This is a genomic window from Mesorhizobium alhagi CCNWXJ12-2 (assembly GCF_000236565.1).
GTDB lineage: Bacteria > Pseudomonadota > Alphaproteobacteria > Rhizobiales > Rhizobiaceae > Allomesorhizobium > Allomesorhizobium alhagi.
In genome coordinates this window covers 1-54,045 of the sequence record NZ_AHAM01000020.1, presented here as the reverse complement: position 1 = coordinate 54,045, position 54,045 = coordinate 1, and the positions used below count along the sequence as shown (strand labels likewise).

The 54,045-nt window shown below is 64.2% G+C and carries 58 protein-coding genes and 1 pseudogene (1 of these 59 only partly in view); 27 read left to right on the top strand and 32 right to left on the bottom strand.

Annotated features, from left to right (window positions below; genetic code table 11):
* The 5 genes in view from dapE to dapD are tightly spaced (at most 32 nt apart) and all read right to left on the bottom strand, a layout consistent with a single transcriptional unit that may run on beyond the window.
* Positions 1–834 carry the 5' portion of a succinyl-diaminopimelate desuccinylase gene (dapE, locus tag MAXJ12_RS01670; protein ID WP_008833999.1) on the bottom strand. 354 nt of this gene lie to the left of the window's left edge, so 834 of the gene's 1,188 nt are visible here — the first part of the coding sequence; its start codon is at positions 832–834; its stop codon lies off the left edge, out of view.
* A 32-nt stretch (positions 835–866) separates the two neighbouring features.
* Entirely contained in the window at positions 867–1,583 is a 717-nt protein-coding gene (locus MAXJ12_RS01665; RefSeq protein ID WP_008833998.1) for a class I SAM-dependent methyltransferase, read from the bottom strand.
* A complete protein-coding gene (locus MAXJ12_RS01660) occupies positions 1,583–2,296 on the bottom strand; it encodes a hypothetical protein (protein ID WP_008833997.1) in 714 nt (237 codons plus the stop codon). The genes MAXJ12_RS01665 and MAXJ12_RS01660 overlap by 1 nt, the downstream gene beginning before the upstream one ends.
* Before the next feature lie 22 nt (positions 2,297–2,318).
* Positions 2,319–2,681: a DUF805 domain-containing protein gene (locus MAXJ12_RS01655; RefSeq protein WP_040584588.1), complete on the bottom strand. Its 363-nt coding sequence runs from the start codon at positions 2,679–2,681 to the stop codon at positions 2,319–2,321.
* Between the two features lie 24 nt (positions 2,682–2,705).
* Entirely contained in the window at positions 2,706–3,560 is an 855-nt protein-coding gene (dapD, locus tag MAXJ12_RS01650; protein WP_008833995.1) for a 2,3,4,5-tetrahydropyridine-2,6-dicarboxylate N-succinyltransferase, read from the bottom strand.
* Positions 3,561–3,707: 147 nt separating this feature from the next.
* On the opposite strand from dapD, the gene MAXJ12_RS01645 reads away from it, so the two are divergent.
* From MAXJ12_RS01645 to MAXJ12_RS01625, 5 genes are all read left to right on the top strand, one after another.
* Entirely contained in the window at positions 3,708–4,547 is an 840-nt protein-coding gene (locus tag MAXJ12_RS01645) for an LOG family protein (RefSeq protein ID WP_008833994.1), read from the top strand.
* A 139-nt stretch (positions 4,548–4,686) separates the two neighbouring features.
* Entirely contained in the window at positions 4,687–5,097 is a 411-nt protein-coding gene (locus MAXJ12_RS01640; RefSeq protein ID WP_008833993.1) for a lysozyme inhibitor LprI family protein, read from the top strand.
* Between the two features lie 109 nt (positions 5,098–5,206).
* The gene (locus MAXJ12_RS01635) at positions 5,207–5,623 is read left to right on the top strand and encodes a hypothetical protein (RefSeq protein WP_008833992.1); all 417 of its coding nucleotides are present in this window, start codon (positions 5,207–5,209) and stop codon (positions 5,621–5,623) included.
* A 64-nt stretch (positions 5,624–5,687) separates the two neighbouring features.
* The gene (locus MAXJ12_RS01630; protein ID WP_050898769.1) at positions 5,688–6,644 is read left to right on the top strand and encodes a DUF1775 domain-containing protein; all 957 of its coding nucleotides are present in this window, start codon (positions 5,688–5,690) and stop codon (positions 6,642–6,644) included.
* 115 nt (positions 6,645–6,759) lie between these two features.
* Positions 6,760–7,029 carry a hypothetical protein gene (locus MAXJ12_RS01625; protein WP_008833990.1) on the top strand — a complete coding sequence of 90 codons (270 nt, stop codon included), beginning with the start codon at positions 6,760–6,762 and terminating at the stop codon, positions 7,027–7,029.
* 8 nt (positions 7,030–7,037) lie between these two features.
* On the opposite strand, the gene MAXJ12_RS01620 is transcribed toward MAXJ12_RS01625, so the two are convergent.
* Together MAXJ12_RS01620 and MAXJ12_RS01615 are read right to left on the bottom strand one after the other, a co-directional pair.
* A complete protein-coding gene (locus tag MAXJ12_RS01620) occupies positions 7,038–7,919 on the bottom strand; it encodes a DUF817 domain-containing protein (RefSeq protein WP_008833989.1) in 882 nt (293 codons plus the stop codon).
* Positions 7,916–8,626, bottom strand: a complete 711-nt coding sequence (locus MAXJ12_RS01615; protein ID WP_008833988.1) for a pyrimidine 5'-nucleotidase — start codon at positions 8,624–8,626, stop codon at positions 7,916–7,918. The genes MAXJ12_RS01620 and MAXJ12_RS01615 overlap by 4 nt, the downstream gene beginning before the upstream one ends.
* A 165-nt stretch (positions 8,627–8,791) precedes the next feature.
* Between MAXJ12_RS01615 and MAXJ12_RS01610 the strand changes: the two genes are divergently transcribed.
* The gene (locus tag MAXJ12_RS01610) at positions 8,792–9,553 is read left to right on the top strand and encodes a GGDEF domain-containing protein (RefSeq protein WP_008833987.1); all 762 of its coding nucleotides are present in this window, start codon (positions 8,792–8,794) and stop codon (positions 9,551–9,553) included.
* On the opposite strand, the gene MAXJ12_RS37480 is transcribed toward MAXJ12_RS01610, so the two are convergent.
* Together MAXJ12_RS37480 and MAXJ12_RS34900 are read right to left on the bottom strand one after the other, a co-directional pair.
* Entirely contained in the window at positions 9,550–9,702 is a 153-nt protein-coding gene (locus MAXJ12_RS37480; protein WP_008833986.1) for a hypothetical protein, read from the bottom strand. The two genes, MAXJ12_RS01610 and MAXJ12_RS37480, sit on opposite strands and share 4 nt — an antisense overlap.
* A 63-nt stretch (positions 9,703–9,765) precedes the next feature.
* Positions 9,766–11,676 (bottom strand): Gfo/Idh/MocA family oxidoreductase, encoded by a 1,911-nt coding sequence (locus tag MAXJ12_RS34900; RefSeq protein WP_008833985.1) that lies wholly within the window; start codon positions 11,674–11,676, stop codon positions 9,766–9,768.
* Between the two features lie 160 nt (positions 11,677–11,836).
* Between MAXJ12_RS34900 and MAXJ12_RS01595 the strand changes: the two genes are divergently transcribed.
* Positions 11,837–13,561, top strand: a complete 1,725-nt coding sequence (locus tag MAXJ12_RS01595) for an FAD-dependent oxidoreductase (protein WP_008833984.1) — start codon at positions 11,837–11,839, stop codon at positions 13,559–13,561.
* Positions 13,562–13,765: 204 nt separating this feature from the next.
* On the top strand, positions 13,766–14,575 hold the full coding sequence (locus MAXJ12_RS01590) for a shikimate dehydrogenase family protein (protein WP_008833982.1): 810 nt from the start codon (positions 13,766–13,768) through the stop codon (positions 14,573–14,575).
* A gap of 25 nt (positions 14,576–14,600) precedes the next feature.
* On the opposite strand, the gene MAXJ12_RS01585 is transcribed toward MAXJ12_RS01590, so the two are convergent.
* From MAXJ12_RS01585 to MAXJ12_RS01570, 4 genes are all read right to left on the bottom strand, one after another.
* Complete coding sequence (locus tag MAXJ12_RS01585) at positions 14,601–15,866, bottom strand: ABC transporter substrate-binding protein (RefSeq protein WP_008833981.1); 1,266 nt, start codon at positions 15,864–15,866, stop codon at positions 14,601–14,603.
* A gap of 93 nt (positions 15,867–15,959) precedes the next feature.
* Positions 15,960–17,009 (bottom strand): aldo/keto reductase, encoded by a 1,050-nt coding sequence (locus MAXJ12_RS01580; RefSeq protein WP_040584601.1) that lies wholly within the window; start codon positions 17,007–17,009, stop codon positions 15,960–15,962.
* A gap of 10 nt (positions 17,010–17,019) precedes the next feature.
* Positions 17,020–17,367 carry a TIGR04076 family protein gene (locus tag MAXJ12_RS01575; protein WP_008833979.1) on the bottom strand — a complete coding sequence of 116 codons (348 nt, stop codon included), beginning with the start codon at positions 17,365–17,367 and terminating at the stop codon, positions 17,020–17,022.
* Positions 17,360–18,073, bottom strand: coding sequence for a GntR family transcriptional regulator (locus MAXJ12_RS01570; RefSeq protein WP_040584583.1), 714 nt, complete (start codon positions 18,071–18,073; stop codon positions 17,360–17,362). Before MAXJ12_RS01570 ends, MAXJ12_RS01575 begins: the two co-directional genes overlap by 8 nt.
* 180 nt (positions 18,074–18,253) lie before the next feature.
* Between MAXJ12_RS01570 and MAXJ12_RS01565 the strand changes: the two genes are divergently transcribed.
* The 5 genes from MAXJ12_RS01565 to MAXJ12_RS01545 are packed head-to-tail and all read left to right on the top strand — an operon-like array spanning position 18,254 to position 23,184.
* Positions 18,254–19,063 (top strand): ABC transporter ATP-binding protein, encoded by an 810-nt coding sequence (locus tag MAXJ12_RS01565; protein ID WP_008833977.1) that lies wholly within the window; start codon positions 18,254–18,256, stop codon positions 19,061–19,063.
* Positions 19,060–19,815, top strand: a complete 756-nt coding sequence (locus tag MAXJ12_RS01560) for an ABC transporter ATP-binding protein (RefSeq protein ID WP_008833976.1) — start codon at positions 19,060–19,062, stop codon at positions 19,813–19,815. Before MAXJ12_RS01565 ends, MAXJ12_RS01560 begins: the two co-directional genes overlap by 4 nt.
* A complete protein-coding gene (locus tag MAXJ12_RS01555) occupies positions 19,812–20,723 on the top strand; it encodes a branched-chain amino acid ABC transporter permease (protein ID WP_008833975.1) in 912 nt (303 codons plus the stop codon). The genes MAXJ12_RS01560 and MAXJ12_RS01555 overlap by 4 nt, the downstream gene beginning before the upstream one ends.
* Positions 20,720–21,706, top strand: coding sequence for a branched-chain amino acid ABC transporter permease (locus MAXJ12_RS01550; RefSeq protein WP_008833974.1), 987 nt, complete (start codon positions 20,720–20,722; stop codon positions 21,704–21,706). Before MAXJ12_RS01555 ends, MAXJ12_RS01550 begins: the two co-directional genes overlap by 4 nt.
* Positions 21,707–21,717: 11 nt before the next feature.
* Positions 21,718–23,184, top strand: coding sequence for an aldo/keto reductase (locus MAXJ12_RS01545; RefSeq protein ID WP_139043761.1), 1,467 nt, complete (start codon positions 21,718–21,720; stop codon positions 23,182–23,184).
* 3 nt (positions 23,185–23,187) lie between these two features.
* On the opposite strand, the gene MAXJ12_RS01540 is transcribed toward MAXJ12_RS01545, so the two are convergent.
* The 7 genes from MAXJ12_RS01540 to MAXJ12_RS01510 all read right to left on the bottom strand — a co-directional run bounded on the left by MAXJ12_RS01540 (position 23,188) and on the right by MAXJ12_RS01510 (position 29,851).
* The gene (locus MAXJ12_RS01540) at positions 23,188–24,090 is read right to left on the bottom strand and encodes a DMT family transporter (RefSeq protein ID WP_008833972.1); all 903 of its coding nucleotides are present in this window, start codon (positions 24,088–24,090) and stop codon (positions 23,188–23,190) included.
* A 10-nt stretch (positions 24,091–24,100) separates the two neighbouring features.
* Positions 24,101–25,297, bottom strand: a complete 1,197-nt coding sequence (locus tag MAXJ12_RS01535) for a mandelate racemase/muconate lactonizing enzyme family protein (RefSeq protein ID WP_008833971.1) — start codon at positions 25,295–25,297, stop codon at positions 24,101–24,103.
* A 70-nt stretch (positions 25,298–25,367) separates the two neighbouring features.
* Complete coding sequence (locus MAXJ12_RS01530) at positions 25,368–26,378, bottom strand: TRAP transporter substrate-binding protein (protein WP_040584598.1); 1,011 nt, start codon at positions 26,376–26,378, stop codon at positions 25,368–25,370.
* 62 nt (positions 26,379–26,440) lie between these two features.
* Complete coding sequence (locus tag MAXJ12_RS01525; RefSeq protein ID WP_008833969.1) at positions 26,441–27,718, bottom strand: TRAP transporter large permease; 1,278 nt, start codon at positions 27,716–27,718, stop codon at positions 26,441–26,443.
* A complete protein-coding gene (locus MAXJ12_RS01520; RefSeq protein ID WP_008833968.1) occupies positions 27,715–28,251 on the bottom strand; it encodes a TRAP transporter small permease in 537 nt (178 codons plus the stop codon). The genes MAXJ12_RS01525 and MAXJ12_RS01520 overlap by 4 nt, the downstream gene beginning before the upstream one ends.
* Positions 28,214–28,960 carry a FadR/GntR family transcriptional regulator gene (locus MAXJ12_RS01515; protein ID WP_040584597.1) on the bottom strand — a complete coding sequence of 249 codons (747 nt, stop codon included), beginning with the start codon at positions 28,958–28,960 and terminating at the stop codon, positions 28,214–28,216. Before MAXJ12_RS01515 ends, MAXJ12_RS01520 begins: the two co-directional genes overlap by 38 nt.
* A 117-nt stretch (positions 28,961–29,077) precedes the next feature.
* Positions 29,078–29,851, bottom strand: coding sequence for an IclR family transcriptional regulator domain-containing protein (locus tag MAXJ12_RS01510; protein ID WP_008833966.1), 774 nt, complete (start codon positions 29,849–29,851; stop codon positions 29,078–29,080).
* Positions 29,852–29,979: 128 nt separating this feature from the next.
* On the opposite strand from MAXJ12_RS01510, the gene MAXJ12_RS01505 reads away from it, so the two are divergent.
* The 9 genes and pseudogenes from MAXJ12_RS01505 to MAXJ12_RS01465 all read left to right on the top strand — a co-directional run bounded on the left by MAXJ12_RS01505 (position 29,980) and on the right by MAXJ12_RS01465 (position 39,442).
* The gene (locus MAXJ12_RS01505) at positions 29,980–30,855 is read left to right on the top strand and encodes a CoA transferase subunit A (protein ID WP_008833965.1); all 876 of its coding nucleotides are present in this window, start codon (positions 29,980–29,982) and stop codon (positions 30,853–30,855) included.
* Positions 30,852–31,655 carry a CoA-transferase subunit beta gene (locus MAXJ12_RS01500; RefSeq protein WP_008833964.1) on the top strand — a complete coding sequence of 268 codons (804 nt, stop codon included), beginning with the start codon at positions 30,852–30,854 and terminating at the stop codon, positions 31,653–31,655. The genes MAXJ12_RS01505 and MAXJ12_RS01500 overlap by 4 nt, the downstream gene beginning before the upstream one ends.
* A complete protein-coding gene (gene pcaF, locus MAXJ12_RS01495) occupies positions 31,648–32,853 on the top strand; it encodes a 3-oxoadipyl-CoA thiolase (RefSeq protein ID WP_008833963.1) in 1,206 nt (401 codons plus the stop codon). The genes MAXJ12_RS01500 and pcaF overlap by 8 nt, the downstream gene beginning before the upstream one ends.
* Before the next feature lie 41 nt (positions 32,854–32,894).
* A pseudogene (locus MAXJ12_RS01490) lies at positions 32,895–34,036 on the top strand (ABC transporter substrate-binding protein).
* A gap of 136 nt (positions 34,037–34,172) precedes the next feature.
* Positions 34,173–35,051 carry a branched-chain amino acid ABC transporter permease gene (locus MAXJ12_RS01485; protein WP_008833961.1) on the top strand — a complete coding sequence of 293 codons (879 nt, stop codon included), beginning with the start codon at positions 34,173–34,175 and terminating at the stop codon, positions 35,049–35,051.
* Positions 35,051–36,022 carry a branched-chain amino acid ABC transporter permease gene (locus MAXJ12_RS01480; protein ID WP_008833960.1) on the top strand — a complete coding sequence of 324 codons (972 nt, stop codon included), beginning with the start codon at positions 35,051–35,053 and terminating at the stop codon, positions 36,020–36,022. Before MAXJ12_RS01485 ends, MAXJ12_RS01480 begins: the two co-directional genes overlap by 1 nt.
* The gene (locus tag MAXJ12_RS01475; RefSeq protein ID WP_008833959.1) at positions 36,019–36,792 is read left to right on the top strand and encodes an ABC transporter ATP-binding protein; all 774 of its coding nucleotides are present in this window, start codon (positions 36,019–36,021) and stop codon (positions 36,790–36,792) included. The genes MAXJ12_RS01480 and MAXJ12_RS01475 overlap by 4 nt, the downstream gene beginning before the upstream one ends.
* 2 nt (positions 36,793–36,794) lie before the next feature.
* Positions 36,795–37,520: an ABC transporter ATP-binding protein gene (locus tag MAXJ12_RS01470; protein WP_008833958.1), complete on the top strand. Its 726-nt coding sequence runs from the start codon at positions 36,795–36,797 to the stop codon at positions 37,518–37,520.
* A gap of 29 nt (positions 37,521–37,549) precedes the next feature.
* Complete coding sequence (locus tag MAXJ12_RS01465) at positions 37,550–39,442, top strand: bifunctional sugar phosphate isomerase/epimerase/4-hydroxyphenylpyruvate dioxygenase family protein (RefSeq protein ID WP_008833957.1); 1,893 nt, start codon at positions 37,550–37,552, stop codon at positions 39,440–39,442.
* A 3-nt stretch (positions 39,443–39,445) separates the two neighbouring features.
* Here MAXJ12_RS01465 and pobA read toward each other — a convergent pair whose 3' ends face one another.
* From pobA to pcaD, 6 genes are read right to left on the bottom strand one after another with little or no spacing between them, the layout of a single operon-like run.
* On the bottom strand, positions 39,446–40,612 hold the full coding sequence (gene pobA, locus MAXJ12_RS01460; protein ID WP_008833956.1) for a 4-hydroxybenzoate 3-monooxygenase: 1,167 nt from the start codon (positions 40,610–40,612) through the stop codon (positions 39,446–39,448).
* A 34-nt stretch (positions 40,613–40,646) separates the two neighbouring features.
* Positions 40,647–41,699: a 3-carboxy-cis,cis-muconate cycloisomerase gene (locus tag MAXJ12_RS01455; protein WP_008833955.1), complete on the bottom strand. Its 1,053-nt coding sequence runs from the start codon at positions 41,697–41,699 to the stop codon at positions 40,647–40,649.
* A gap of 2 nt (positions 41,700–41,701) precedes the next feature.
* A complete protein-coding gene (gene pcaG / locus MAXJ12_RS01450; RefSeq protein WP_008833954.1) occupies positions 41,702–42,316 on the bottom strand; it encodes a protocatechuate 3,4-dioxygenase subunit alpha in 615 nt (204 codons plus the stop codon).
* Positions 42,316–43,068 (bottom strand): protocatechuate 3,4-dioxygenase subunit beta, encoded by a 753-nt coding sequence (gene pcaH / locus MAXJ12_RS01445; RefSeq protein WP_162097474.1) that lies wholly within the window; start codon positions 43,066–43,068, stop codon positions 42,316–42,318. Before pcaH ends, pcaG begins: the two co-directional genes overlap by 1 nt.
* Positions 43,065–43,469: a 4-carboxymuconolactone decarboxylase gene (gene pcaC, locus MAXJ12_RS01440; RefSeq protein WP_040584594.1), complete on the bottom strand. Its 405-nt coding sequence runs from the start codon at positions 43,467–43,469 to the stop codon at positions 43,065–43,067. Before pcaC ends, pcaH begins: the two co-directional genes overlap by 4 nt.
* Positions 43,462–44,274 carry a 3-oxoadipate enol-lactonase gene (gene pcaD / locus MAXJ12_RS01435; RefSeq protein ID WP_008833951.1) on the bottom strand — a complete coding sequence of 271 codons (813 nt, stop codon included), beginning with the start codon at positions 44,272–44,274 and terminating at the stop codon, positions 43,462–43,464. The genes pcaC and pcaD overlap by 8 nt, the downstream gene beginning before the upstream one ends.
* A gap of 94 nt (positions 44,275–44,368) precedes the next feature.
* On the opposite strand from pcaD, the gene pcaQ reads away from it, so the two are divergent.
* On the top strand, positions 44,369–45,277 hold the full coding sequence (gene pcaQ, locus MAXJ12_RS01430; RefSeq protein WP_008833950.1) for a pca operon transcription factor PcaQ: 909 nt from the start codon (positions 44,369–44,371) through the stop codon (positions 45,275–45,277).
* Positions 45,278–45,280: 3 nt separating this feature from the next.
* On the opposite strand, the gene MAXJ12_RS01425 is transcribed toward pcaQ, so the two are convergent.
* Complete coding sequence (locus tag MAXJ12_RS01425) at positions 45,281–46,195, bottom strand: SMP-30/gluconolactonase/LRE family protein (RefSeq protein ID WP_008833949.1); 915 nt, start codon at positions 46,193–46,195, stop codon at positions 45,281–45,283.
* 212 nt (positions 46,196–46,407) lie between these two features.
* On the opposite strand from MAXJ12_RS01425, the gene MAXJ12_RS01420 reads away from it, so the two are divergent.
* Positions 46,408–46,740, top strand: a complete 333-nt coding sequence (locus MAXJ12_RS01420; RefSeq protein WP_008833948.1) for a hypothetical protein — start codon at positions 46,408–46,410, stop codon at positions 46,738–46,740.
* Between the two features lie 124 nt (positions 46,741–46,864).
* Complete coding sequence (locus MAXJ12_RS01415) at positions 46,865–47,770, top strand: DMT family transporter (RefSeq protein WP_008833947.1); 906 nt, start codon at positions 46,865–46,867, stop codon at positions 47,768–47,770.
* A gap of 261 nt (positions 47,771–48,031) precedes the next feature.
* Here the strand turns inward: MAXJ12_RS01415 and phhA are convergent, their stop codons facing one another.
* Positions 48,032–48,862, bottom strand: a complete 831-nt coding sequence (gene phhA / locus MAXJ12_RS01410) for a phenylalanine 4-monooxygenase (protein WP_008833946.1) — start codon at positions 48,860–48,862, stop codon at positions 48,032–48,034.
* 139 nt (positions 48,863–49,001) lie between these two features.
* Here phhA and MAXJ12_RS01405 point away from each other — a divergent pair, with 139 nt between their 5' ends.
* Positions 49,002–49,478, top strand: a complete 477-nt coding sequence (locus MAXJ12_RS01405) for an Lrp/AsnC family transcriptional regulator (RefSeq protein WP_040584593.1) — start codon at positions 49,002–49,004, stop codon at positions 49,476–49,478.
* 47 nt (positions 49,479–49,525) lie between these two features.
* Here the strand turns inward: MAXJ12_RS01405 and argB are convergent, their stop codons facing one another.
* Positions 49,526–50,425 (bottom strand): acetylglutamate kinase, encoded by a 900-nt coding sequence (gene argB / locus MAXJ12_RS01400; protein ID WP_008833944.1) that lies wholly within the window; start codon positions 50,423–50,425, stop codon positions 49,526–49,528.
* Between the two features lie 164 nt (positions 50,426–50,589).
* Between argB and msrB the strand changes: the two genes are divergently transcribed.
* Positions 50,590–51,087: a peptide-methionine (R)-S-oxide reductase MsrB gene (msrB, locus tag MAXJ12_RS01395; RefSeq protein ID WP_008833943.1), complete on the top strand. Its 498-nt coding sequence runs from the start codon at positions 50,590–50,592 to the stop codon at positions 51,085–51,087.
* A 38-nt stretch (positions 51,088–51,125) separates the two neighbouring features.
* Here msrB and yihA read toward each other — a convergent pair whose 3' ends face one another.
* The 3 genes from yihA to yidC form a co-directional block, all read right to left on the bottom strand.
* The gene (yihA, locus tag MAXJ12_RS01390) at positions 51,126–51,794 is read right to left on the bottom strand and encodes a ribosome biogenesis GTP-binding protein YihA/YsxC (protein ID WP_008833942.1); all 669 of its coding nucleotides are present in this window, start codon (positions 51,792–51,794) and stop codon (positions 51,126–51,128) included.
* On the bottom strand, positions 51,791–52,429 hold the full coding sequence (locus MAXJ12_RS01385; RefSeq protein WP_008833941.1) for a CatB-related O-acetyltransferase: 639 nt from the start codon (positions 52,427–52,429) through the stop codon (positions 51,791–51,793). Before MAXJ12_RS01385 ends, yihA begins: the two co-directional genes overlap by 4 nt.
* A 137-nt stretch (positions 52,430–52,566) precedes the next feature.
* On the bottom strand, positions 52,567–54,045 hold a 1,479-nt coding region (gene yidC / locus MAXJ12_RS01380; RefSeq protein ID WP_008833940.1), incomplete at its 5' end, for a membrane protein insertase YidC.

Sequence of the window (54,045 nt, the reverse complement as noted above, 5' to 3'; positions counted from 1 at the left end):
CTCCGCCTGAACCGTTTCGGCTGTCCACGCATCGTTGAAGCGGATGTTGAAGATCGCGGTCGCCTTGGCCGGGATGACGTTGGTGGCCGGATTGCCGACATCGATCGAAGTGATTTCCAGATTGCTCGGCTGGAAGTCGGCGGTGCCCGCGTCGAAGGGCGGCTCGATCAGTGCGTCGACGAGCGTCATCAGCCCGCGCACCGGATTGTCGGCCAGATGCGGATAGGCGACGTGGCCCTGCCGGCCATGCACGGTGACCGAGCCCGACAGCGAGCCGCGCCGGCCGATCTTGATCATGTCACCGAGCGCATCCGGATTGGTGGGTTCGCCGACGATTGCGGCGTCCCATCCCTCGCCTCGGGACGCAGCCCAGTCGAGCAGCTTCACCGTGCCGTTGATGGCCGGGCCTTCCTCGTCGCCGGTGATCAGCAGCGACACGGAGCCCTTTGGGTTGCCGTGTTTTTCGATGTGCCGCGCAAGGGCGGCGACGAAGCAGGCGATGCCGCCCTTCATGTCGACCGCGCCGCGGCCATACATCTCGCCGTTGCGGATTTCGCCGGAAAAAGGCGGCAGCGTCCACGCCGAATCGTCGCCGGCCGGCACCACGTCGGTGTGCCCGGCAAACATCAGATGCGGGCCGTTGCCCGACAGCCTGGCATAGAGGTTTTCGATGTCGGCCGTACCGCTTTCCGAAAAGATCGGCCGCTCGACCGAAAAGCCGAGCGGCTTCAGCATGGCGGCAAGTGCTGTGAGCGCGCCGCCCTCGGCCGGCGTGACCGACGGGCAGCGGATCAGGGTTGCGAGATTTTCGGCGGGATCGGCGGGCAGTTTCATGACAAGCGGGATACTGCAAACAGCCGCCCCTGTCACGCAGCGGCGGCTGGGCCAATAGCGCATCCTTGCGTTGGCGATCCCGGGTCGGCGGTTTGCGACATGAGCGAGAACACGGCGCCTGGCTTTGTTGCGGCATTCCCGGCCTCGCCGAATTCCAATACGGGATACTCGGCAATCAGCTGAAGCCGTGGGCGGGGCAGGTAGGCGCGCCATGGATCGCCGATCAGCACGTCGATGCCTGCAGTGAGGCAGCGATCGAGAAAAGCGGTGACGCGTTCGGCGAGATCGCGTTCGTAGAAAAGATCGCCGACGGCGACGACATCGACCGGCGGCGGCAAGCCGGAGGTGAGATCGCCGGAGGCCGTCGAGATCGTCACGCCGTTTGCGGCGGCGTTCAGGTCGATCGCCGCCACCGCGTAGCGGTCCGTTTCCGCCGCGATCACCTCGCTCGCGCCCGCCTTTGCCGCGGCGATGCCGACGATGCCCGAACCGGCGCCAAGGTCGAGCACGCGTCGTCCTGCCACAGTTTCGGGCCGGTCGAGAATGTGCCGCGCGAGCGCCAACCCTCCGCCCCAATAATAAGCCCAATAGGGCGAGCCGAAACCATGCTCGTCCACCTCGGCGAGACGGCGTAGGCCGCTGGCCGGCCCGGCCTTGTGGAGATGGATTTCGGGGATGCCGGGAACCGGAATCGCGGGCAGGTTCGCCCGGATGAATTGGTGGAGGTCCAGGTCAGGGCCGCGCACCATCAACCTTTCTGACCGCCGCTGCCGGATTGCTCGATCATCATGATCTTCTGCCAGATCTTGCGCGACAGGTTGGAACCCAGGCTCTCGACGTCGTTTACGGCATCGACGACCACCTCGTCATTCACCGATTGCGCAAAGAGGGCGGCGAGCTTTCCCGAGATCGACAGCATCTCGGAGCAGTAGTCGAGATAGCGGGCGAGGTCGGCGGCGTTCAGGACGCGTACCGGAGAGTGCTCGGTCGGCATGAAGCCGGCCGACAGCGCGGCCGGATCCTTGGTCAACTGGTGCATATCGATGACGTGGATGAGCGAACGCAGCCCGTGAAGTTCGCGAAACACCCGCTTGCGCTTGATGCGCTCCTCCGCCCGCACCAAGGCGAGGAAGCCGAGGCCGGCGAGCAGCAGCGTATTCAGCGAAGCTTCGATGCCCTGCACGAAGTCGAACGCGCCGGTGGAGATGCGATCGAAGGACAGGAACGTTCCGACGAACAGGAAAACGGAGGCGCCGACGGCGATGGCCAGGCCGATCAGGATGCGGACCCACCAGATCGGCCGCTCCAGTTCCTTGGCTGCCTTGGCTAGGTCGCGCGACAAATGCACCAGTCCGGCCGCGACCTTGCGCAAGCCGGACTCGGGAAAGCGATCGGCGATGCGCTCCTCCAGCCGTTCCGCCGTTCCTATGATGAGCACCGGGTCTAGTGTGCGGTAGGACATGTTTCGCCCGTCCTGAACTAGCTCATTTCGGCTGATTGGTCGCCGCGCCATATTGGTTTGGGCCCGGCGTGCCGGGAATGAGGCACAGCGGCAGGTACATCAGGATGTCGAAGAGAATGCAAAGGAATGCCAGCGCACCTGGCCTGCCGAAATCCTGGAGACGTTTGGCGGCCAGCGGGATCAGAACCACGAAAGACAAAAGAGTAGCGAGAAGGAAGATGCCGCCCCAATAGGCCGCTGCCGCCTCGTCAGGGGCAATGGTCATCCTGTAGACCGGAAACATCCTCCCCAGATAGCATAGCATGCCGGCCAGCGCATATGGCTGCCGGCTGAGCCGGCCCGAAAAGCTAAAGCAAAGCCAGAGAAGTCGTGAGCTATTCGCCAAACCGATGCGCCCCGTGTTACGCGCTCAATCTCTGAGCAACTCGTTGATCGAGGTCTTGGAGCGGGTCTGCGCATCGACGCGCTTGACGATGACAGCGCAGTAGAGGCTCGGACCGGGCTGGCCGTTCGGGAAGGGTTTTCCCGGCAGCGCGCCGGCCACGACCACCGAATTGGCCGGAACCTCGCCATAGCTGATCTCGCCCGTGGCGCGGTCGACGATCTTCGTCGACCTGCCGATGAACACACCCATGCCGAGCACCGAGCCCTCGCGTACGATGCAGCCCTCGACGACCTCGGAGCGCGCGCCGATGAAGCAATTGTCCTCGATGATAGTCGGTCCGGCCTGCATCGGCTCCAGCACGCCGCCAATGCCGACGCCGCCCGACAGATGCACGTTCTTGCCGATCTGTGCGCAGGAGCCGACCGAGGCCCAGGTGTCGACCATGGTGCCCGTATCGACATAGGCGCCGAGATTGACGAAAGACGGCATCAGCACCGCGCCCGGCGCGATATAGGCGGAGCGCCGCACCACCGCCGAGGGCACGGCGCGGAACCCGGCCTTCTCGAAATCGACCGCTCCCCAGCCGGAGAATTTCGACGGCACCTTGTCCCACCAGACCGCGTCGCCCGGGCCACCCTTGACGATCTCCATCGGGTTGATGCGAAAGGACAGGAGCACCGCCTTCTTCAGCCATTGATTGACCTGCCATTCCCCGTCCGTCCGGCGCTCCGCGACACGGACCAGGCCGCGGTCGAGCAGGTCGAGCGATGTCTCGATCGCCTCGCGGGTTTCGCCGCGCGTTTCCGTCGAAATGGCCTCTCGCTCGTCGAATGCCTTTTCGATGGTCTTTTCGAGGCTGGCCAGATCGGGCTTGGACATGAATTGCTCCGCTACACGCGCTGTTAAGGGCGCTGTCGTTAACGTGGTTTAAAATCGCGCGGACCCTATGTCAGAGGGATGTATCGGGTCAATCACGCCCAGCGTCACGGGACGGCGCAGGCAGGCAGAATGTGGACGGGGAAGTATATGAATCCGACGGAAAAAGCGGGATGGACGCCGCTGCCGCACGCGGACGAGGATCTGGAGCGCTCCAGGAGCGTGCCGGACACGCCGCAGACGCGCGCCGCGACCTACCGGCTGGCCTGGGACGACGAGGACTTCATGACGAGGCGCGAACTGCGCCCGGTCAGGCTGCAACTCGAACTGCTGAAGCCCGAAATGATCCTCGCCGAGCGCGGCATCCGCTCCACAGTGATCCTGTTCGGCGGCGCGCGCATTCCTGAGCCCGGCGGCGAGGCCTGGGCGGCCAAGGACGAGAGGCAGAAGCGCAACCTCGAAAAGAACAGCGTCTATTACGAGGAGGCGCGTAAATTCGCGCGGCTGTGCTCGAAGCATTCGGCGCTGTCCTACTACCGCGAATTCGTGGTTGTGACGGGCGGCGGACCGGGCGTGATGGAGGCGGGCAACCGCGGCGCTGACGATGTCGGGGCGCCGTCGATCGGGCTCAACATCGTTCTGCCGCACGAGCAGGCGCCCAACGCCTATGTGACGCCGGAACTGTGCTTCAACTTCCACTATTTCGCGATCCGCAAGATGCACTTCGTCATGCGCGCCAAGGCGGTGGCGGTGTTTCCTGGCGGCTTCGGCACGATGGACGAGTTCTTCGAGACGCTGACGCTCATCCAGACCGGGCGCATGGAGCGCGTGCCGGTGATCCTGTTCGGCAAGGCGTTCTGGCAGCGCGCCATCGATCTCGACTTCCTGGCCGAGCAGGGCACCATCACACCCGGCGACCAGGATATCATCGACTTTGTCGACACCGCCGACGAGGCCTGGGAAATTATCGGCCGGTTCTATGAACTGTAGGCATGATCCCGAACCGAAGGTCTGCCAAGGAAGCCTTGAGCCTCCTTGCGTCGCCGGAGATTGCCGCCCGGCGTAGCCGTCCCGCTCATACGGGGTGAACCCCGCCCGTCACGGGTGGATTCTAAACGGAGGACAATCGATGAAAACCGCGATACTCACTGCTGCCATGGTTCTGGCCATGCCGGCTTTCGCATTCTCCCAGGACAAGTGCTACGACGACGCCAAGGATCAGGCCGCCCTGAACGAGTGCGCCGATGCTGCGTTCAAGAAATCCGACATGAAGCTCAATGAGCTTTACAAGCAGATCGAAGCCCGACTGAACGACGATGCGGATGCCAAGAAGCTTCTCATTCAGGCACAGCGCGATTGGGTCAAGTTTCGCGACGCGGAGTGCAGTTTCCAGACCGCGGAAGCGGCCGGAGGAAGCATGATGCCAATGCTCGTCGCGCAGTGCATGGATAGCCTGGCGCAGGCCCGCGTCAAAGATTTCGAGGGTTACCTGAATTGCGAGGAAGGGGACATGAGCTGTCCCGTTCCGGCCGCGAACTGACACATCCCACAACTGGCTTGATCACGAAGCGGCAAAAATAAGCGTAGCGCCGCCATGCCGCAGAGCGTCGCGGTAGCGGGACGCCGGCGATTCCGCTAAGCAATTTGCCATGGCAGGCCGCAGGACATCGACGGGTTGGTTTGAGGCGCTGCGGCGCGACCGCGCGCTGTTTGCGGTGGCTGCTACGCTGGTGCTGCTGACGCATCTGTTCCAGCCGCTGGCCGAGGCGAATGCCGCCAATACGGCCAAGGCCTGGGTGATCTGCTCGATGTTCGGCGAGGCGAGTTCCCCGGCCGCAGACGGCGCCTTCCCGCTGCCCGTCGCCGCCGACGATTGTCCGACCTGCATCGGCGGCCCTTGCGCCGGGATGGATACCCCACCAAAGCTTTCGGCGGATTCCGAGCCCGCTTTCGCCGCGCCGGCGGCTTATGCCGGACGGCTCGCGCATGTGGCTGAGACGGAGAATCCGCCGGGCCGTTTGAACGAACCTCCACCGGCCATCCGCGCCCCACCCCTTTCCGCCTGAGACATGAAGGCTCTTGCGCCTGTGCGCCGGAGAAAAATCTGTTTTGGACGCGAAAGGAAACATCATGCGAATTCTCATGCCGATTGCCGCTGCCTGTGCACTGACGGCTATCTCGATCATTACCGCCCACGCCCACGCTTCGCTGGAAAAGCGCGAAGCCTCGCCGGGCTCCTACAAGGCCGTGCTGAAAATCCCGCATGGCTGCGATGGCCAGGCGACACATACGGTTCGCCTGCAAATCCCCGAGGGATATATCGGCGTGAAGCCTATGCCCAAGCCGGGCTGGACCATTGCGACGGCCAAGGGCGATTATGCCAGGAAATACGACCTGCACGGTGAGGAGGTCGCTTCCGGCGTCACCGAAGTCACCTGGAGCGGCGGCGAACTGCCTGACGATTTCTACGACGAATTCACGGTCAGCGGCACGCTGGCCGGCGTCGAGGCCGGGCAGACGCTGTTCTTCAAGGCGACGCAGCTTTGCGCCGATGGCGAGGTTGCGTGGACCGAGGAGCCGACCGAGGGCCAGGATCCGCATTCGCTGGAATATCCCGCGCCGATGCTAAAGATCGCGGCGGCCGGCGGTGGCCACGAAGGGCACGGCGCGCACGGCGACGCGCCAGTTGCCATAGGAGATCTCGAAATCTCCGGCCAGTGGGCGCGGGCGATGCTGCCTGGCCAGCCGGCCGGCGGCGGCTATATGACCATCTCCAACAAGGGCAGCGAGCCCGACCGCCTCGTGTCGATCACCTCGGCCGCTGCTGGCAGGGCCGAGATCCACTCGATGGAGGTGGTCGACGGCGTGATGGTCATGCGTCCGGCGGCTGGCGGGCTGGAGATTCCGGCCGGCGCGACGGTCGAACTGAAGCCCGGGGGCTTGCACCTTATGTTCATGGAGGTAGCCGAGCGCTTCGAGGAGGGCGCGAGCGTGCCGCTGACGCGGGAGTTCGAGAAGGCCGGCAAGGTCGCCCTGACGCTGCCGGTCAAAGCGGCCAGCGGCGGCGGGGATCATTCCAACCATTAGAGCATGATCCCGAAAAGTTGCAGACTTTTCGGGAAAGATCATGCGGCGAGACTTTGAGTTCGGAACGTCGTGCGGGCTTCGGTGTTAACTTCGGCTATGCCAAGGGAGAACGCCGATGGCCCGCACGACGAAGCCGACCGACGTGACCGCCAAGCGCCGCGCGGCCGAGACTGGAAAGCCGGCGGTCGACCAGCCGGAAAGCGACGAGAACGCGCTGGAAAAGCGCGTCGAGCGGCTGGAGCGGCGGCTGGAGGAGAGCGTTCGTGGCAATGACGGGCTCGGCATTTCGCGAACCGATCGCGGCCTCGACGACAGCGAGACCGAAGACGCGCTGAAGCGCGCAGTCGTCCGCTCGAATATCAAGCGCGGCAGCCGCAAGGCCTGAAGCTGGGCCTATTCCGCCGCTTGCGGCTTGGCGGCCAACTTCGCCTCGGCCGGCCGGGGCCGATGGACGAACGTCACCAGCACGAAAGAGATGATCATCAGCAGATACCAGGAGCCGAGCTTCTGGATCGATACAGGCGTCCAGGCGTCCTGCTGCCCCGGATAGATCCACGCGCGCGACCATGTGCCGATATTCTCGGCGAACCAGATGAACAGCGCGACCAGCAGGAAGCCGACCAGCAGCGGCATCCTGTGGCGGACGCGGAAGACGCGGTAGTGAACGACCGTGCGGAAATAGAGGATCGCCGTTGCGGCAAACAGCCCGTAGCGGATGTCGACGATATAATGGTGAGCGAAGAAATTGACGTAGATCGCAACTGCGAGAACGGCCGTCGCCCAGAGCGGCGGATAGGAGGCGTAGCGCATGTCGAAAATGCGCGAGATGCGGGCGAGGTAGGAGCCGACGGCAGCATACATGAAGCCGGAAAACAGGGGTACGCCGCCGATCCGAAACAGGCTCTCCTCGGGATAGATCCAGGAGCCGGCCGATGTCTTGAATAGCTCCATTGCCGTGCCGACGATGTGGAAGATCAGGATGACCTTGGCTTCGGCGAGTGTTTCGAGTTTGAAGCCAAGCATGCCGAGCTGGATCGCCAGAGCGGCGAGGAACAGGAAGTCGTAGCGTGCGATGCCGGCGTCGTCCGGCCAGAACAATCGCGTCGCGATGATGAGAGCCAGCATGGCTCCACCGAACAGGCAGGCCCATGCCTGCTTCAGGCCGAACACCAGGAACTCTACCAGCGCACCGTAAAGGCCGCGCGCCGGAAGCCGGTCGAGCACGCCATGCGCGGCGTCGTCGATCCGCGCTTCGACCGAAGTGAATCGCTTCAAGCCTCGGGTTCCCGGATCAGCGTGTTGAGGAAGCTGGCGAGATCGTCGGTGACGAAATCGACCGCATCGTCGAAGGCGGGATCGCGTTCCCAGATTTCGGAGAAGGTCGGCTCGAAATTCTTCGGCACGATCAGCACGGTGAGCATGCCGAGCGCCTTGGGCACGATGAGATTGCGCGCCAAATCCTCGAACATCACGGCGTTGCGCCCGATTATCTCATGAAGCTCGAGGAAGCGGTCATATGTCTGCTGCGCCGGCTTCGGCGTCAGCCCGGCCGCGACGATGTCGAAGATGTCGTCGAAATGATCGAGTATGCCGAGCTGCCGCGCGGTCCGCTCCGCGTGGCCGCGGTCGCCATTGGTGAAGATGAACTTGCGGCCCGGCAGTTGCTTGATGGCGACGCCCAGCACCGGGTCCGGCACCAGCCAGGAATAATCTATGTCGTGGACCTTGTTGAGGAAGTCGTCGGGGTCGATCTTGTGGCGCTGCATCAGCCCGGAGCGCGTCGTCCCGTATTCCTGATAGAGTTCCTTCTGCAGCTTGCGCGCCTCGTCGCGCGGAAGCGTCAGCAGTTCCGACACATAGGCCGTCATCTTCTGATCGATCTGCGAGAACAGATTGGTGTGGTGCGGGTAGAGCGTGTTGTCGAGGTCGAACACCCAGTCGGTGACATGGGCGAAGCGGGCGGGATCCGGAAGCTCGGTCATAGGGTTCCTTACGCAAACATCGAGACTTTTGGAAGCCGGCGCACGCGTGGCCGATTTGCCGCAACCAATGGTGGTGGAAATGCCGCGATGGCTCAAATTTTAGCCATGGCGGAAAGGAGAACTTCAGCGCTTTGCGGCATTGAGGCTGCCTGGCGGAGGCGGCGGATGAACAGCGTTATCGTGAGATCGGCAATCGTGGCGCTTATGGCCGCCGCCGTCTCGGTGCTGATCGTTTCGGCGGCCGTTCCAGCACTTGGCGGCACGGTCGACGGGCCAGCCATCCTGATGTGCATTCTGTGCCCGCTGGCGACGGCGTGGCCGGCCAGCGCCTTCACCTTCTGGCAAAGCGACAGGCTGAAACAGGCGCATCGCGAACTCGCCCGGGCGCACGCGCAGCTTGCCGCGGCACATCGCCGGCTGGCGGAAAAGGCCAGCCGCGACGACATGACCGGCATGCTTAACCGCGAAAGCTTCTTCGCGGCCCTCGACCGCTCGCGACGCAAGTCGGATCGTGGCGCGCTGCTGATCATCGACGCGGATCATTTCAAGAAAATCAATGACAGTTTCGGCCATCTAACGGGCGACCGGGCGCTGCTCGAGATTGCGGCGGCGATCGCCCGCGGCGTGCGCGGCGGCGACGTTCTCGGCCGGATCGGCGGTGAGGAATTCGGCGCCTTCCTGGTCGGCGCCACGGCCAAGGAGGCCGAGTACGTGGCCGAGCGCATCCGCCGCGAGGTCGAGTTGATCCGCTTCCGCCCTATCGACGAGAGGACGATCCCGCTGACCGTCAGCATAGGCGGCGCCAATTGCGCGGCGGCCGCAAGCGTGTCCGATCTGATGCGCGCAGCCGACAAGCGGCTCTACGAGGCCAAGAACGGCGGCCGCAATCTTGTCATAGTCGATGACGGCATCGCCGAGGCTGCCTAGCAGCCGGCCAGGAAGTCCCGCAGACAGGCGAGACCGTCACGCCGCGGATCGTCTTCCGCGCGGTAGGCCGGATGCAGGAGATCGGCCTTCAGGCCAGGATAATGATGGCCGATGAAGCGGTAGGAACGGGAATCGTCGGCGGGAATCATTTTGCTTCCCTGCTCCAGAGCCGACGATGAGCACGTCGCATACGCCGATTGGGCCGTCACTGCTCATCCCGACAGGCTCTCGGTTTCCAATGCGTCCGGTGAAAGGCTGCGGGCGCGGCGGAAGAAGCGGGATGCACTGCTTGCCTGACTGAGTTCGATGGCGGCTGCCTGCAGCGGCGCGGCGAGTTCCTTCATGCGCTCAGGCGTCAGACGGGCAGCGGGGCCGGCGATGCTGAGTGCGCCGATCACAGTGTCCTGCTGGCTCATGCGGACGGGCACGGCCATCGCCGCCATGCCGACGATGTAGCTGTCGACGGCAACGGAGTAGCCGCGCTGCCTCGTATCGGCGAGCCGTGCGAGCAGTTCCGTGGCCGTCTTTGGCGCCTTGGGGCCTGGCGTCTGCAGCCTTGGCACAAAGCCCTGTTCGGCAACCATCATTAGAGCCTCCTCGTCGTCGAGCGCGGATAGGAAGGCCTGCCCGCCGGCGGTAGAGGCTAAGTGGAGCACGACGCCCTGTTCCTGGCCGGGATCGTAGCGCAGGCCTGCGGTCGCCCCTTGGGCGACGGCGACCCAGACTAGCTTGCGGTCGTCGAGGACGCTGAGCCGGATGAGTTCGCCGCTGGCTGCCGCAAGACGGTCGAGGATCGGCTGGGCGATGTCGGTGACGCCGCTCTGGCCGAGGAAGCTCAAACCCATGGCCGCGAGCTTGATGGTCAGCGAATAGTCGCCCTGTGCACGGTCCTGGCGCACATAGCCGAAGCGGGCGAGTTCGTTGAGGAGGCGGTGAGCGGCGCTCGGCGGCAGGCCGAGGCGGTTGGCGATGGTGCTGACCGATAGGCCCTCGGCATTTTCCGAGAGGAGTTCGAGTATGCCGAGCGACCGTTCGAGAACGCTGGTCATGCCGGATGCTCCGTATTGGCGGGGCGGGCGGAAATGGCCTCGACCTGTGTTTCGCGCCCGCTCTCGGCCGCCCGGCGGATCGCATCGATGGTGGCGAGGTTTTTCGCGGCTTCGATCCCCGAAACCAGCGGCTCGGCGCGGCCCGCGATCACCGCGCCGAAATGCCTTATCTGCGCCGTAGGGGTCTTCTGCCTCGATGGCGAGACTCTTCCGTTCAAGGGTGTGCGTCCAACTCTTCTCGCCTCTATGGGACCAGTAGGTGAGGTCGGGCAGCGACAGTCCGCCATCGGAGCCGGCGAAGAAATGCGACTGCACGGGATGCGCCGGAAAGCGCTCTATGTTTTCGCCGGCCGAAAGGTCCCAGGCCCACGGCCCGACCGCCGCATCCGAGACCGTCAGCGACGCCAGCCCGCCATTTTCGAAACGCAGAATGGCCGCCGCTGTGTCCTCCACCTCGAAGCCGCGCGCGGCATTTGAACTGATCGCCGAGACGGAGGCGACGCCGCCGAAGAAATGGCGCATCAGGTCGATCTCGTGGATCAGATTGATCAGCAGTGGACCGCCGACTCCCGGCTGCCGTCGCCATGCGACGTCGAAATAATTGCCGCCCTTGTAGAGCGAGCAGATCACGGAAGCCATGACGAGGCTGCCGATCGCACCTTCGGAGATTGCCTTTTTCGCGGCCCGGATGATCGGGTTGTGGCGCCGGTGATGACCGATCAACAGCGGCACGCCGGTGCGCTCGGCGACTGCGAGCAGAGCGGCTGCTTCGGCGACCGTGTTGGCGATCGGCTTTTCGACAAGCACCGGCAGGCCGGCTTCGAGCAACAGGGCGGATATTGAGACGTGCAACTCGTTCGGCGTCGCCACGATCACGCCATCGGCGCCACCGGCGGCTATCATCGCCTCGACGCTGGAATGCAGCGGCACGCCGTGGGCTTTGGCGATACCGGCGGCGTTGGGACCCGGATCAACAATGCCCGTCAGCCGGAAGCCGTCCGTCCGGGCGATCGTTTCCATGTGGGTCATTCCGATGAGGCCGGCTCCCACCAGTCCAATGCGAATGTCCGCCATGCCATCTTCCCACGGTACTCGGCCTTGAGCGCCGAGACGCACTTCTCTACGCTAAAGCTGTCGAAATCGAAATGAAATACCATTTGCTATAAACCGTCTTCGACGGCGCAGGCCAGCCGTGAGATTTTGGGCGGCTGGTAGGTTTCGCTGGGGCCATTCGATGAGCAAAGCATCAACCGTCCTGGCCGGCATCCCCGACGGCGCACGCTATGATGTGGCGGTGCTCGGCGCGGGTGCGGCCGGCATGGCGGCCGCAATTTACGCGGCGCTCGAAAGCAGGCGCGTCATCCTGATCGAGCGCACCGAGTATGTCGGCGGCACTTCGGCGTTTTCGGCGGCGACGACCTGGATACCCAACACGCATCATTCGAAGGCGATCGGGGCAGAAGACAGTTTCGAGAAGGCAAGCGGCTACCTCGACCGCGCCGTTGGCAACCGCTCCTCCAAGACCATCCGCGACGCTTTCCTGAAGGCCGGTCCCGACGCGATTCGCATCATCGAGGAAGGCGCGGATGTGCGATTCCGGCCGCGGCCATTTCATCCCGACTATCTGTCCGAACTGGAGGGATCGACCTCGTTTGGCCGTGCGCTCGAGCCTTTGCCGTTCTCAGCCAAAGGCCTCGGCAACGATCTCGACCTGATCCGGCCGCCGATACCGGAATTCACCATTCTAGGCGGCCTGATGGTCGACCGCGACGACATCGCCAATCTGCTTGCGATGACGAAGTCGCTCAAAGCGGCGCGCTATTCGACGAAGCTCATCGGCGGCTACTTCCTCGACCGGCTCAGCCATTCGCGCGGCACGCGGCTGGTGATGGGCAATGCGCTGATCGGACGGATGCTGGAGGCGGCGCGCCGGCTCGGCGTCGAGATCGCGGTGAACACCCGCGTCACAGAGATCGTTGAATACGAAGGTCGGGTGACGGGCATCGTTGCCGTCCAGAACGGCGTAGCCCGGCGGCTTTCGGTCAGCGGAGGTGTGGTGCTGGCGAGCGGCGGTTTCGCGAGACATCCGGAGTTAAGGCAGAAATACCTGCCGAAGCCGGTTCCGGAACACAGTCCCTCGGCGCCCGGCCACACCGGCGAGCTGCATGATCTGGCGCTGAATCTCGGCGCGCATCACGGCGAGGGCGCACAGCAGAACTGCTTCTGGGCGCCGGTTTCGGTGCGCAAGCGCGCCGACGGCACGACCGCGATATTCCCGCATTTCGTTTTCGATCGCTCGAAGCCGGGCATCATCACGGTCGGACGCGACGGAAAGCGCTTCGTCAACGAAAGCACGTCCTATCATCTCTTCGTCAGCGCGATGTTCGCAGCCAACAAAGACGGCTCGACCATCCCGGCCTATCTGATCACCGATAGCGCGGGGCTGAAGAAATACGGGCTGGGCATGATCCGGCCCGGCGGCAAGCGGCTGAAGCCCTTCCTCGTCGACGGCTATCTCACCGAGGCAAATACGCTTGCCGAACTGGCGCAAAAGCTCGGCATCGACGCCGGAGGATTGGCGGCATCGGTCGCATCCATGAATGAATATGCCGGGACCGGCGTCGATCCCGACTTCAGGCGCGGCACGACGATCTACGAGCGCGCCAACGGCGACCCCGCTCACGGGCCGAACCCGACGCTCGGGCCGATCGGGGCGGCGCCCTTCTACTCGGTGAAGCTCTATCCCGGCGACATCGGCTCGGCGATGGGGCTGGTGACCGACGAGAATGCGCGCGTGCTGCGCCGGGACGGAACCCCGATCGAAGGGCTCTATGCGATCGGCAACGACATGCATTCGATCATGGGTGGAGCCTATCCCGGCCCCGGCATCACGATAGGGCCGGGCATCACCTTCGGCTACATTGCCGCCACGCATGCCTCACGCCGGGCGGCTTCCTGATGCGCGTCCTGATCACAGGTGGCTGCGGGGTCCTGGGCGGATGGGTGGTGCGCGCTGGTCCGGCGCGGATATGAGGCGCGCCGTTGCTGATCGCATCCGATCTTGAAATCGCACCGCAGCCGGCCTGGCTCGCCGGCCTGCCGAAAACGGGCGCGGCCGACGGGATCGCGCGTACGCTCGCCCATTATGGAAAGAGAGTTTGACATGACCTTGAAGCTCGACGGCGAAACCCGGCTGTTCATCATCATCGGCGACCCGGTCGCCCAGGTGAAGTCACCGGCCTTCCTGTCCGGGATACTGGCGCGGCGCGGCGCCAACGCGCTGGTCGTGCCTGCCCATGTCGGCGCGGCTGACCTGCCCGCCTTCATGCGCTCGGTGCGGCTGATGCAGAACCTCGACGGCATCGTGGTGACCGTGCCGCACAAATTCGCCGCGCTCGATTATTGCGACCTGACGACCGAGCGGGCGGCCTTCGTTGGTTCGGTCAATGTCATGCGCCGGCTGGCGGACGGTCGCTGGGACGGCGACAATCTCGACGGCGTCGGCTATCTCGACGGCATCGCCAGGGAAGGCTTTTCGGTGGCCGGCAAGTCGGCGCTGCTGGTCGGGGCGGGCGGCGCGGGTTCCGCAATCGCGCTCGAAATGCTGGAGCGCGGAGCGATGCGGCTCGCCATCTACGACGCCGATACGGAGCGCCGTGACCGGCTGGTCGCCAAGCTGGCGGGACGCTTCCCCGGCCGGGCGGAAGTCGGAAGCGCGGACCCGACAGGCTTCGATCTCGTCGCCAATGCGACGCCGATGGGCATGAAAGAGGGCGACCCGCTGCCGGTCGATGCCGCCCGCCTGTCGAAGCATCAGTTCGTGGCCGACGTCATCACCAGGCCGGCGGTCTCGCCGCTCGTGCAGCACGCTCGCGATCTGGGCTGCGGCACGATGATGGGCGTCGGCATGTTCAACGCGCAGGCTGAACTGCTCGTCAACCACATGCTCGGGCAGGGAGAGGCGGCGCGCTGACGCACGGCCTGCTGCAAACTGACGTCTACTTTGCCAGCCCGCTCTTTATCTTGCCGACCTCCTCGGCGCTGATCTCGCCGACCGTGGTCACTTCGCCGTTCTGGATGCGCCACAGGCGGAACGGACCGGTGATGTCGCCATATTCGTCGAAGCTGACCGGGCCGATGACGCCTTCATATTTGATCGGCTTGCCCTCCTTGATGAGAGCGAGCGCCTTGGCGAATTCTTCTTTGCCGGCGTGGATCGGCTCGCCGCCGGCCGCGACCACTTGCGGGATTGCAGCCTTGATCGCGGCGGCGTCGCCCTTGCCCGCCTTCGCCACGGCCAGCGCCACGATGGCGCCGGCGTCGTAGGAGCGGTCGGCGGCCGGCGCGTCCGGCTTGATGCCGCCCGAGAATTCCTCGTAGGCGCTGTTGAAATATTCGGTCGAGGCGGTCGGGCTGGTGCCCGAGGAGGTGCCGTAGGCGTCGTTCAGATATTGCGCGCCGACGGCCTCTATGAATTCGGCCGAGTTCATGCCGTCATTGAGCAGGAATTTCGGCGCGCCGCCGCCTGAAATCCAGGCGCGGGCGATGGTCGCGCCGTCGACGGGATAGCTGACGAGGTAGAGCGCTTCCGGCTCGCCGGCCATGGCCGCGCTCGCTTCGGACGAGTAGCTCGCCTGCTTCTCATTGTAGGGCGTGACCGAAGTGATGCCGCCGCCGAGCTTTTCGTAGGCGGCGGTGAATTCGCGCACCATGTTGACGCCGAAATCATTGTTGACGTGGATGATGGCGATCTTCTTCAGGCCCTGGTCGAGCGCGTATTTGGCGGCGGCCGTGCCCTGCAGCGCATCCGAGGTGATGGTACGGAAGAAGACGCCGTTGGTCTTGCCGTCGCGGGCAAGCTGGGTCAGCGTCGGCGAGGACGAGGCGGGCGAAACCTGCACGACGCCGGCCGGAGCGGTGACCGAGGTCAGGATCGGAATCGACACCGACGAGATGATGCCGCCGATGACGACCGGCACCTTCTTGATATTGACGAGCTGCGTCGCCTGGTCGACCGCGACGGTGCCCTGGCTCTGGCTGTCGCGTGTGTCGGTGACGAGATTGCAGCCGCCGACGCCGCCGGCCTCGTTGAAGTCGCGGAAGGCCATCTCGACGGACTTCGCGCCGGCCTGGCCATAGGCGCCGGCCGGGCCGGTCAGTTCCATGACGACGCCGATGGTGATGTCACAATTCTGCGCAGCCGCCGGCAGGGCCGACGCCACAAGACCGGTCAGCAGCGTGGTGATCAGAAGCATCTTCTTCATGTCGCATTCCCCTTTTTGTCAGGCCGGCATGCGCGCGGCCGCTGGTTCATTCTTGCTTGCGGTATCTTCGCGCCGTCTCCCGAGGCGCGGCCTTCAGGCGGCTCCCTTGTTGAGATTGTATTTCATGATCGAGCCGTGGCGTCCGTGCCGGTTGCGTTCGAGCTCATAGACGTCGCCTGAGAGCGGATTAGCCATGGCCAGAACGGCCTCGATCCGGCCATGGTCGTCTTCAGTCAGCGACAGGCTGGAGATCGCCAGATTGGACTGGAGGTGCGAGCGGTTGCGCGCGCCGACGATGACGCCGGCGACACCCGGCCGCGAGAGCATGGCCGCGCTGGCCACAGTCGCGACATCGACGCCGTGCCGGTCTGCTATGCCGCGCAGGGTCTTGAGCAGCGTTTGGAACAGATTCCAGCCGCCGAAATCGTCGATGATGAGCTTGTACTTGACCAGCGAGCGGTTCTCGAGCGGCTCCGATGGCTCGGCGGCGCCCAGCCATTTGTCGCCGAGGAACCCGCCGGCCACCGTGCCGTAGCACAGAAGCGAGACGCTGTGGCGGGTGGCCGCGGCCGCCATGCGCTTGGCCGGACGGGCGTCGAGCAGCGAATATTGCACCTGCATCGAGACAAGCGGCACGCCTCCCTGGATCATAGCGAGCATGTGGTCGGTGTCGAAATTGGTCCCACCGATCTGGCGGATCTTGCCTTCCCGGCGCAATTCGCCGAGCCATTGCGCCGCCTCCAACCAGCGCGGCGCGTCGTAGTCCCACCAATGGAACTGCACGAGGTCGAGGCTTTCGAGATTGAGCCGGCGCAGCGACTGGTCGATGACGCCTTCGACATAGGCCTTGGTTATGCGCGGCAGCACGTCGAGATCGGGCACGAATTTCGTATGCACCCGGATGCGGTCGAGCGCTTCCTGTCCGCGCAAGTCGCGGTAGCGCAGGCGGAAGCGGCCGATCAGTTCCTCGACGCCGGTATAGATATCGGCGCAGTCGAAGGTGGTGATGCCGGCGTCGGCGAACGCGATCATATCGGCGATAGGATCGTCGCTGCGGACAGCGCCGTGCCCGCCGGCGAGCTGCCAGCCGCCGCGAATGACGCGCGAAATTTCGTAGCCTGGCGCCAGTTGGATGCGCTGCATTGCCGTGTGGTCAGCCATCGAGCGGCACCGCCGTGGTCTGGGCATGGCTGAAGCGGCGAAGGCCGAGCCGGGTGATACGGAAGCGGGACGAGCAGTTCGGGTCGGGGCAGGCCACTTCCGCGTCGGTGGTCATCCAGTCGTTCTTGTGGGTCGGCCGCTGCTTGGCCGGCAGCAGCGGCAAGAGCGCAGCCAGCGAGTAGATCGAAAAGCCTTGGCCCGGTGGCAAATGCAGCATCTCGCCGCGCAACTCGAAATGGTCGCCGACCTTGGCGCCGCAATAGATCGGGCCGCCTTCCGGCGCGGTCACCTCGACGCGGAGATCGTAAAGCTCGAAGGAATCGTCGCGGGCGTCAGGCATAGCTCACCGCCTTTTCCGGAATGTCCTGTTCGTCGAGGCGGGAACGGATGAGATTGAAGGAGCGGGTGATGTCGTCAGTCAGCGCCTTGATGGAGCTGGCGACGTCGCCGCGTTCCAGCGCCTCGATCAGTGCCCAGTGGTGATGCGTGGCAGGGATGTCCCGGCGCTCGTCATGGATGTGGGCGGCGGCGCGCACATAAGGGCCGGACTGCAGCCATAGGCTTTCGACGATCGGGATCAGCACGTCCGAGCCGGCGGCGCGGTAAATGTAGAAATGGAAGGCGTGGTTGAGTTCGGAGGTGGTCTGCGCCTTGTCCTTTTCATCGCCGCGGAACGCCGTCTCGCATTCGACCGTGAGCTGCCGAAGTCTTGCGAAATCCTCACTCGAAAGGTTGGGCAGAGCGAGCGCGGTGATTTGCCCCTCGATCAGGCAGCGTGCGCGGGCGAGATCGTCCAGCCTTTCGCGGGTGATAACGGGCACGCGCACCGAGCGGTTGGGCAGCGCCTCCAGCGCCTGTTCGGACACGAGCCGGCCGAGCGCCTCGCGAACCGGCATCGTGCTGGTCTGCAGCGTCTCTGCGACATCCTGGATGCGCAGCATGTCGCCGGCGTCGAACATGCCGTGGATCAGCGAGCGGCGCAGCTCGGCATAGACGCGGTCATGCAGGGTTTCGCGGCCGACCGGCGAGAGCGCGCGGCGGCTCATGCGAAAAACCCAGTTCGGGCGTATTCGACTGCGCGCTGACATTCCCGTCCGGGCATTGTGACCGCCGTTCGACTTCACGCCGCGGAGCGCGGCCATCCGGATTTTTTTTAGTTGCGTTTGGGGCCGATGTAAAGTTTGATCAAACATCAGCGATCACAATTTTGACGCACGGATGCCGCGATGCCGCCTGTCGCCGACGCAACAAGACCGACGAGTTCCGCAACGGCCGCGCCCGTGGAGGCGCGCGATCTGGTGAGGCGGTTCGGCGGACTGCGCGCTGTCGACGGGATGTCTATCGCGCTGCAACGGGGCGAGATGCTGGGGCTTATCGGACCAAATGGCGCAGGCAAGACCACGCTGTTCAACCTGATCGCCGGAAGCCTGAAGCCCACCTCCGGCTCGATTCGGATTTCGGGCGAGGAGGTGTCCGGTGAAGGCCCGGAGCGGCGCATCGCGCGCGGTCTGGGGCGCACGTTCCAGATACCGCGCCCGTTTCCGGAGATGACGGTACTGGAGAACGTGCTGACCGGCGGCCAGAGTCAGGCCGGCGAACACATCTGGAGGAATTTCCTGCAGCCCGGCCGCGTCGCCGCCGAGGAGAAGGGCGCCGTCGACCGGGCGCGATCGCTGCTCGATTTCGTCACGCTATCCGGGCTCGAAGATGAACCGGCGCGGGTGCTTTCCGGCGGGCAGCGCAAGCTGCTCGAACTTGCCCGCATATTGATGGCCGATCCCGAAACCATCCTGCTCGACGAGCCGGCGGCCGGCGTCAACCCGACGCTGCTCGAGATCATCATCGACCGCGTTCTCGACCTCAATGCGCGGGGGAAATCGGTGCTGCTGATCGAGCACAATATGGAAATGGTGGCGCGGCTTTGCGGACGTGTCGTGGTGATGGCGGCTGGGCGGCACCTGGCCGAAGGGCCGCCGGCCGAGGTCGCGCGCAACCCGGCGGTCATCGAAGCTTATCTCGGCGGGGTCGCGGCGTGAGCGTGCCCGAACGGCCCATTGCGCTTTCGACGCATGCTCTCGTCGCCGGCTACGAGCGCGACCTGCCGATCGTGCGCGGCGTCGATTTTGTGATCCGCAGGGGGGAACTGGTCGTGGTGCTCGGGCCGAACGGGGCCGGCAAGTCTACCTTCGTCAAGGCGATAGCCGGGCTGGTGCCGGTGCATTCCGGAACGGCATCGCTCGGCGCGGCCGACATCACATCTGTGCCGGCCCATGAGAAGATCCAACACGGCCTGGCGTTCGTGCCGCAGACCGAGAACATCTTCGCGACGCTTTCCATCCATGAGAATCTGCTTCTGGCGGCGAACATCCTGCCGAAAGACCGGCGGCAGGATCGCATCGCCGCGCTTTATGGAATGTTTCCCGATCTCGCTGTACGGCCGTCGCTGCGCGCCGGCCAGCTTTCGGGCGGCCAGCGGCAGATGCTGGCCGTGGCGCGGGCGCTGGTCGTCGAGCCGTCGGTCCTGATCCTGGACGAGCCCTCGGCCGGCCTGTCCCCGAAGATCGTCGCGGAGGTTTTCTCGACGCTGAAGGCGATCAACGAAACGGGGGTCACCATCGTCCTGGTCGAGCAGAATGTGAAGGCGGCGCTCGCCATCGCCGACCGAGCGGTTATCCTTGTCGAAGGGCTGCTGCGCCATGAGGGTCCGGCGGCGACGCTCGCCGACGATCCGATCGTGGCGGAACTCTATCTCGGCGCGCGGCACGTTCCGAAGGCGGCTGGCCGATGAACCCGCAGGCGCTTATGGACGGGCTGGTCACCGGCTCGATGATAGGGCTCGGCGCGATCGGCGTGACGCTGACCTATTCGATCCTGCGCTTCGCCAATTTCGCGCATGGCGAATTCCTGGCATGGGGCGCCTACATCGCGCTTGCAGCGAGCGGCGCACTCGGCTGGCTGGCTCCTTCGCTGCTGGCGCCGATCGGCCCTTTCTCCTTCGGCTGGTCGCTGCCGATTGCGGCGATCGCGGCAATCGCATTGACCGGCGGGCTTGCGCTCCTGGTTGACGCAATGCTGTTCGGTCGCCTGCGCGCGCAGCGCAGTACGGTCATCATCTTGGTCATGGCGAGCTTCGGCGCTGCGCTGACGCTGCGCAGCTTGCTCGAATTCATCTTCACGGCAAAACCCGCCTACTACACCAAGGCGCTGCAGATCGCGCTGCCGCTCGGCGGAGGGCTGAGGGCGACGCCGGACCAGTTGCTGTCGCTTGGGCTCGCCGCAATTCTGGTAGTCGCCATCCATCTGCTGCTCACCCGCACCGCGATCGGCCGCTCGATGCGGGCGGTGAGCGAAAACCGGCAGCTTGCCGGCGTCGTCGGCGTCGACGTGCGCAAGGTGATCCGCACCGTCTGGCTGCTTGGGGCGGGACTGGCGGCGGTCGCCGGCATCATGGCCGGGCTGCTGGTGCAGGTCCGTCCCTATATGGGCCTCGACCTGCTGTTGCCCCTGTTCGCGGCGGCGATCCTCGGCGGTATAGGCAGCGTGCCGGGCGCGATGCTCGCCGGGCTGATCGTCGGCCTTGCCGAGGCTTTCGCGGTGCAGTTCGTCGGCGCCGAATGGCGTGCTGCCATCGCCTTCGTCATCCTGGTCGCCGTCCTGCTCTTCCGGCCGCAGGGGATTTTCGGGAGGCCGGAATGAGCATCGAACTGGTCGCCTACGGCGCTTTCTTCCTGACCATGGCGCTGACCTACGCCATCATGTGCCTCGGCCTCAACGTCCAGTGGGGACAGACCGGCCTGTTCAATGTAGGCATTGCCGGTTTCGTCGCGATCGGAGCCTATGTCTCGGCGCTGCTGACCACGCCGGATGCGGCTGGCCGCTTCGGCGGTTTCGGCCTGCCGATCGTCGCCGGCTGGCTGGGCGCGGCGCTGGCGGCGGGGCTCGTCGCCTTCCTGATCGGCGCGCTGACCATTCGGCTACGCGCCGACTATCTCGCCATCGCGACATTCGGCGTCGCCGTCGCTGTGCAACTCTGCGCACTCAACCTGGAGCTGGTCACCGGTGGGCCGTTCGGTATCGGTTTCGTTCCGCGGCCGTTCGCCAGCCTGGCAGGCGATCCGCTGGCCTTCAGTCTCGCCAATCTCGGCGTCCTCGTCCTGGTCGTGCTTGCGCTCTATCTCGCTCTGGAGCGGCTGCTGCGCAGTCCCTGGGGCCGGGTGCTGCGCGCCATCCGCGAGGACGAGACGGCCGCACTCGCACTCGGCAAGAGCGCGACGAGATTCCGGCTGCAGGCATTTGCCATAGGCGGCGCAATCATGGGCCTCGCCGGCGCCGCGCAGGCGCATTTCATCGGCTTCATCGCGCCCGACAATTACATGCCGATGCTGACCTTCCAGGTCTGGGCGATGCTGATCGTCGGCGGCTCCGGCAACAATCGCGGCGCGATCCTCGGCGCGATCCTGGTCTGGGGCATCTGGGCCGGTTCGGCGGGCGCGATAGCGTCGCTGTTCCCGCCGGGCGAACAGGCGCGTGCTGCCTCGCTACAGATCGTGATGATCGGCGTCGGCCTGTGCGCCATCCTGCTGTTGCGCCCGCGCGGCATTCTGGGCGAGGTGAAGACCGTCTCCCGCCACATAGGACGGCTGGCCAGAAGCGCCGGCAAACCGGTATCCGAACCATGAGCGAGCCTTCCATGCAGAGACGTCCCGACCGCATCGATCTTGGTGACAACAACATCAGCCGGCTGATCTGCGGATTATGGCAGGTGGCGGACCTCGAGAAGGGCGGCAGGCTGCTCGATCCCGAACGCGCCGCCGACGCGCTCCAGGCCTATGCCGAGGCGGGCTTCGACACGTTCGACATGGCAGACCATTATGGCAGCGCCGAACTGATCGCCGGGCGGCTGCTCGCGCGCTATCCCAATGCGTCGCGCCGGCCGGCGGCTTTCACCAAATGGTGCCCCGAGCCCGGCCCGATGACTGCGGAAATCGTGCGAAAGGGTGTGCAGGAACGGCTCGACCGGCTCGGCGTCGACAGGATCGACCTCCTGCAATTCCACTGGTGGACCTTCGAGCATCCGGCATGGCTCGACGCGCTGCACGAAATGGCCCGGTTGAGGCAGGAAGGCCTGATCGGCGCGCTCGGCGTCACCAATTTCGACGCCGCTCATCTGGCATTGGCGCTGGCCGACGGCGTGCCGGTCGCGACCAACCAGGTTTCATTCTCGATCATCGACCGCCGGGCGGCGGGTGCGCTGGCGCAGCTTTGCGAAAGATCCGGCGTGAAGCTGCTGGCCTATGGCACGCTATGCGGCGGCTTCCTCGCCGACAAATGGCTGGGCCGGCCCGAGCCGACCGAAATCGCTGACTGGAGCCGCTCGAAATACAAGCGCTTCATCGACACGGCGGGTGGTTGGACGGCGTTCCAAGGCATATTGGCGGCGGCAGGTGAAATCGCGCAAAAGCATGGCGTCTCGATTTCCAACGTCGCGACGCGCTGGGTGCTGGAGCACGAGGCTGTGGCGGCGGCGATCGTCGGCGCCAGGATCGGCGAAAGCGAGCACCGCTCGGACAATCTCAACGTCTTCGGCTTCGCGCTCGACGCCGAGGACAGAGCGAGGCTGGAACAGACTTTCGCAGGGACGAAACCAATCCCCGGCGATTGCGGCGACGAATACCGCCGCCCGCCCTACCTCACGGCGTCCGGCGACTTGAGTCATCATCTCGACGCCATTCCTTCTGTGTTCAAGGCCGAGCCAGTGCCGGGACGGCCGGGGCGGCTGCGGGTCTCTTCGGGCAGCGTCTGGGAGCCGATCGCCGGCTACAGCCGCGCGGTGCGGGTCAAGGACACGATCCGGGTGTCCGGCACGACGGCTACCCATGCGTCCGACCGCTGCGTCGCTCCCGGCGACCCCGGCGCGCAGGCCACTTACATCCTCGACAAGATCGCCGCTTCGATCACCGCGCTCGGCGGCAGGATAGAAGACGTGGTGCGCACCCGTATCTACCTGCGCGATGCCGCGCTTTGGGAGCCGGTGTCGCGCGCACATGGCCGTGTTTTCGGCGATGTATTGCCGGCTAACACGTTGATCGAGGCCGGCAATCTCATCGGCGACTACGAGGTCGAGATCGAAGCCGAGGCCGTCGTTACGGAAGCGTAGACGTTAGGCGCTCGGGTTCTTCTTCGCGCGCTGTTCGCGGAAGAAGATGAACAGGCCGGCGGCCACGATGATCGCAGCGCCCGCCAGCATGGCCGGCCGCGGGATGTCGCCGAAGACCAGCCAGCCGAAAATCACCGCCCACAGAAGCAGTGTGTACTGGAACGGCGCGACGGTCGCGGCGTCCGCCAGCTTCAGCGCTCGATTGACGCAGACATGCGCGACCATGGCGACGACGCCGAGTAGCCCGAGCAGTGCGAAGTCCGGCCCGCTCGGCGTCACCCAGCCGAACGGTGCGGTGGCGAGCCCGAACAGGCCTGCACCGATCGTCTGCCAGAACACCAGCGTCGTATCCGGCGTGGCGCGAAGCGAGCGGCCCGACAGCATCATGAAAGCGAAGGCGAAGCTGCCGAAGATCGAGATCAGCGCCGGAGCGGTCAGCGTGGCGGCGGACGGCTCGAGCGCCACGATGACGCCGACGAAGCCGATGAAGATCGCGGTCCAGCGCCGCCAGCCGACATGCTCGCCGAGCAGGAAGGGTGAAAGCGCGGCGACATAGATCGGCGCCGCCAGCCAGTAGGTCATCACGTCGGCGAGCGGCAAATAGACCACCGCGAAATAGAAGCAGTAGACTTCCAGCGAGGACAGGATGACGCGCAGCACCTGCATGCGGGGCTGCTCGACACGGACCAGCGAGCGGACACCCGCCTTCCAGATGAATGGCGACAGGATCAGCAGCGCGGCTGCGCTGCGGATCAGCAGCACCTGGCCGACGCTGTAGGTCGCGACCAGCCACTTGCCCATCACGTCGTTGAGCGAGAACAGGAGGATGCCGACGAGCATCACGGCGATGCCGAGTTGCGTCGAGCGCGAGGCTGACGAATGGGCCGGCAATGCTTCCGCAGTCATCGTGTCATCCTCAGGCGTTGCTGGAGCGCACGATGGCATCCGCGCGCTCGGTCAGTCCCGGCAGAAGCGTGAGGCCAAGGCCCGGTGCGTCGCCGAGGCTGATCTGGCCGTTCTTCACCCGCGGCAGTTCGGTGACCAACTCGGTGTACCAGCCGGTGTAGAAGGCGCGGACGGATTCCTGGATCAGCGCATTGCGCGCGTGCAGCGAGAAATGGCACGAGGCCATGAACACGACCGGGCCCGTGCAATCGTGGGGGGCGACCGGAATGTGATGGGCTTCGGCCATACCGGCAATCTTGCGGGCTTCCGACAGGCCGCCGCACCATGAAAGGTCGAGCATGGCCACGCCGGCGACGCCGGTCGCGAGATAGTCGCGGAAGGCATGCGGATAGGCAAGCGTTTCGGAGGCGCAAATCATCGCCTTCGAATGCGGGGCATACGCTTTCAGCGTCTCCAGCGAATCCATCCGCACCGGGTCTTCATGCCAGTAGGTATCGAAAGGCTGGAGCGCACGGGCGATGCGCTGCGCGGCGGGAAGCTGCCACAGCGAATGGAACTCGACCATGATATCCATGCGGTCGCCGACGGCCGAGCGGATCTTCTCGAACGGCTTCAGCGCGGTGCGCAGCTCCTCGGCGGAGATGTCGAGGCCGCCGGTGCGTTCGGCGGCGATGTCGAACGGCCAGATCTTCATGCCGGTGATGCCCTGCTCCAGCAGGGAGTGCGCCAATTCGTCAGCGCGGTTCAGGAAACCGTCGAGATCCTCATACGGGCCCTCGGTTGCGCCGACGCCCCAGTTCTCGACGGCCTGGGCGCGGGCGTCGCGCACATATTTGTAGCCGGCGCAGGTGTTATAGGTGCGGATCGAATCCCGGCTTTTGCCGCCGAGCGCAACGCTGACCGGAACGCCGAGCGCCTGCCCGAAAATATCCCAGAGCGCGATATCGACCGCCGAATTTCCGCGCGTCTCTACGCCCGCGCCGCGCCAGCCGAGATAACCGATCAGATCGCGGTTGATCGCCTCGATCTGCAGCGGGTCGCGGCCGATCAGCTTCGGCGCGACGGTTTCGTGGATATACGCCTCGACGGCGGCGGCGCCCATGAAGGTCTCGCCAAGCCCGGTCAATCCTTCATCGGTGTGGATGCGGACCCAGATGATGTTAGCGAATTCGCCCAGCCGGACGGTTTTGACGGATGTGATCTTCATGGAGCAACCCTGTAGAAAAACGGGCGGCGAACTGCGCCGCCGCCCGGAAGTATCAAATCGCCTAAGCGGCTTATTCGCCGCGCAGCTTCTTCAGCTCGGCCATCATCTTGTCGACGACCTCCTGGCCGATCGTGGCGGCGTGCTTCTCGTAGACCGGCTTCACCGCCTCGCGCATCTCGGCCTGCGCCTCTGGCGTAAGCTCGGTCACTTCCATGCCCGCCGCCTTGACGTTTTCCAGCGACTCGGCTCCGAGATCACGGCTCGCCTTGCGCTGCACGTCGCGGCCGACCACCGCGCATTCCTGCAGGATGGCCTGTTCCTCCGGGTCAAGCTGATCCCAGAGCGGCTTCGAGTAGAGCACCATGAACGGCGTGTAGGCATGGCGCGACAGGGTCAGATGGTCCTGCACCTCGGAGAATTTCGAGGTGTCGATGGTCACCACCGGGTTTTCCTGGCCGTCGATGGCGCCGGTCTCGAGTGCGGTGAACACTTCGCCGAAAGCCATAGGCACGGCATTGGCGCCGAGGTTCTGGAAGGAATCGAGGAAGATGTTGTTCTGCATCACCCGGACCTTCAGGCCCTTGATGTCCTCCACCCCGGCCACCGCGCGCTGCGAATTGGTGAGATTGCGGAAGCCGTTCTCCCAATAGGCGAGGTTGACAAGGCCGTGGCCCGGCATCTGGTCGGAAATGTACTTGCCGAACTCGCCGTCGAGGATGGCGTCGGCTTCCTTCTCGTCACTGAACAGGAAGGGCAGGTCGAACACGCCGAGCGCCGGCGCGATTCCAACCAGGGGCGAGGTCGAGGTTATGACCATTTCCTGCGTGCCGGATCGCAACGCCTGGGTGGCGTCCAGGTCGCCGCCAAGCGCGCCGCTCCAGAAGGCCGTAAGCTTCATCTTGCCGCCGGACTTGTCGGCCATGCACTCCGTCATCGCCTTCACGCCATTGCCGACTGGATGCTCCTCGGCGACGCCGTTGGAGACACGGATGGTGCGTTCCTGGATTTCGGCGAGCGCCGGTCCGCTGAAAACGCCGGCGCAAAGCGCGAGCGCGAGACCTTTGAGAATTGTCGATTTCATTTTGTTTCCTCCGTTGTTGAACTTGGACTTCTGTTTCTCGAAAGACACGTGCCCTCTCATTCCTAGCGAAGCCAGGCGAGGGGTACGAGAACGAGCTCTGGGAACATGACGAGCAGGAACATGACGACGGTCTGCGCCAAAAGGAAGGGCCAGACGCCGACGATGACTTGCCCGAGCGGAATACGTGCTACGCCGCTCACCACGTTGAGAACGATGCCGACCGGCGGCGTGAGCAGGCCGATGCAGTTGTTCATGACGAACAGGACGCCGAAATAGACCGGATCGATGCCTGCTTGGCGGATGATCGGCATCAGCACCGGCGTCAGGATCAGGATGGTCGGAGCCAGGTCGAGCGCGGTACCCACGACCAGCACCAGCACCATGATGACGGCGAGCAGCAGCTTCGGCCGGTCTACGAGCGGCTGGATCATGCCGCCGATCTCCGCCGGGATGTTGGCCGAGGTGATCAGCCAGGCCGAGACCAGCGCCGCCGCCACAAGGAACATCACGACCGACGTGGTCTTGGCCGCGGTGAGGAATACGCCGTAGAGGTCGCGGAACTTCAGCTCGCGGTAGATGAACATGCCGACGAAAAGGGCATAGACCGCGGCGACGACCGCGGCTTCGGTAGGCGTGAAGATGCCGAAGCGGATACCGCCGAGCACGATCACCGGCATGAACAGCGCCCAGCCGGCGCGCCCCGTCGCTTTCAGTTTCACGGCCATCGGCTGACGCGGCAGAACCGCCACGCTTTCCTTCTTGGCCAGGAACAGCCAGGTCAGGACCAACGACATCGCCATCATCAGACCGGGCACGATGCCGCCGATGAAGAGCTGGGTTATGGAGACGTTGGCCGCCACGCCGAAGATGATGTAGGCGATCGACGGCGGGATAACCGGCGCTATGACGCCGCCTGCCGCCATCAGGCCGGCAGCGCGCGGCACATTGTAGCCGGCGTCGCGCATCATCGGAATGAGGATGGAGGCGAGCGCTGCCGTGTCGGCGGCGGCGGAGCCCGATATGCTGGCCATGATGACGGCCGCCACGATCGCCACAATGCCGAGGCCGCCGCGTATATGGCCGACACAGGCGATGGCGAATTCGACAATGCGGCGCGACAGACCGCCGGCATTCATGATCTCGCCGGCGAGCAGGAAGAACGGGATGGCGAGCAGGGTGAACGTGTCGGCGCCGGAAATCATGCGCTGCGAGACGATCTGCGTGTCGAAGATGCCGCCATAGGTCATCAAAGCGATGCCGCAGAAGATCAGCGCGAAGGCGACCGGCACGCCGATCGCCATGGACCCGAGCAGGGAAACCAGGAAAACGACGATGGTCATTCGGCGCGCTCCCGGATGGCGGCTGCTTCGGCGCCCTCGCCGGCGAAGGCGTTGATCTCATCCTCCGTGATCCGGCCGGTGATGGTTCGGAGGAGCCGGATGACGACGAGCCCGCCAATGCCGATCGCGGTGAAGAAGCCGATCCCGTAGATCCAGTTCATTGATATGCCGACGACGGGCGCCGTCATCGAGGCGTTGATCGGATATTGCTTCCAGGTGCCCCAGAAGAACGCCGCCATGCACAAAAGGATGATGATGTCGCTCAGCACCATGCAGATGAGCCGGCCGTTGCGGCCGAAGCGCTGGACCAGGGACTCGACGCCGAGATGCGCATTTTCGCGGAAGGTTACGACAGCGCCGATGAAGGTCAGCCAGACGAAGAAATAGCGGGCCATCTCCTCGGAAACCAGGATGCCCGAGTTGAAGCCGTAGCGCAGCACGACATTACCGAAGACCATGATCGCCATGCTCGCGAGCAGGATGACGAGCAAGACCTCAAGCCCGCGGACCAGCCAGTCGATCCCTTTCAGCATTCGTTCCTCCCGTTGAAACTGGCAGCACCTGGAAAATATCCTCGCGCGCTGATTCTATGAGTGTGGTGAGCGCCGTCCTGGCTGCCCCCGGATCGCGGCCGATGATAGCGTCGGCAACGGCCCGATGCATAGGCAGCGAAGCCCGTGCGCTATCCATGCTGATGACCGACAGGCTGAACGAAACGCGCAGCGTGTTCGCCATCAGCGGCGCCAACTGGCGCAGGAACTGATTGCCGGAACCGAGAAATATGGTCTCGTGGAACGCCAGATCGGCCTGATGGTAGTCGCCGTCGCCATCCACCGCGGCCGCCATTCGGCGGAAATATAGATCCAGCTTCTCCCCCGGAAATTCCGGGTTGGCAGCGGCAAGTCCGGCCGCGTAGGGCTCGATGCCGAGCCTGAAATGGATCAGATCCTCTATGAATTCGCGCGTCAGGCCGCTCGACAGCCGCCATGAAACCACCTGCGGGTCGAACAGGCTCCAGGAATCGACCGGCTGCACCTGCGTGCCGTGACGCCGGCGCACATTGACCATGCCCTTGGCGACCAGCGTGCGCATCGCTTCGCGCACGACCGTGCGGCTGACCCCAAGCTCGCCGCCAATCTCGTCTTCAGTGGGCAGCACGGAGTCGGCGGCGAACCGCCCTCCGACGATCCAGCCGGCAATCACGTCGACCGCATCCTGGTGCCGGGTCCGCAAAATCGCCATCAGAAACATCATACGTATGATTAATGACGCGGCAAGCGCCTAATTGGCAGTCACCAGAAATTTTATCAGAGGAGTTCCACGCTCGAACGGGTGAGCCGCAAACTGCCGACACGCCGTTTATTGGACGATGAAAAAGTCTTCAATATTGCGCGCAGCAGCGAGCAGATGCGGCAGGATTTCGCGCTTCATCTCGGCGGTCGTGAACCGCGACGATTGCGTCGACACGTTGATGGCGGCGACGATCTTGCGAGAGCGGTCGCGGATCGGCACCGCGATCGAGCGTAGCCCTATCTCCAGTTCCTCGTCGACAATGGCGAAGCCTGCTTGCGCGGCCTTGGTGATCTCGGAGGCCAGGGCCGCGCGGTCGGTGATGCTCTTGTGGGTGTTTCGCTCGATCTTTGCGTTCTCCAGAAATTCCCGCAATTGCGGAGCGGGCAGGTCCGACAGAAGCACGCGTCCCATCGAGGTGCACCAGGCCGGCAGCCGCGTCCCGACATGCAGCGCCACGCTCAATATGTGCCGGCCGGGAACGCGCGCGACATAGACCACGTCCTCGCCGGAGAGCACCGCCGCCGAACTCGATTCATTAAGCCGTGACGCCACTTCGCGCATGAAGGGCTCGGCGTAAGACCAGAGCGACGCGCCTTGCAGCCAGGTGCGCGCCACCGAGAGCAGCCGGGGCGACAGGCTGAAGCGACGGCCAGCCTGGACGGCGTATTCAGTGGCGACCAAGGTCAGCAGGAAACGACGCGCGCCGGCGCGCGTCAATTGCGCCCTTTCGGCCATTTCGGTGAGCGTCAGGCCGCCGGGATGGGCGGCCAGGATCTCCATCACGGCAAGGCCACGCTGGAGCGAGCCGACATTGTCGCGTGGCAGCGGCGCCTCGGCCATATAGTCCTCCCCAAAATCCGCGCGTCCACTGCAGGCAGCTTGACACCGGTGCAAATCTCCATCAAGAGTATTGCATACAAAACAAATGTTCACAATACGAACATTTGTCGGGCTGGGAGGAGATGCGAATGGCGAAGTTCCTGCCGCTTGCACATGCGGTCGCCGAAAATTTGCGCGATGGCGACAAGGTCGCTTTTGAAGGCTTTACCCATCTGATCCCGACCGCTGCCGCGCATGAGGCGATCCGTCAGGGATTCAGAAATCTCACCCTGATCCGCATGACCCCCGATCTGATCTACGATCAGATGGTCGGCATGGGCATGGCGAAAAAGCTGGTCTTCTCCTATGCCGGCAATCCCGGCGTCGGTCTCCTGCGCCGGGTGCGCGATGCGGTCGAGAACGGCTTCCCCAACGCGCTGGAGATCGAGGAACATAGCCACGCCGCCATGGCCAACGCCTATGAGGCGGGCGCGGCCGGACTGCCCTGCGCCGTCTTCCGCGGCTATCGTGGCGCCGAACTGGCGAAGGTCAATCCGAACATCAAGCCGATTACCTGTCCGTTCACCGGCGAACAGCTGGCAGCCGTCCCCGCGGTCCGTCCCGACGTGACCTTCATCCACGCCCAGAAGGCTAACCGGCGCGGCGACGTGCTCGTCGAGGGCATTATCGGCATCCAGAAGGAAGCAGTGCTCGCCGCCAAGCGCGCGGTGGTCACGGTCGAGGAGGTGGTCGAGGACTTCGACGGCCTGCATCCCAATCTGACAATCCTGCCGCGCTGGACGATTTCGGCCATCTCCATCGTGCCCGGTGGCTCACATCCGTCCTACGCGCATGGCTGCTATGCCCGCGACAACGCGGCCTATCTCGAATGGGATGAGATTGGCGCCGATCGCGACCGCTTCCGCGCCTGGATGGAGGAGAACGTGATGCGGGCCAAGCCGGAGGATTTCGCCGCGCGCGTGGAAGGTCTCAGGGCCGGTGCAAGTCTCAGGAGCGTGGCATGACCGGATTCACGCCCAACGAGATGATGACCATCGCGGCGTCGCGCGCGCTGAAGAACGATGATGTCTGCTTCGTCGGCATCGGCGCCCCTTCGGCGGCTTGCAATGTGGCGCGGCTGACGCATGCGCCCGACATCACGCTGATCTACGAGAGCGGCACAATCGGGACAGCGCCGGACGTGCTGCCGCTTTCGATAGGCGACGGCGAGCTTTGCGACACGGCCGTCACCACCGTCTCGGTGCCCGAAATGTTCCGCTATTGGCTGCAGGGCGGACGCATTTCGATCGGCTTCCTTGGCGCAGCGCAACTCGACAAATTCGGCAACATCAACACCACTGTCATCGGCGACTACGCGCATCCCAAGACGCGTCTGCCGGGCGGCGGCGGCGCGCCGGAGATCGCGACCTCGTCTCGCGAAATCTATATCACCATGGCGCAAAGCAAGCGCGGCATGGTCGAGAAGATCGACTTCTACACCTCTTTCGGCCATGGGGAGGGCGGCGATCACCGCAAGCGCCTGGGTATCGACACGGCGGGGCCGACTCTGCTTGTCACCGACCTCGCCATCTGGAAGCCCGATCCCGAAACGAAGGAGTTCACAGTCGTGTCGTTGCACCCGGGAGCCACCCGTGAAATGGTCCAGGAGACCTGCGGCTGGGCGGTTAAATTCTCCCCGGCGCTCGAAGAGACGCCGGCGCCTAGCGAACTCGAACTCGCCACGCTTCGCGATCTTAAGGCGCGCACCGACGCCGCCCACAAGCGCGATGCCGCCGCAGCGAAGAGGGGGTCGAAGGATGGCTGAAGCCTTTATCTGCGACTATATCCGCACGCCGATCGGCCGCTTCGGCGGCGCGCTTTCGGCGGTCCGCACCGACGATCTCGGCGCGGTACCGCTGAAGGCGCTGATGGCGCGCAACGCCGGCGTCGACTGGGCAGCCATTGACGATGTGGTCTATGGCTGCGCCAACCAGGCCGGCGAGGACAATCGCAACGTCGCGCGCATGTCGCTGCTCCTGGCCGGACTGCCGGAGGCGGTGCCGGGCTCGACCGTCAACCGGCTGTGCGGTTCGGGCATGGACGCCGTGACCATCGCGGCGCGCGCCATCAAGGCCGGCGAGGCCGAACTGATGATTGCCGGCGGCGTCGAATCGATGTCGCGTGCGCCCTTTGTCATGCCGAAAGCCGAAACCGCGTTTTCCCGTCATGCCGAGATCCACGACACGACGATCGGCTGGCGCTTCGTCAACCCGTTGATGAAGACGCAGTACGGCATCGATTCCATGCCGGAGACGGGCGAGAACGTCGCCGAGGAGTTCTCTATCTCGCGCGCCGACCAGGACGCCTTCGCGGTGCGCAGCCAGGAGAAGGCCGTAGCCGCGCAGGAGAACGGCCGTCTCGGAAAGGAAATCACCGGAGTATCGATCCCCCAGCGCAAGAGCGATCCAATCGTCGTCGACCGGGACGAACACCCCCGCGTCGGCACCACGCCGGAAGCGCTCTCCAAGCTGCCGACGCCTTTCAGGCAGGGCGGGACGGTGACGGCTGGCAATGCGTCCGGCGTCAACGACGGAGCCGCGGCGCTGATGATAGCTTCCGAGGCTGCTGCGAAGAAGTACGGCCTGACGCCGATCGCCCGTATTCTCGGCGGGGCGGCAGCCGGCATTGCGCCGCGCATCATGGGTATGGGCCCCGCGCCGGCGACCAAAAAACTCTGCGCCCGCCTTGGTATCGCGCCGCGGGATTTCGACGTCATCGAACTCAATGAAGCGTTCGCCTCCCAGGGCATCGCCGTGCTCCGCGAGCTCGGCGTCGCCGAGGACGCCGAGCACGTGAACCCGAATGGCGGGGCCATCGCGCTCGGCCATCCGCTCGGCATGTCGGGAGCGCGCATCACCGGAACCGCCGCGCTGGAACTCAGGGAACGCGGCGGCAGGCTGGCGCTGGCCACAATGTGCATCGGCGTCGGCCAGGGCATCGCGATCGCTTTGGAACGGGCGTGAGCATCAACTGAACTCAATGAGACCATAGGGAGGAAAGTGACATGAACAGAAGAAGCATTCTTGGAATGGCGACGGCGCTGATGGTTGGCGCGGTCATGCCGGCGGCCTACGCCCAGGAGACGGTGAAGATCGCCAACATCTCCGCGAGCTCAGCGGCCCGGGCGCAACATCGGGCGTCAACTGGCGCGACGGCGCCGCCATGGCGATCGAAGAGATCAATGCGGGCGGCGGCATTCTCGGCAAGCAGGTCGAGCTGACCCAGTACGACAGTCAGAGCGACGCGCAGACCTCGCGCGCAATGGTCCAAAAGGCGATCGACGATGGCGCGTTCGCGCTGCTCGGCACCGTCTATTCGGGTTCCACCATCGTCAACATGCTGGTTGCGCAGCAGGCCGGCATCCCGCAGATGACCGGTTCCGAAGCGCCGAAGATCACCGCGCTCGGCAACCCCTACATCTTCCGCACCTCTTTCGGCGCACAGAAGTCGATGCCCAAGATCGCAGCCTATCTCAAGGACGAGATGAAGGTGTCGAAGGTGGCCATCGCCTGGGTCAACAGCGAGTTCGGCAAGGGTGGCCACGATGCCTTCGTCGCGCAGATGGAAGAGAAGGGAATTGAGGTCGTCGCCGACGTTCCGAGCGAGAATGCGCAGGCCGACTTCGCCTCCGACGTGGTCAAGCTCAAGGGCTCGGGCGCCGAAGCGATCTTCGTCTATCTGACCGAAGAGGAGAGCGCGCGCTTCCTGCGCGAGGCCAAGAAGCAGGGCGTTTCGGTGCCGCTGGTCGGCGAAACGACGCTGATCGGCCAGAAGGTGATCGACCTCGCCGGCGACGCCTCCGACGGCACGCTCGGCCATGTCAGCCTGACGCCGGACGCGCCCATTCCCGCCGTACAGGAAATGGCGAAGAAGTTCGAGGAGAAGTACAAGTACCGGGCGGATCACAACGCCATCAAGGGCTACATCGGCGCCTACGCCATCAAATACGCGACCGAGTTGGTTGGCGAACTGGACTCGCAGAAAGTCGCCGACAAGCTGCACGGCCTGACCCTCAAGGCGGCCGAGCATCCCGGCGTGCTGATGGACATTACTTGGGACGATACGGGCGAGGTCTCGCGCGAAAGCTTCCTGGTCGGGGTCGAGGGCGGCAAGCAGACCGTCAAGGCGACGCTGCCGGCCAACTGACGGCATCGGCTCCCTGCGGCGGAACGGGCGCCGCAGGGGACGCCCGGCGATGCCGGCGTGAAATGCGAACACCGATGCGGCCGGTCATCGCGTCGAGCCGGGGCGGCTCGAATCCACGGGAGGTGGAGGAACATCAATGGCTGAATTTCTGCAGATCACGCTGTCCGGTCTTGCGACGGGCTCGATCTATGCGCTGGCCGCGATCGGTTTCACGCTGTTGTGGCAGGCCTCGCAGACGATCAATTTCGCGCAGGGCGAGTTCGTCATGCTGCCCGCCTTCTTCGTCCTGATCGGCATGCACGTGCTCGGCCTGCCGCTCTTCGTCGCCATGCTGTTTGCGCTCTTGCTGTCGCTCATCCTTCTCGGAGCAATGTTCAAGAAGCTGGTCATCGAGCCGATGCTTCCGCACGGCACGCTGCCGATCGTCATGGCGACGATCGCACTCGGCATCTTGATGAAGGAGAGCGTGAAGGAATTCTACAGTGCCGAGGCGCAGCCCTTTCCCGCGCTGGTAAGCGACCGCACGGTGGACATTTTCGGCGCTTCGGTGTCGTTCCAGGACATCGCCAACCTTGCCATCTCGCTGCTGGTCGTCGTGGCGCTGCAGTTCTTCCTCAACGGCACCCGCACTGGCCGCTGCATGCAGGCGACGGCGCAGAACCCCGGCGTCGCCGAGATCCTCGGCGTCAACATCAAGCGGATGGTGCTGTACACCTTCCTCATCAACGCGGCGCTGGCCACCGTGGCCTCTTTCCTGATCTCGCCGATCTATCTGGCGAAGTTCTCCAACGGCGAGCCGATCGGCCTTGTCGCCTTCATCGCGGCGATTGTCGGCGGCTTCAACCAGATCCGCGGCGCTCTCGTCGGCGGCCTCTTGATCGGCGTCGTCGACAATCTGGCGGCGTCTTACGTTTCGGCTCAATACAGGGCCGCCGTGCCGCTTCTCCTGCTCATCGTCATCATCCTTGTCCGCCCGCAGGGCATCATGGGCAAGGCAGAGGGGAGGACCGTCTGATGCCCTTGCGCAATCTGATCCTTCTCCTTCTCGGCATCGCCGCGCTGATCGCGGCGCCGCTCGGCCAGGGCAATTACGTCATCTACGTTCTGTGCTCGTGGCTGATCTTCTCGATCGCGGCGATGGGCCTCAATCTGACGCTCGGCTACGCCGGCCAGGTCTCGCTTGCGCAGGCGGCTTTCATGGGCATCGGCGCATATACATCGGCGCTGCTAACCATGGCCGGATGGCACTGGATACTGGCTGCGCCGGCGGCGATGGCGCTGTGCTTCGTCATCGGGCTCCTGCTGGGCTACCCGGCGTTGCGCGTCCAGCACCATTTCCTGGCCTTCGTGACGCTGGCCTTCAACACGCTGGTCTTCCTGGTGCTGCGCAACGAGGAATGGCTGACCGGCGGTTCGCTCGGCTTGGTGGGCATCATGCGGCCGTCCTTCCTCGGCTTCGACACCATGCCCCAGATCCATTTCTATTATTTCACGCTCGTCGTTTTCCTGATCGTGGCGGCGCTCTTCTGGGGCCTCGTGCGATCGCCCTGGGGCCGCGCCTTCCGGGCGCTCAGGGAAAACCCGATCCGCGCCAACAGCCTCGGCGTCGACATCCGCCGCATGACCCTCTTGGCGTTCGCCATCGGCTCCTCGCTTGGCGGGCTGGCCGGCGCGCTTGCTGCGCCGCTGGTGCAGTTCATCGATCCGCCGGCGTTCTCGCTGGTGCATTCGCTGAAGATATTGCTGATGGTCGTGGTCGGCGGCTCGGGATATTTCTTCGGGCCGATCCTCGGCGCCGGGCTCGTTATTGTGATGCCTGAGTTCCTTCGCTTCACCGAAGGCTACTACCTGATGATCTACGCCGCGACGGTCCTCGTCCTGATGATCTTCTGCCCGACCGGCCTGATCGGTCTCGGCAAGCGGATCGCCGGCCGCTTCAAGGGGCAGCGCGTACGTGCAGACCTCAAGCAGGGAGCGCAGCTATGACCATGCACGTCCAGACCGCTCCCACGGCGACTCCCGTACTCAGCGTCCGCAATCTGTCGAAATCCTTCGGCGGCATCAAGGCCGTGCAGGATGTCTCCTTCGATGTGCAGGCGGGAGAAATACTCGGCCTGATCGGGCCTAACGGCAGCGGCAAGTCGCCGCTCTTCAACTGCATCCTCGGCCAATCGAAGCCGGACGCCGGCGAGGTCCATGTCAACGGCCGGTCGGTCGCCGGCAAACGCGCTTGCGACTTGAACAAGCTCGGCGTCGGCCGCACTTTCCAGATGCTGCAGGTCTTTCCGCAGATGAGCGTGCTGGAAAACATCATCCTGGCCGGCCAGGAGCATCACGGCACCATGTTCTCGCGGCTGTTCGGCGCGCCCGACGCCGGGCTGACAGGCGAGGCGGAAAAACTGATCGATTTCTTCCGGCTCGGTCATCTGAAGGACGAGCTTGCCGGCTCGCTTTCGTACGGCCAGCAGAAGCTGCTGGACGCCGCCATGGCGTTCATGGCCGGGCCGAGCCTGGTGCTGCTCGACGAACCGGCCGGCGGCGTCAATCTGACGATGCTGGAAAGCCTGAAGGAGCGTCTCGTCGCCTTCAATGCCGAGCGCGGCTCGACCTTCGTCGTCATCGAGCACAATATGGAATTCGTCATGTCGCTGTGCACGCGCATCCTGGTGCTGGCCGGCGGCAGGATCATCGCCGAGGGACCACCCGAAGCGATCCGCAGCAATCCTGAAGTCATCGAAGCCTATCTGGGAGGCTGACCATGCTGGAACTGAAAGAGCTTTTCGGCGGATACGGCAAGATGACGATCCTGAACGGGGTCTCGTTCAAGATCGACAAGGGCACCATCACCACCGTGATCGGTCCCAACGGCGCCGGCAAGTCGACCGTGTTCAAGGCCATATTCGGCCTGCTCAACATCCACTCCGGCCAGATTCTGCTCGATGGCAAGGATGTGACGCGGCAGACGCCGGCGCAGATAATCGCCCATGGCGTCACCTATGTGCCGCAGGGCCGCAATGTCGTGCCGCAGCTTTCAGTGCTGCACAATCTCGAGCTCGGCGGTATCACCGCCAAGGACCAGACGCTGGTGAAGCGCCGCATCGAGGAGGTGATGGACCAGTTCCCGATCCTGCGCGAGAAGCGGCACAGCCAGGCGATCACGCTCTCCGGAGGACAGCAGAAGCAGCTGGAGATCGCCCGCTCGCTGCTGCTCGATCCCAAGCTGATCCTGATCGATGAGCCGTCGATCGGCCTGTCGCCCAATCTGGTGCAGGAAGTGTTTCAGACGCTGAAGAAGTTGCGCGACAAAGGCGTCACCATCCTGATGGTCGAGCAGAACGCCAAGGCGGCGCTGGCGATGTCCGACTACGGCATCGTGCTGGAACTCGGCCAGCGCCGCATGCACGACCGCGCCGACGCCCTGCTTGCCGACCCACGTGTCGGCCAGCTCTTCCTCGGCGGCTCGACGCAGAAGAGCGTGGCCTGATAAGAAACAGCCGGAGGAGATCGACCTCGATGAAAACCTCGATCGCGACCGTCTCGATCAGCGGCGACCTTTCCGAAAAACTGGCCGCCATCGCTGCGGCAGGTTTCGACGGCGTCGAGATTTTCGAGAACGACCTTCTGGCTTCCGACGCTTCGCCGGCCGAGGCCGGCCGAATGGTGCGAGATGCCGGCCTGGAGATCACGCTGTTCCAGCCGTTCCGCGATTTCGAGGGCATGCCGGAGCCGCATCGGTCTCGCGCCTTCGACAGGGCCGAGCGCAAGTTTGATTTGATGCTGGAGCTCGGCGCTGAGCTGATGCTCGTCTGCTCGAATGTTTCCTCGGTATCGCTCGGCGGGATCGACCGCGCCGCGGACGATTTTCGCGAGCTCGGCGAACATTCCGCGGCGCGCGGGCTGCGCGTCGGCTACGAGGCGCTCGCCTGGGGCCGGCACATCAACGACCATCGCGACGCCTGGGAGATCGTGCGCCGCGCGGACCATGCCAATGTCGGGCTGATCCTCGATTCCTTCCACACGCTGGCGCGCAAGATCGACGTGAGTTCGATCCGCGCGATTCCGAAGGACAAGCTGTTTCTGATCCAACTTGCCGACGCGCCACAGATCGACATGGACCTGATCTACTGGAGCCGGCATTTTCGGAACATGCCGGGCGAAGGCGATTTGCCGGTTCGCGACTTCATGCGCGCGGTGGCGGCCACCGGCTATGATGGCTATCTTTCGCTCGAAATCTTCAACGACCAGTTCCGCGGCGGCTCGCCAAAATCCATCTCGGTCGACGGCCGCCGCTCTTTGATCTACCTCATGGACCAGGTGCGCCGCGACGAGCCGGAAGCCGCCGCCGGCCTGCCGGAAATCCCTGACCGCATCGCGGTAAGCGGGGTCGAGTTCATCGAATTCGCCGCCAGCGAGGCGGAGGCGCGGGAACTGGCCGCCTTCTTCCGCGGCATGGGCTTCAGGAAATCCGGAAAGCACGTCTCCAAGGACGTGACGCTCTATCGGCAGGGCGGTATCAATCTGGTCATCAACACCGAGCGCGAGGGTTTCGCGCATTCCTCCTACGTCGTCCACGGCACGTCGGTCTGCGCGCTCGGCCTCAAGGTCGAGAACGCCGCCGCGACCGTCGAACGGGCCCGCGCGCTGGGCGCTGAGATATTCAGCCAGCCGGTCGGGCCAGGTGAACTGACCATACCGGCGATCCGCGGTGTCGGCGGCGGGGTCATCTACTTCATCGACCAGACGTCGGAATTGCGCCGCGTGTGGGAGACCGAGTTCGTCCCCGTCGCGGGCGACGATGCGCCGCAGGATGCCAGTCTCACCGCCATAGATCATGTCGGCCAGACCATGCTGCATGAGGAGATGCTAACCTGGCTGCTGTTCTACACCGCGATCTTCAGGACCAGGAAGACGCCGATGGTCGACATCATCGACCCGGCCGGCGTGGTGCGCAGTCAGGTTATCGAGAACGACGAAGGCAGCCTGCGGCTGACGCTGAACGGTGCCGAAAACCGCCGCACCTTCGCCGGCCATTTCATCAACGAATCCTTCGGCTCCAGCGTCCAGCATGTCGCCTTTGGCACGGACGACATCTTCGCGGCCGCCGCCGCGTTGCGGGCAAACGGTTTCGAGCCGTTGCACATTTCGCCCAACTATTATGACGATGTCGAAGCCCGTTTCGGCCTCGATCCCGATCTCGCCGATCGGTTGCGGGCGGAGAACATTCTTTACGACCGCGACGAGAGCGGCGAATATTTCCAGCTCTACAGCCCGAATTACGGCGAGGGCTTCTTCTTCGAGATCGTCGAGCGCCGCGGCGGCTACCGCGGTTACGGCGCTCCGAACGCGCCTTTCAGGATAGCGGCGCAGAAGCGGCATTTGCGGCCGAAGGGCATGCCGCGCGCCTGATTTTCAGTAGGGCAGGCCTACATAATTTTCTGCCAGCGCGGTAGAAGCCGCGCGCGAGTGGACGAGGTAGTCGAGTTCCGCTTCCTGGATGCGCTGCCCGAACGCGCCGCCTTCCGGGAAACGGTGCAGCATGGTGGTCATCCACCAGGAGAAGCGCACCGCTTTCCAGACCCGCGCCAGCGCGCGGCCCGAATAGGCGTCCATGCCGGCCATCGATCCGTCCGCGTAGAATTCCCGCAGGCCCGAAAACAAATAGCGCACGTCGCCGGCGGCAAGGTTCAGGCCTTTCGCCCCGGTCGGCGGCACGATATGGACGGCGTCGCCGACCAGCGACAGTTTACCGAACTGCATCGGCTCGGCGACGAAGGAGCGCAGCGGCGCAATCGACTTCTCGAAAGACGGGCCGGTGGTGACCGCAGCGGCGCTCGCTTCGGGCAGGCGGCGGCGCAGCTCGTCCCAGAAGCGGTCGTCACTCCAGTTCTCCGCCTTCTCGTCGATAGGGCACTGGATGTAGTAGCGGCTGCGGGTCATCGAGCGCATCGAGCAGAGCGCGAAGCCGCGTTCATGGTTGGCGTAGATCAACTCATGGCTGGCCGGCGGCACTTCGGCCAGCACGCCGAGCCAGCCGAATGGATAGACCCGTTCGAAGCTCTGCAGTGCGCCTTCAGGGACCGATTTGCGGCTGACGCCATGATAGCCGTCGCACCCCGCGATGAAGTCGCAGTCGATGCGGTGCGATTGCCCGTCCTTCTCGTAGGTGACAAAGGGCTTGCCGGAAATATCGTGCAACGCGACATTCGCCGCCTCGAACACGGTCGTCAGCCCGGCCTGCTCGCGCTTTTCGACAAGATCGAGCGTCATCTCGGTCTGGCCGTAGGCCATCACGCGCTTGCCGGTCAGCGCGTGGAGGTCGATGCGGTGCAGCCGGTTGTCGAAGGCGACGGCAAAGCCGTCATGCGGCAGCCCCTCGGCATGCATGCGCGCGCCGGCGCCAGCCTCATCAAGGATCTCGACCGTGCCCTGTTCGAGCACGCCTGCACGTACTCGGCTCAGCAAGTGATCGCGGTCGACACGCTCGAGGATGACATTGTCGATGCCGATGCCGGCGAGCAGCTGCCCGAGCAGCAGGCCGGAAGGGCCGGAGCCGACGATCAGGACTTGCGTGCGCAACGGCTTCTCCGGGGACCGGTGGGATGCATGCCCGCTACGCTCCGACCCGGTCGATGCGGCCGGTCAGCGCCGCCGCAAGACGCAGCGCCGAGCCGGCCGCGGCGATCATCTGCGGCAGGATGAGCCACTCCAGCGACCAGGCAGAACCGGAGCGCTCCTGCTCGTGGATAAGCGCGTGGTGCATGCCGGAAAGCTGGGTCGCGTTGAAGCGGCCGAGCGTGACCAGGGTTTCGGCTGCGACAGGGTTCTGTTTGTGCGGCATGGCTGAAGAGCTGCCGCCGCCGCTGAGCGCTATCTCGTCACCCGCCTGCGCCAGCAGGGCGACATCCTGGCCGAATTTCGCAAGGCTGCCTGTCAGCAGGGACAGGAAGCTTGCGAATTCGGCCATTCCGTCGCGCTGGCTTTGCCACTGCGGAACGTCGACAAGACCGAGCCTTTGCGCCATGGCCGCACGAATCGCCTCGCCCTTGCCGCCGAGCTTGTCCAGCGTGCCAGCCGCGCCGCCGAACTGTATAGTGAGAAGTGAAGGGCGCACCGCCTCGAGCCGAGCCCTGTGGCGCACGAGCGGATCGCGCCAGCTTCGGATGCGGGCACCTGCGCTGATCTCGATCGCCGCCTGCATGCGCGTGCGGCCCATCAGCGGGTTCTTGCCGAAACGCTTGTCCAATTGGTCGAAGCGTTCCGTCAGTTCCGCCAGCCGGCGGTCGAATAGGTCTAGCACCGGCTTCAGCCGCAGCACGAACGCCGTGTCGATCACGTCCTGACTGGTCGCGCCGAAATGGAGCCGGTCCGCATGCGGCGCGCCGACCTTTTCCCGCATCTGCCGAACGAGTTCGGGGACCGCGACCCCGTCGCGCGCCATCCCACTGCGAAGCGCCGCCGTGTCGGGTTTGAAGCCGGCGAGAGCCTTCGCAATCGCGCTTGCGGCTTCCGCCGGGATTAAGCCTGCTTCCGCCTCGGCCTCCGCAAGCGCGATCTCGAACTGGAGCATCGCATCGATTTCAGCGTCGATGCCGAGAAGCGCTTCGATCTCTTTGTCCCCGAAAAGGCCCGACAGGAAAGGATGGTCGAAAGGCGAGACAGCCATGGCTAAATATCCAAGAAGACGGTTTCCCGCTCGCCCTGCAGATGAATATCGAAAGTGTAGGTGTCGCCATCGCGCGGCGCGATCAACGTCGCTACGCGAACGCGGTGCTCGATGCGCGCCAGGACCGGATCCTCGGCATTGGCCGCTTCCTCGTCGCCGAAATACATCCTGGTGTGCAGGCCGATATTGATGCCGCGCGCCACGATCCAGATCGTGATGTGCGGCGCCATCAGCCGCCCGTCCGGGAACGGCATGCGGCCGGGCTTGACCGTCTCGAACAGGCACTCGCCGGTGGCCATGTCGGTCGCCTGCCGGCCCCAGCCTGTGAAATTGGGATCGGCCGCCCCGCGCATTTCCGAAGGCGAATTGTAGAGGCCTGCCGCATCAGCCTGCCAGATTTCCACCACCGCGTCCTTGAGCGGTGTGCCCGACCCGTCGATCACCCTGATCTTGACGGCAATGCGTTCGCCTTTGGTTTTCTCGTTGACCATCGCCACGCCCAGATCGCTCTCGTAGACGCCGGAAATACCGGAAAAATTCGGCGTCAGGCCGATATGGGCGTACGGCCCGGCGGTCTGCGAAGGGCTTTCCTTCAGCCTGTCGAGGCTCTGTACCATCAGTTGCCCTCCAGCCTGTTTTCGAAGAGCGAGGAGCGCCGGCCCCGGAGCACGATGTCGAATTTGTAGGCGCGCGCATCCATCGGGATCGTTGCCTCCATGTCCAGCGCCGCGACCAGCCGCTCGATCGCGGCGCGGTCGGGGATAGTGCGCACGATCGGACATTGCCAGATCATCGGGTCGCCCTCGAAATACATCTGGGTGATCAGTCGCTGCGCGAAGCCGTGGCCGAATATCGAAAAATGGATATGCGCCGGTCGCCAGTCGTTGGGACCGTTCGGCCAGGGGTAGGGTCCCGGCTGGATGGTGCGGAAAGCATAAGAGCCGTCCTCGTCGGTGATGGTGCGCCCGCAGCCGCCGAAATTGGGATCGAGCGCCGCGATATATCCCTCCTTCTTGTGGCGGTAGCGGCCGCCGGCATTGGCCTGCCAGAACTCCAGCAGCGCCCCGGAAACGCCCTTGCCGCGCTCGTCGAGCACCTTGCCGTAGACTATGATGCGCGGCCCGATCGCGCTTTCACCGGGCTTGGCGAAATTGTGAATCAGGTCATTGTCGAGTTCGCCGAGAATATTGTGCCCGAACACCGGCCCGGTGATCTCCGACAGCGTCCCGTCGAGCGACAGCAGCGCCCGCCGCGGCGAACGCAGCACGGAAGTCTTGTAGATCGGCGCATAGGCCGGCGGATGAGCGTTGAGATCGCGCCGGAAGAATGCGCCGGTCTCGGGTCTGCGGTTCGACATGCGTTCCGTCATCGCTGCTCGCCCTTGCCGTCCATCTCGTCGAATACCTGCTTGGCGATCTTGATCGCCTGGTTGGCGGCCGGCACGCCGGCATAGATCGCCACATGCAGCATGGCCTCACAAATATCCTCACGGCTCGCGCCGGTGTTGGCGGTGGCGCGGACATGCATGGCGACTTCCTCGCAATGTCCGAGCGCAGCAAGCAACGCGATGGTGACCATGGATCGCTCGCGCTGCGTCCAGTTCGGACGCGACCAGACATGGCCCCAGGCCGCCTCGGTGATGAGATCCTGGAACGGCTGGTCGAATTCGGTCTTGGCGGCTTCGGCGCGGTCTACATGCGCATCGCCGAGCACGGCGCGCCGGGTTGCCATGCCGAGGCTATGGCGATCCGCCTGTCCGGCTTCATGCATCGGCATGGCCTCCAAGCTGTTTGCGCGCGAGGAATTCGCGGATTCTCGCGACGAACTGCACGGGTTGCTCCACGCAGGGTATATGCCCGGCGCCTTCTATGATCTCAAACTCCGCGCCTGGTATCAAATCCGCCATCGAGCGGACGAGCGGCGGCGGCGTCGATCCGTCCTGGTCGCCGGCAATGCAGAGCGTAGGCACGTTGATGCGTCCAACAGCCTCAGTGTGGTCGGCATCGCGAACCGAGGCGCAGGTTCCCGTGTAGCCTTCGACCGGCTGCCTCGCCAGCATCGCCCGACAGCCGGCGAGCAATGCCGGCTTCTCGGCGTGAAAGGACGGCGTGAACCAAAGCTTCATGACGCCGTCCGCGATCGCGTCGATGCCGCTCCGCCGCACCGTGTCGACGCGCGCGTTCCACGTTTCCGCGGTCCCGATCTTGTGGGCGGTATCGCAGAGGATGAGCGCGCGCACGATCTCGGGGCGGATGGCATAGAGCCCCTGCGCGACGAGGCCGCCGACCGAGAGCCCGCAGACAATACCATCGCGCGCGCCGACAAAATCGAGCAAGCCGGAAAGATCGGCGACATGGTCCGCGATCGTATAGGGCGGGGCGCCGAGGCCGGACAGGCCATGGCCGCGCATGTCGTAGCAGAGTGTGGAGAAGTCCGCGGCGAGGTCGTCAACGACCTCGCGCCAGATGCGGAAATCGGTGCCGAGCGAATTGGCGAAGACGATCAGCGGTTTTCCCGGCCCGCCCTCCCGATACTCATAATGAAGCGTGACGCCGCCAATATCGGTGAACTGCATCCAGGCTCCTCCCTGTCCTCAAATTGATATGCTTTTTCGGTTTCGTAAAATCATTTCTTTTGCCAGTTCGATAACCTGTAGGTTATCAGGTAGCATGATCGATGCGCGCATCAAGCTCCGCCACCTGCGCACTTTTCTCGAAGTAGCGCGCCAGAAGAGCGTGGTCGCGGCGGCAAATCTCCTGCATGTCAGCCAGCCGGCGGTGACCAAGACGATCCGCGAACTCGAGGAGACGCTCGGCGTCGCGCTGTTCGAACGCGAGGGCCGGCGCATCCGCATCACGCGCCATGGCGAGGTATTCCTCCGTCATGCCGGCATGGCGCTCAGCGCGGTCAGGCAGGGCGTCGATTCCGTGACGAATACGGATGAAGGCGAGGGGCCGCCGCTTCGCATTGGCGCGCTGCCGACCGTTTCGGCGCGAATCATGCCGCGCGCCATCTCGCTCTTCCTGAAACAGGGCACCGGCAGCAGCATCAAGATCGTGACCGGCGAGAATGCGGTGCTGCTGGAGCAGCTTCGCCTCGGCGAACTCGACCTCGTCGTCGGCCGGCTCGCCGCGCCGGAGAAGATGAGCGGCTTCTTCTTCGAACATCTCTATTCGGAGAAGGTGGTGTTTGCCGTCAGGAGCGGTCATCCGCTGCTTGCAGCCGGTCAGGATATTTTTGCGCGGATCGGGGATTTCCCGGTGCTGATGCCGACGCGTGGCTCGATCATCCGGCCATTCGTCGAACGGTTCCTGATCGCCAACGGCATGCCTGCCATCGCAACCGAGATCGAGACGGTTTCCGACAGTTTTGGGCGCGCTTTCCTGCGGGCCAGCGATGCGGTCTGGGTGATCTCGGAAGGCGTGGTCGCGAACGATCTTTCCGATGGCACGCTTGCTGTGCTGCCGGTCGACACCGCGGACACAAGGGGGCCGGTCGGGCTGACCATGCGCACCGACACGGCGCGGACGCCTGCCTTCGAAGTGCTGCTGCGGACCATCCGCGAGGCGGCGCGCTGAGGCTCAGCCGTTGATGATCAGGTATGCGGAATAGAGCGACGTGGTCCCGCAGATGAACAGGCGGTTGCGACGCGGCCCGCCGAAGGTAACGTTGGCGACCAGTTCCGGGATTCTGATCTTGCCGATCAGGGTTCCGTCCGGCTCGAAGCAGTGAACGCCGTCGCCGGCGCTCGTCCATATTCGCCCGGCGCGGTCGACGCGGAAGCCGTCGAATAATCCGTTCGAGCATTCTGCGAATATCTCGCCTCCCGACAGCCTCCCGTCGCCGGCCACGGAAAAGCGGCGGATGTGGCGTGGCCCGCCCGGCATGTGGCTAGCGCCAGTGTCGGCGATGTAGAGCAGGCTTTCATCGGGCGAGAACGCAATGCCGTTGGGCTTGACGAAATCGCCGGCGACCTTCGTCACCGAGCCGGTCGCAGCGTCGACGCGGTAGACGTGGCAGCCGCCGATCTCCTCGTCCTGGCGTTCGCCCTCGTAGTCGCTCATGATTCCATAGGTCGGATCGGTGAACCAGATCGACCCGTCGCTCTTGACCACAAGGTCGTTGGGCGAATTGAAGCGCTTGCCCTCGAACCGGTCGGCGATCACGGTGACCGAGCCGTCGAACTCGGTCCGTGTCACCCGGCGGGTCAGGTGCTCACAAGTTAGCAGCCGGCCCTGGCCATCCACCGTGTTGCCGTTGGAATTGTTGGACGGCTTGCGGAATTCCGAGACGACGCCATCGGTTTCATCCCAGCGCAGCATGCGATTGTTGGGAATGTCCGACACGACGAGGTAGCGCCCGGCCGCGAACCACGTCGGCCCCTCCAGCCAGCGCGCGCCCGTCCACAGCCGCTCGACGCGTGCATGGCCGGCAAAGCAATCCGCGAAGCGCCGTTCGATGACTTCGAATCCCGTCCCTTCGACCTCTCCGAACATGTTTTCCCTCCCTTGGCAGCGATTGCCGTTCTCGCGCGCCAACGATTCACATATTGGCGGGCTGTCGTCAAAGGAGTGGACCCAGGCTATTGGCAGGTAGCATGCCAACTGGTACCCGGCTCGCGACCCCAAGACAGCATAACGCCGTTCAGCCCTTGTTCAGGCCGCATATGGAACTGGTGCCGTAATGAACTGCTAGTGAGGTATGTCCAATGCTGAAATGTCTTTTTCTCGTTGGCGCCGTCGCTCTGATCGCCTCGCCCGCGCTTGCCGACCCCTACAAGGACGAGAGCGGCAAGGGTTCCTACCGCGTTTGGGATCGCCGTGAAGGCGACCGCTACCGGGATTGGCGAGAGCGCGACCGGGATGATTACAGACGCTATTCCTACCGCATTCCCCGTGGGCATTTACCACCGCCGGGAAGCTGCCGCGTGTGGTTCTACGACCGCCCGGCTGGCCAGCAGCCCCCGCCGACAAGCTGCCGCCAGGCGCAGCGATTGGCTTACCGTTATGGCGGCCGGGTGATCTGGGGCGGCGAGCGGTAATCGGCGTTTCACCCATGGTCGGCATTGCCCTGTTGGCCGGGCGGCTTGCCTAGCGGGCGGCGGTTGGCCTAAAGGCTGAACCGCGACGTTTCGGTCGCGTTGGATGAGCGGCCGCCAAAGACGCATGGAACTCTGGATACCCATCACCATCGCCGCAGCCTTCCTGCAGAATCTGCGGTCGGCGGCGCAGAAGCACCTGAAGGGCGTGATGGGCACGACCGGCGCGACCTTCGTGCGCTTCGGCTTCGGCGTCCCGTTCGCGCTGTTCTTCGTCTTCGCTCTCAACCGCTTCGCCGGCTATCCACTGCCCAGCGTCAACGGCGCCTTCCTCGCCTGGATGGTCGTCGGCGGGCTCGGCCAGATCGCCGCGACGTTCCTTTTGGTCTATCTGTTCTCGTTCCGCAATTTCGCGGTCGGCACCGCCTATTCGCGCACCGAGCCGGCGCAAGCGGCGCTGTTCGGCTTGATCTTCCTCGGCGAGCGCGTAACGGCAGGCACCTTGTCGGCCATCGCCGTCAGCGTGTTCGGCGTCATGCTGATCTCGGTCGCCCATATGGCCGTCAGCTGGCGCACGCTGGTGTCGTCCGTCGTTTCCCGCAACTCGCTCATCGGCCTGGCCTCCGGCACCCTGTTCGGCATAGCGGCGGTGGCCTACCGCGCCGCGTCGCTGGCGCTGGGCGGCCCGAACTTCATGATGCAGGCGGCGGTCACGCTGGCCTTCGTCATTGTGTTCCAGACGCTGGTAATGGGCGCGTGGATGGTGTTCCGCGACCGTGCCGAAATAGGACACATTGCGAGAGCATGGCGTCCCGCTCTGTTCGTCGGCCTGGTCGGCGCATCCGCCTCTTTCGGCTGGTTCATGGCCATGACCCTGCAGCAGGCGGCGGTGGTCAAGGCGTTGGCGCAGATCGAAATGCTGTTCACCTTCGCGTCGTCGATCTTCTTCTTCAAGGAGAAGATAAATGCATTGGAAACAGCAGGTTGCCTGCTGATCGTGGGCGGCATCCTGCTGCTTCTTCTGGTCGGCTAGGAGCCGCCACCGGCAGATCGCCAATCGCGGCGGCGAGCACATCCCGACGAGCGATTTATCCGACGATCAGCCCGTAGAATGCGACTGGCACGGTTCTGGCTACATCGGTCGTGAGCGCCCCGATCCGAAGCGCTCGCCGCAGAATCCACGCCAGGACGGCATGGCGGCTTTAACAGAAGTTCCCGAGTTCCCGCGGGGGGAACGGGCGCTCGCGCCGGCATCGACGCCAAGTCGAGCTGCAGCGCGGGCGCTAGAACTTGCTCAGATCGTTGCCGGATCGAGCACCGGCGCATCCTTCCAGCGGGCGATGATGGCGGCGAGATCCGACTTCTCGAACCCGTCCCTCAGCGCCGAAAATGACGGCAGCACGAAATAGGCGCGCTGGAATTTGTCGATCTCGTAGACCGTCCGCATGACCGTCTCGATGTCGAACGGCACATGGTGCGCGTCGGGGCTTTCGACTGCGAACTGCAACTCGCTGAACGACGACATCAGCCCGGCGCCGAAGGCCTTGACCTGGCCTGCCTCCTGCATCAGGCCGAATTCGGCTGTGTACCAATAGAGCCGCTCGATCATGTCGCCGCCGCCCAGCTCGATCAGGCCTTCCGCTTTCTGCCCGTACATCTGCATGAAGTCGGCAAAGGCCGGCTGCGTCAGCGCGGGCACGTGGCCGAAGAAATCGTGGAACATGTCGGGCTCGACGATATAGTCGAGTTCCTCGTGCTTGCGCAGCCAGTTGGTGACCGGGAAGCGGCGCTCGGCGAGATGGTCGAAAAAGGCCGGAGCCGGGATAAGACCGGGCACGGCCACGAGTTCCCAGCCGGTCAGCTTGCGCAACTTCTGGCTGACCTCGTCGAAATCCGGGATGCGGTCGATCAGGCCGAGGGCTTCGACGCCGTCCAGATAGGATTTGTGCGCCAGCCGCTTCGTAAGTTTTGTCTGGCGGTCCGACAGGATGCGCCAGACCTCCTGCTCGGCATCGGTGTAGTCGTATTCCTGTTCGACAGTGAAGTCGGAGCGGCAGACGTCGTAGTTGCCGCGCAGACCCTTGTCGGCGCATTCGCGTGCATAATCCTGAACGCTGATTTCCATAAGTTCCTCCTCATTTCGAGGGCTCAAGGCCGATCTGCCGACAGGATACGCCAGGTTCGCGAGTGAATGCTTCCCGAGATGTCGCCGTGACAGGCAAAATGAGGTAAGGTTCTCAGCAAAACCTAGATCAGGAGTGAAATTGCCTCAATTCGACGAATTCGAGATCAGGATGCTGGAGATCCTGCAGCATGACGGGCGCAAGCCCGTTTCGGAACTGGCGCAGGAGATCGGCCTTTCCAACACGCCCTGCGCGCGGCGCTTCGAGGCCCTGCAGCAGGCCGGCATCATCAAGGGGTTTTCGGCGCGGATTGGCCGCCGCGCGATCGGGCTGATGGTCGAGGTGTTCATCCAGGTCCGGCTCACCAGCCACAGCGACGAGTCGCCCGAAAAATTCATCGCGGCGGTGCAGCGCATGGACGAGGTGTCGGCCTGCTGGACGATGACCGGCGACTACGATTTCCTGCTGCATGTGATGGTGCCGTCGGTCGACGACCTGAACGCCTTCGTCATGCACCGGCTGATGCGCCTTGCCGGCGTGCGCGACGTGCACACGCAACTGGTGCTGCAGAACATCAAAGGTCCCGGCCACGTGCCGCTCGGGCATTTGCGGGGGTGAGGTTGGGCACTCGAATATCCCACGCTACAAAGCGGGGGATTGTTCATTTACGGCACGATCAGCGTGCCGGCGCCGTGCTGGGTGAAGAGTTCGAGCAGGACGGCGTGCGGCGTCTTGCCGTTGAGGATGACGACACCTTCGACGCCGCGCTCGATCGCCTCGATGCAGGTCTCGACCTTCGGGATCATGCCGCCGGAAATGGTGCCGTTGCGGATCAGCGTGCGGGCTTCCGCCACCGTCAGCTCGTCGATGAGCTTCTTGTCCTTGTCCAGCACGCCGGGAACGTCGGTCAAGAACAGCAGGCGCGACGCGCCCAGCGCGCCGGCGATGGCGCCGGCAAAGGTGTCGGCGTTGATGTTGTAGGTGTGGCCGTCACGGCCGGGGGCAACCGGCGCCAGCACCGGGATCATCTCGGAACGCGCCAGAAGGTCGAGCAAGGTGCGGTCGACCTCGACGGGCTCGCCGACGAAGCCGAGATCGAGCACGCGCTCGATGTTCGAATCCGGATCGGTGACGGTCTTCTTGGCCTTTTCGGCGAATACCATGTTGCCGTCCTTGCCGCAGAGCCCAATCGCCCATTCGCCCTCGGCGTTGATGAGCGCGACGATCTCCTTGTTGATCGAGCCGGCCAGAACCATCTCGACGATCTCGACAGTCTTGCGGTCAGTTACGCGCAGGCCGCCCTCGAATTTCGATTCGATGCCCATCTTGCTGAGCATGGCGCCGATCTGCGGGCCGCCCCCATGCACGACAATCGGATTGACGCCGGACTGCTTCAGCAGCGCAATGTCGCGTGCGAAAGCCTGGCCGAGCGCGGCGTCGCCCATGGCGTGGCCGCCATATTTCACCACCACGGTCTTGTTTTCGTAGCGCTGCATGTAGGGCAGCGCGGCGGAAAGCAGGTGCGCCTGTTCGGCGGCTGTGGCGGCAACGTCCGTCGGTGTCATAAGGCTTTCCCCGGAGCTGGATGGCGGCGGTTACTTAGAGCAAATTTCATGACGTGCAAATGATAAGCGCGTCGGATGGGGCGTTCATCGATTGATCCGGTCAATCGGAGTTGATTTGGCCGTGACTGGCCGAGCCGCTAAACCGGTAGTCAGAGGAGAACGCCATGAAAAGACGCAGCTTCCTGTTTTCCGGTGCGGCCGTCGCATTGTTGGGCGGAACGACGGCGTTCTGGCGCATGGGCGCGCCGACCAACGCAAGGGCGGAATCCTTCGAGGTGATCAAAACCGAAGAGGAATGGCGCGCGCTGCTGAGCGATGCGCAGTACGCGGTGCTGCGCGAGGAGGACACCGAGCCTGCCGGCACGAGCCCGCTCAACAATGAGAAGCGCAAGGGCATCTTCCACTGCGCTGGGTGCGATCTTCCCCTCTATCCTTCGGAGACGAAGTATGAATCCGGAACCGGCTGGCCGAGCTTCTGGGATTCGCTGCCCGGCGCAATCGGCACCAAGGAAGACAATTCGCTGTTCATGACGCGGACCGAAGTTCATTGCCGCCGCTGCGGCGGGCATCTTGGACACATATTCGATGACGGCCCGCCGCCGACCGGCAAGCGCCACTGCCTCAATGGTTTAGCGCTGACGTTCAAGCCGGCGACGGCTTAGAAATCGCCGCAAATTCTATTCTGCCGGGCGGCTGAGAATCACCCGCCCCTTACCGCCAGGGCGATCGCCTCGCGAAGCTCGTCCATGCCTTCGCCCTTTTCCGAGGAGGTGGCGATGACAGTCGGGAAGGCGGCCGGTCGCTTCCGGATCTTTTCCAGCGTCTCCTCGATCAGCCGTGGCACGCCGGCGGCCTTGATCTTGTCGGTCTTGGTCAGGACGATCTGGTAGGATACCGCTGCCTTGTCGAGCAGCCGCAGCACTTCCTCGTCGTTCTTCTTGATGCCGTGTCGGGCGTCGATCAGCACATAGACCCGCTTCAGCGTCACCCGGCCCTTGAGGTAGTCGAAGACGAGCTTGGTCCACTCGTCGACCTTCTCCTTGGGTGCGGTGGCATAGCCGTAACCAGGCATGTCGACCAGCGCCATCGGCGGCAGGTCGGCGCCTTCGCCGGAATAGCCGTCGGGCACGAAATAGTTGAGCTCCTGGGTGCGGCCCGGCGTGTTCGAGGTGCGGGCGAGGCCTTTCTGGCCGACAAGCGCGTTGATCAGCGATGACTTGCCGACGTTGGAGCGGCCGGCGAAGGCGATCTCGACCGGCCCTTCAGGCGGCAGGAACTTCATCGACGGGACGCCACGGATGAAGACCCAAGGCGCCGCAAACAGTCCGCTTGCGACTGCCGTCGCGCCGTTTTGTGTTGCTTCGCTCAAACTGCTCGCTCCAGACGGTCGATGTCGGCGCCACGAATGGCGTCGAGGTTGCGCGTCAGCTTATCGGCCGGCCAGTTCCACCATGCAATGGCGAGAAGCCGCATTACCGTAATCCTGTCGAAGCGCATCTTGACCACCTTGGCCGGATTGCCGGCGACGATCGCATAGGGCGGCACGTCGTGTGTGACGACGGATTTGGCTGCGACGATCGCGCCGTCGCCGATGGTTATGCCGGGCAGGATCACGGCCTCCATGCCGATCCAGACATCATTGCCGAGCACGGTGTCGCCGCGGTTCTCCGCCTCCCAGGTCTTGACGTCGAAGCCCCGTTCCCAGCCATGGCCGAAGATGTTGAACGGATAGGTCGAAAACCCCGACATTGCGTGGTTGGCGCCGTTCATGATGAAGCGCGCGCCTTCCGCGATGGCGCAGAAGCGGCCGATGATGAGCTTGTCGCCGATGAAGGGATAGTGGTGCAGCACGCATTTTTCGGCGAAGTGATCGGGTCCGTCCGGATCGTCATAGTAGGTGTAGTCGCCGATTTCGATGTTCTCGGCCGTGACGAGCGACTTCAGGAAGCCGACGCGCGGGTGCAGCGGGATCGGGTGCTTTATCGCTGGGTTGGGTCCGTCCATGGGAAGGCTCGCCGGTCTCGTGGAATGAAGTTGCGCGGCCATTATAGCCATCCGATCCGCCGTGCCGATACCCGGCGGGGCTGTATGAAAAAAAGCCCCGGCGGACCGGGGCTTTTCCTGATCAACGCGTCAGCCGGCTATTCCGCCGGACTGGGCTTTTTCTTGAACAGTCCGACCAGATTGTCCCAGAGCTCGATCTTGGCGCCCTGGCGCTTCATGATCGCGCCCTGCTGGATGATCGACAGCAGGTTGTTCCACGCCCAGTAGATGACCAGACCCGCCGGGAACGAAGCCAGCATGAAGGTGAACACAACCGGCATCCAGGCGAAGATCATCGCCTGTGTCGGATCCGGAGGCGTCGGGTTCATGCGCATCTGCAGGAACATGGTCACGCCCATGATCAGCGGCCAGACGCCGATGTGCAGATATTCGGGCACCGCGAAAGGCAGCAGGCCGAACAGGTTGAACAGCGACGTCGGATCGGGCGCCGCCAGATCCTGGATCCAGCCGAAGAACGGTGCGTGCCGCATCTCGATGGTGATGTAGAGCACCTTGTAGAGCGCGAAGAAGACAGGGATCTGTATCAGCACCGGCCAGCACCCGGCCAGCGGATTGATCTTCTCCGTCTTGTAGAGTTCCATCATCGCCTGCTGCTGCTTCATCTTGTCGTCCGCGTATTTCTCGCGGATCTCCAGCATCTTCGGCTGCACCTTCTTCATGTTCGCCATCGAGGCATAGGACTTGTTGGCGAGCGGGAAGAAGACGGCCTTGACCACGACCGTGGTCGCGAGGATGGCGAAGCCGAAATTGCCGAGCAGGCGATAGAACCAGTCGATGAGCCAGAACATCGGCTTGGTGATGAAGTAGAACCAGCCCCAGTCGATCAGGAGCTCGAACTGGCGGATATTGCGATCCTCCTCGTAGCCGTCGATCAGCGCGACTTCCTTGGCGCCGGCAAAGACCAGCGTCTCGACCGTTGCCGACTGACCAGCGTCCACCGTCATGGCGTCGGTGAGGAAGTCCGCCTGGTAGCGGCTGCGCGCGTCGCTGAAATAGCTGAAATTCGGCTGGAAGGGCTGCTTGCCCGAAGGGACCAGCGTGACCGCCCAGTATTTGTCGGTGACGCCGAGCCAGCCATCCGTGGACTTGCTAGGTGTGATCCGCTTATCTTCCTCGATCGTCGAATAATCGATCTCCTGCAGGCCCTCCTCGCCGGTGACCCCGATCAGGCCCTCGTGCAGCACCCAGATGCTGGCGGTGGTCGGCTTGTCGAAGCGCGTCACGCGGCCGTAATTCGAGAGAGAGACTGGGGCGGCGCCGGAATTGGTCACGGTGTCGGAGAATGTGAACATGTAGTCGTCGTCGACCGAGATGGTGCGGCGGAAGGTCAGGCCCTTGTCGTTCGTGTAGGAGAGCGTGACCGGCGTTGCCGGAGTCAGCGTCGCGCTGCCCTCGACCGCCCAGACGGTGTCGTGCCGCGGGACCGAGCCGGTCTCCTCGTTGCCGACGAAGCCGATCTCGGCATAGTAGCCATTGGGCAGGGCCGACGGGTTGAGAAGCTCGATATTCGGCGAATCCTTCTCGACCGTCAGGCGGTAGTGCTTGAGGCGCAGATC

Excerpts from the sequence above, each read along its gene's own strand:
- MAXJ12_RS01665 (WP_008833998.1), bottom strand. The coding sequence starts at position 1,583 with ATGGTGCGCGGCCCTGACCTGGACCTCCACCAATTCATCCGGGCGAAC.
- MAXJ12_RS01660 (WP_008833997.1), bottom strand. The coding sequence starts at position 2,296 with ATGTCCTACCGCACACTAGACCCGGTGCTCATCATAGGAACGGCGGAA.
- dapD (WP_008833995.1), bottom strand. The coding sequence starts at position 3,560 with ATGTCCAAGCCCGATCTGGCCAGCCTCGAAAAGACCATCGAAAAGGCA.
- MAXJ12_RS01645 (WP_008833994.1), top strand. The coding sequence starts at position 3,708 with ATGAATCCGACGGAAAAAGCGGGATGGACGCCGCTGCCGCACGCGGAC.
- MAXJ12_RS01640 (WP_008833993.1), top strand. The coding sequence starts at position 4,687 with ATGAAAACCGCGATACTCACTGCTGCCATGGTTCTGGCCATGCCGGCT.
- MAXJ12_RS01635 (WP_008833992.1), top strand. The coding sequence starts at position 5,207 with ATGGCAGGCCGCAGGACATCGACGGGTTGGTTTGAGGCGCTGCGGCGC.
- MAXJ12_RS01630 (WP_050898769.1), top strand. The coding sequence starts at position 5,688 with ATGCGAATTCTCATGCCGATTGCCGCTGCCTGTGCACTGACGGCTATC.
- MAXJ12_RS01625 (WP_008833990.1), top strand. The coding sequence starts at position 6,760 with ATGGCCCGCACGACGAAGCCGACCGACGTGACCGCCAAGCGCCGCGCG.
- MAXJ12_RS01615 (WP_008833988.1), bottom strand. The coding sequence starts at position 8,626 with ATGACCGAGCTTCCGGATCCCGCCCGCTTCGCCCATGTCACCGACTGG.
- MAXJ12_RS01610 (WP_008833987.1), top strand. The coding sequence starts at position 8,792 with ATGAACAGCGTTATCGTGAGATCGGCAATCGTGGCGCTTATGGCCGCC.
- MAXJ12_RS37480 (WP_008833986.1), bottom strand. The coding sequence starts at position 9,702 with ATGATTCCCGCCGACGATTCCCGTTCCTACCGCTTCATCGGCCATCAT.
- MAXJ12_RS34900 (WP_008833985.1), bottom strand. The coding sequence starts at position 11,676 with ATGGCGGACATTCGCATTGGACTGGTGGGAGCCGGCCTCATCGGAATG.
- MAXJ12_RS01595 (WP_008833984.1), top strand. The coding sequence starts at position 11,837 with ATGAGCAAAGCATCAACCGTCCTGGCCGGCATCCCCGACGGCGCACGC.
- MAXJ12_RS01590 (WP_008833982.1), top strand. The coding sequence starts at position 13,766 with ATGACCTTGAAGCTCGACGGCGAAACCCGGCTGTTCATCATCATCGGC.
- MAXJ12_RS01585 (WP_008833981.1), bottom strand. The coding sequence starts at position 15,866 with ATGAAGAAGATGCTTCTGATCACCACGCTGCTGACCGGTCTTGTGGCG.
- MAXJ12_RS01580 (WP_040584601.1), bottom strand. The coding sequence starts at position 17,009 with ATGCAGCGCATCCAACTGGCGCCAGGCTACGAAATTTCGCGCGTCATT.
- MAXJ12_RS01575 (WP_008833979.1), bottom strand. The coding sequence starts at position 17,367 with ATGCCTGACGCCCGCGACGATTCCTTCGAGCTTTACGATCTCCGCGTC.
- MAXJ12_RS01570 (WP_040584583.1), bottom strand. The coding sequence starts at position 18,073 with ATGAGCCGCCGCGCGCTCTCGCCGGTCGGCCGCGAAACCCTGCATGAC.
- MAXJ12_RS01565 (WP_008833977.1), top strand. The coding sequence starts at position 18,254 with ATGCCGCCTGTCGCCGACGCAACAAGACCGACGAGTTCCGCAACGGCC.
- MAXJ12_RS01555 (WP_008833975.1), top strand. The coding sequence starts at position 19,812 with ATGAACCCGCAGGCGCTTATGGACGGGCTGGTCACCGGCTCGATGATA.
- MAXJ12_RS01550 (WP_008833974.1), top strand. The coding sequence starts at position 20,720 with ATGAGCATCGAACTGGTCGCCTACGGCGCTTTCTTCCTGACCATGGCG.
- MAXJ12_RS01545 (WP_139043761.1), top strand. The coding sequence starts at position 21,718 with ATGCAGAGACGTCCCGACCGCATCGATCTTGGTGACAACAACATCAGC.
- MAXJ12_RS01540 (WP_008833972.1), bottom strand. The coding sequence starts at position 24,090 with ATGACTGCGGAAGCATTGCCGGCCCATTCGTCAGCCTCGCGCTCGACG.
- MAXJ12_RS01535 (WP_008833971.1), bottom strand. The coding sequence starts at position 25,297 with ATGAAGATCACATCCGTCAAAACCGTCCGGCTGGGCGAATTCGCTAAC.
- MAXJ12_RS01530 (WP_040584598.1), bottom strand. The coding sequence starts at position 26,378 with ATGAAATCGACAATTCTCAAAGGTCTCGCGCTCGCGCTTTGCGCCGGC.
- MAXJ12_RS01525 (WP_008833969.1), bottom strand. The coding sequence starts at position 27,718 with ATGACCATCGTCGTTTTCCTGGTTTCCCTGCTCGGGTCCATGGCGATC.
- MAXJ12_RS01520 (WP_008833968.1), bottom strand. The coding sequence starts at position 28,251 with ATGCTGAAAGGGATCGACTGGCTGGTCCGCGGGCTTGAGGTCTTGCTC.
- MAXJ12_RS01515 (WP_040584597.1), bottom strand. The coding sequence starts at position 28,960 with ATGGCGATTTTGCGGACCCGGCACCAGGATGCGGTCGACGTGATTGCC.
- MAXJ12_RS01510 (WP_008833966.1), bottom strand. The coding sequence starts at position 29,851 with ATGGCCGAGGCGCCGCTGCCACGCGACAATGTCGGCTCGCTCCAGCGT.
- MAXJ12_RS01505 (WP_008833965.1), top strand. The coding sequence starts at position 29,980 with ATGGCGAAGTTCCTGCCGCTTGCACATGCGGTCGCCGAAAATTTGCGC.
- MAXJ12_RS01500 (WP_008833964.1), top strand. The coding sequence starts at position 30,852 with ATGACCGGATTCACGCCCAACGAGATGATGACCATCGCGGCGTCGCGC.
- pcaF (WP_008833963.1), top strand. The coding sequence starts at position 31,648 with ATGGCTGAAGCCTTTATCTGCGACTATATCCGCACGCCGATCGGCCGC.
- MAXJ12_RS01485 (WP_008833961.1), top strand. The coding sequence starts at position 34,173 with ATGGCTGAATTTCTGCAGATCACGCTGTCCGGTCTTGCGACGGGCTCG.
- MAXJ12_RS01480 (WP_008833960.1), top strand. The coding sequence starts at position 35,051 with ATGCCCTTGCGCAATCTGATCCTTCTCCTTCTCGGCATCGCCGCGCTG.
- MAXJ12_RS01475 (WP_008833959.1), top strand. The coding sequence starts at position 36,019 with ATGACCATGCACGTCCAGACCGCTCCCACGGCGACTCCCGTACTCAGC.
- MAXJ12_RS01470 (WP_008833958.1), top strand. The coding sequence starts at position 36,795 with ATGCTGGAACTGAAAGAGCTTTTCGGCGGATACGGCAAGATGACGATC.
- MAXJ12_RS01465 (WP_008833957.1), top strand. The coding sequence starts at position 37,550 with ATGAAAACCTCGATCGCGACCGTCTCGATCAGCGGCGACCTTTCCGAA.
- MAXJ12_RS01455 (WP_008833955.1), bottom strand. The coding sequence starts at position 41,699 with ATGGCTGTCTCGCCTTTCGACCATCCTTTCCTGTCGGGCCTTTTCGGG.
- pcaG (WP_008833954.1), bottom strand. The coding sequence starts at position 42,316 with ATGGTACAGAGCCTCGACAGGCTGAAGGAAAGCCCTTCGCAGACCGCC.
- pcaH (WP_162097474.1), bottom strand. The coding sequence starts at position 43,068 with ATGACGGAACGCATGTCGAACCGCAGACCCGAGACCGGCGCATTCTTC.
- pcaC (WP_040584594.1), bottom strand. The coding sequence starts at position 43,469 with ATGCATGAAGCCGGACAGGCGGATCGCCATAGCCTCGGCATGGCAACC.
- pcaD (WP_008833951.1), bottom strand. The coding sequence starts at position 44,274 with ATGCAGTTCACCGATATTGGCGGCGTCACGCTTCATTATGAGTATCGG.
- pcaQ (WP_008833950.1), top strand. The coding sequence starts at position 44,369 with ATGATCGATGCGCGCATCAAGCTCCGCCACCTGCGCACTTTTCTCGAA.
- MAXJ12_RS01425 (WP_008833949.1), bottom strand. The coding sequence starts at position 46,195 with ATGTTCGGAGAGGTCGAAGGGACGGGATTCGAAGTCATCGAACGGCGC.
- MAXJ12_RS01420 (WP_008833948.1), top strand. The coding sequence starts at position 46,408 with ATGCTGAAATGTCTTTTTCTCGTTGGCGCCGTCGCTCTGATCGCCTCG.
- MAXJ12_RS01415 (WP_008833947.1), top strand. The coding sequence starts at position 46,865 with ATGGAACTCTGGATACCCATCACCATCGCCGCAGCCTTCCTGCAGAAT.
- phhA (WP_008833946.1), bottom strand. The coding sequence starts at position 48,862 with ATGGAAATCAGCGTTCAGGATTATGCACGCGAATGCGCCGACAAGGGT.
- argB (WP_008833944.1), bottom strand. The coding sequence starts at position 50,425 with ATGACACCGACGGACGTTGCCGCCACAGCCGCCGAACAGGCGCACCTG.
- msrB (WP_008833943.1), top strand. The coding sequence starts at position 50,590 with ATGAAAAGACGCAGCTTCCTGTTTTCCGGTGCGGCCGTCGCATTGTTG.
- MAXJ12_RS01385 (WP_008833941.1), bottom strand. The coding sequence starts at position 52,429 with ATGGACGGACCCAACCCAGCGATAAAGCACCCGATCCCGCTGCACCCG.